At 65.6% G+C, this 55,132-nt stretch carries 56 protein-coding genes and 2 pseudogenes (2 of these 58 running past the window's edge); 28 read left to right on the top strand and 30 right to left on the bottom strand.

The genetic code is table 11. The annotated features are described in order from the left end of the window. Positions 1-197, top strand: the final stretch of a protein-coding gene (locus XH79_RS26715; RefSeq protein ID WP_212337354.1) for a DUF47 domain-containing protein. Its footprint begins 448 nt before the window's first position; 197 of the gene's 645 nt are visible here — the last part of the coding sequence; its start codon lies off the left edge, out of view; the stop codon is at positions 195-197. A 72-nt stretch (positions 198-269) separates the two neighbouring features. After that, on the top strand, positions 270-1,277 hold the full coding sequence (locus XH79_RS26710) for an inorganic phosphate transporter (RefSeq protein ID WP_212337352.1): 1,008 nt from the start codon (positions 270-272) through the stop codon (positions 1,275-1,277). Here XH79_RS26710 and sugE read toward each other — a convergent pair. Then, positions 1,270-1,584, bottom strand: coding sequence for a quaternary ammonium compound efflux SMR transporter SugE (gene sugE / locus XH79_RS26705; RefSeq protein WP_212337350.1), 315 nt, complete (start codon positions 1,582-1,584; stop codon positions 1,270-1,272). The genes XH79_RS26710 and sugE overlap by 8 nt on opposite strands. 159 nt (positions 1,585-1,743) lie before the next feature. Between sugE and XH79_RS26700 the strand changes: the two genes are divergently transcribed. The 8 genes from XH79_RS26700 to XH79_RS26665 all read left to right on the top strand — a co-directional run bounded on the left by XH79_RS26700 (position 1,744) and on the right by XH79_RS26665 (position 10,464). Further along, positions 1,744-3,366 carry a peptide chain release factor 3 gene (locus XH79_RS26700; RefSeq protein WP_212337348.1) on the top strand — a complete coding sequence of 541 codons (1,623 nt, stop codon included), beginning with the start codon at positions 1,744-1,746 and terminating at the stop codon, positions 3,364-3,366. A gap of 98 nt (positions 3,367-3,464) precedes the next feature. After that, on the top strand, positions 3,465-4,043 hold the full coding sequence (locus tag XH79_RS26695; RefSeq protein ID WP_271583507.1) for a hypothetical protein: 579 nt from the start codon (positions 3,465-3,467) through the stop codon (positions 4,041-4,043). Positions 4,044-4,112: 69 nt separating this feature from the next. Next, complete coding sequence (locus XH79_RS26690) at positions 4,113-4,697, top strand: NnrU family protein (protein ID WP_212337342.1); 585 nt, start codon at positions 4,113-4,115, stop codon at positions 4,695-4,697. 73 nt (positions 4,698-4,770) lie between these two features. Further along, positions 4,771-6,363, top strand: a complete 1,593-nt coding sequence (locus XH79_RS26685) for a class I adenylate-forming enzyme family protein (protein ID WP_271583506.1) — start codon at positions 4,771-4,773, stop codon at positions 6,361-6,363. Positions 6,364-6,532: 169 nt separating this feature from the next. Further along, positions 6,533-7,186 (top strand): tetratricopeptide repeat protein, encoded by a 654-nt coding sequence (locus XH79_RS26680; protein WP_212337338.1) that lies wholly within the window; start codon positions 6,533-6,535, stop codon positions 7,184-7,186. 43 nt (positions 7,187-7,229) lie between these two features. Next, positions 7,230-7,778, top strand: coding sequence for a hypothetical protein (locus XH79_RS26675; RefSeq protein ID WP_271583505.1), 549 nt, complete (start codon positions 7,230-7,232; stop codon positions 7,776-7,778). Between the two features lie 50 nt (positions 7,779-7,828). Continuing rightward, positions 7,829-9,211, top strand: coding sequence for a ribosome biogenesis GTPase Der (gene der, locus XH79_RS26670; RefSeq protein WP_212337335.1), 1,383 nt, complete (start codon positions 7,829-7,831; stop codon positions 9,209-9,211). Then, a complete protein-coding gene (locus XH79_RS26665) occupies positions 9,208-10,464 on the top strand; it encodes a TCR/Tet family MFS transporter (RefSeq protein WP_212337333.1) in 1,257 nt (418 codons plus the stop codon). Before der ends, XH79_RS26665 begins: the two co-directional genes overlap by 4 nt. Positions 10,465-10,754: 290 nt before the next feature. Here XH79_RS26665 and XH79_RS26660 read toward each other — a convergent pair whose 3' ends face one another. The 7 genes from XH79_RS26660 to radA form a co-directional block, all read right to left on the bottom strand. Then, complete coding sequence (locus XH79_RS26660; protein ID WP_212337331.1) at positions 10,755-11,978, bottom strand: ABC transporter substrate-binding protein; 1,224 nt, start codon at positions 11,976-11,978, stop codon at positions 10,755-10,757. Positions 11,979-12,145: 167 nt separating this feature from the next. Further along, positions 12,146-13,294 carry a hypothetical protein gene (locus XH79_RS26655; protein WP_271583504.1) on the bottom strand — a complete coding sequence of 383 codons (1,149 nt, stop codon included), beginning with the start codon at positions 13,292-13,294 and terminating at the stop codon, positions 12,146-12,148. An 80-nt stretch (positions 13,295-13,374) separates the two neighbouring features. Continuing rightward, on the bottom strand, positions 13,375-14,115 hold the full coding sequence (locus tag XH79_RS26650) for an SDR family NAD(P)-dependent oxidoreductase (protein WP_271583503.1): 741 nt from the start codon (positions 14,113-14,115) through the stop codon (positions 13,375-13,377). Between the two features lie 67 nt (positions 14,116-14,182). After that, positions 14,183-14,326, bottom strand: coding sequence for a hypothetical protein (locus tag XH79_RS26645; RefSeq protein ID WP_212337327.1), 144 nt, complete (start codon positions 14,324-14,326; stop codon positions 14,183-14,185). A 15-nt stretch (positions 14,327-14,341) separates the two neighbouring features. Next, positions 14,342-15,847: an amidophosphoribosyltransferase gene (gene purF, locus XH79_RS26640; RefSeq protein ID WP_212337326.1), complete on the bottom strand. Its 1,506-nt coding sequence runs from the start codon at positions 15,845-15,847 to the stop codon at positions 14,342-14,344. Positions 15,848-15,889: 42 nt separating this feature from the next. After that, positions 15,890-16,519, bottom strand: coding sequence for a CvpA family protein (locus XH79_RS26635; RefSeq protein WP_212337324.1), 630 nt, complete (start codon positions 16,517-16,519; stop codon positions 15,890-15,892). A gap of 166 nt (positions 16,520-16,685) precedes the next feature. After that, entirely contained in the window at positions 16,686-18,134 is a 1,449-nt protein-coding gene (gene radA / locus XH79_RS26630) for a DNA repair protein RadA (RefSeq protein ID WP_212337322.1), read from the bottom strand. 206 nt (positions 18,135-18,340) lie between these two features. Between radA and XH79_RS26625 the strand changes: the two genes are divergently transcribed. Both XH79_RS26625 and XH79_RS26620 read left to right on the top strand, forming a co-directional pair. Continuing rightward, a complete protein-coding gene (locus XH79_RS26625) occupies positions 18,341-19,498 on the top strand; it encodes an ABC transporter substrate-binding protein (protein ID WP_271583502.1) in 1,158 nt (385 codons plus the stop codon). Beyond that, the gene (locus XH79_RS26620) at positions 19,498-21,561 is read left to right on the top strand and encodes a putative bifunctional diguanylate cyclase/phosphodiesterase (protein ID WP_271583501.1); all 2,064 of its coding nucleotides are present in this window, start codon (positions 19,498-19,500) and stop codon (positions 21,559-21,561) included. Before XH79_RS26625 ends, XH79_RS26620 begins: the two co-directional genes overlap by 1 nt. A 10-nt stretch (positions 21,562-21,571) precedes the next feature. Here the strand turns inward: XH79_RS26620 and XH79_RS26615 are convergent, their stop codons facing one another. The 9 genes from XH79_RS26615 to XH79_RS26575 all read right to left on the bottom strand — a co-directional run bounded on the left by XH79_RS26615 (position 21,572) and on the right by XH79_RS26575 (position 28,426). Next, positions 21,572-22,297 carry a sulfite exporter TauE/SafE family protein gene (locus tag XH79_RS26615; RefSeq protein WP_271583500.1) on the bottom strand — a complete coding sequence of 242 codons (726 nt, stop codon included), beginning with the start codon at positions 22,295-22,297 and terminating at the stop codon, positions 21,572-21,574. Positions 22,298-22,355: 58 nt separating this feature from the next. Beyond that, positions 22,356-23,273: a ribokinase gene (locus tag XH79_RS26610; RefSeq protein WP_271583499.1), complete on the bottom strand. Its 918-nt coding sequence runs from the start codon at positions 23,271-23,273 to the stop codon at positions 22,356-22,358. 9 nt (positions 23,274-23,282) lie between these two features. Then, complete coding sequence (gene rpiB / locus XH79_RS26605; RefSeq protein ID WP_212337312.1) at positions 23,283-23,729, bottom strand: ribose 5-phosphate isomerase B; 447 nt, start codon at positions 23,727-23,729, stop codon at positions 23,283-23,285. A gap of 68 nt (positions 23,730-23,797) precedes the next feature. Next, entirely contained in the window at positions 23,798-24,592 is a 795-nt protein-coding gene (locus XH79_RS26600; protein ID WP_212337310.1) for a transporter substrate-binding domain-containing protein, read from the bottom strand. Positions 24,593-24,612: 20 nt separating this feature from the next. Beyond that, entirely contained in the window at positions 24,613-25,371 is a 759-nt protein-coding gene (locus XH79_RS26595; RefSeq protein WP_212337308.1) for an amino acid ABC transporter ATP-binding protein, read from the bottom strand. Position 25,372: 1 nt separating this feature from the next. After that, positions 25,373-26,041 carry an amino acid ABC transporter permease gene (locus XH79_RS26590; RefSeq protein ID WP_212337306.1) on the bottom strand — a complete coding sequence of 223 codons (669 nt, stop codon included), beginning with the start codon at positions 26,039-26,041 and terminating at the stop codon, positions 25,373-25,375. 7 nt (positions 26,042-26,048) lie between these two features. Beyond that, the gene (locus tag XH79_RS26585; protein ID WP_212337304.1) at positions 26,049-26,732 is read right to left on the bottom strand and encodes an amino acid ABC transporter permease; all 684 of its coding nucleotides are present in this window, start codon (positions 26,730-26,732) and stop codon (positions 26,049-26,051) included. A 10-nt stretch (positions 26,733-26,742) separates the two neighbouring features. After that, entirely contained in the window at positions 26,743-27,642 is a 900-nt protein-coding gene (locus XH79_RS26580; protein ID WP_271583498.1) for an NAD(P)-dependent oxidoreductase, read from the bottom strand. 43 nt (positions 27,643-27,685) lie between these two features. Continuing rightward, a complete protein-coding gene (locus XH79_RS26575; RefSeq protein ID WP_212337300.1) occupies positions 27,686-28,426 on the bottom strand; it encodes a FadR/GntR family transcriptional regulator in 741 nt (246 codons plus the stop codon). 272 nt (positions 28,427-28,698) lie between these two features. Here XH79_RS26575 and XH79_RS26570 point away from each other — a divergent pair, with 272 nt between their 5' ends. Together XH79_RS26570 and XH79_RS26565 are read left to right on the top strand one after the other, a co-directional pair. After that, positions 28,699-29,067: a GFA family protein gene (locus XH79_RS26570; RefSeq protein WP_271583497.1), complete on the top strand. Its 369-nt coding sequence runs from the start codon at positions 28,699-28,701 to the stop codon at positions 29,065-29,067. A gap of 96 nt (positions 29,068-29,163) precedes the next feature. Next, positions 29,164-29,979 carry a DUF4886 domain-containing protein gene (locus tag XH79_RS26565; RefSeq protein ID WP_271583496.1) on the top strand — a complete coding sequence of 272 codons (816 nt, stop codon included), beginning with the start codon at positions 29,164-29,166 and terminating at the stop codon, positions 29,977-29,979. A gap of 138 nt (positions 29,980-30,117) precedes the next feature. Here XH79_RS26565 and XH79_RS26560 read toward each other — a convergent pair whose 3' ends face one another. Then, entirely contained in the window at positions 30,118-30,888 is a 771-nt protein-coding gene (locus tag XH79_RS26560) for an exodeoxyribonuclease III (protein ID WP_271583495.1), read from the bottom strand. Positions 30,889-30,928: 40 nt separating this feature from the next. On the opposite strand from XH79_RS26560, the gene XH79_RS26555 reads away from it, so the two are divergent. Beyond that, a complete protein-coding gene (locus XH79_RS26555; protein WP_211408389.1) occupies positions 30,929-31,147 on the top strand; it encodes a hypothetical protein in 219 nt (72 codons plus the stop codon). An 11-nt stretch (positions 31,148-31,158) separates the two neighbouring features. Here the strand turns inward: XH79_RS26555 and alr are convergent, their stop codons facing one another. Continuing rightward, complete coding sequence (alr, locus tag XH79_RS26550) at positions 31,159-32,418, bottom strand: alanine racemase (protein ID WP_433996622.1); 1,260 nt, start codon at positions 32,416-32,418, stop codon at positions 31,159-31,161. A gap of 80 nt (positions 32,419-32,498) precedes the next feature. Beyond that, positions 32,499-34,010, bottom strand: a complete 1,512-nt coding sequence (locus XH79_RS26545) for a replicative DNA helicase (RefSeq protein ID WP_271583494.1) — start codon at positions 34,008-34,010, stop codon at positions 32,499-32,501. Between the two features lie 550 nt (positions 34,011-34,560). Between XH79_RS26545 and XH79_RS26540 the strand changes: the two genes are divergently transcribed. Next, positions 34,561-34,767 (top strand): transcriptional regulator, encoded by a 207-nt coding sequence (locus XH79_RS26540; protein WP_271583493.1) that lies wholly within the window; start codon positions 34,561-34,563, stop codon positions 34,765-34,767. A gap of 3 nt (positions 34,768-34,770) precedes the next feature. Here the strand turns inward: XH79_RS26540 and XH79_RS26535 are convergent, their stop codons facing one another. After that, the gene (locus XH79_RS26535; RefSeq protein ID WP_271583492.1) at positions 34,771-36,021 is read right to left on the bottom strand and encodes a class I SAM-dependent methyltransferase; all 1,251 of its coding nucleotides are present in this window, start codon (positions 36,019-36,021) and stop codon (positions 34,771-34,773) included. A 277-nt stretch (positions 36,022-36,298) separates the two neighbouring features. Between XH79_RS26535 and XH79_RS26530 the strand changes: the two genes are divergently transcribed. The 3 genes and pseudogenes from XH79_RS26530 to XH79_RS26520 all read left to right on the top strand — a co-directional run bounded on the left by XH79_RS26530 (position 36,299) and on the right by XH79_RS26520 (position 38,432). After that, a complete protein-coding gene (locus XH79_RS26530) occupies positions 36,299-37,252 on the top strand; it encodes a hypothetical protein (RefSeq protein WP_271583491.1) in 954 nt (317 codons plus the stop codon). Between the two features lie 105 nt (positions 37,253-37,357). Continuing rightward, entirely contained in the window at positions 37,358-37,954 is a 597-nt protein-coding gene (locus tag XH79_RS26525) for a TetR/AcrR family transcriptional regulator (protein ID WP_271583490.1), read from the top strand. Positions 37,955-37,965: 11 nt separating this feature from the next. Then, a pseudogene (locus XH79_RS26520) lies at positions 37,966-38,432 on the top strand (PaaI family thioesterase). A 114-nt stretch (positions 38,433-38,546) separates the two neighbouring features. On the opposite strand, the gene rplI reads toward XH79_RS26520, so the two are convergent. From rplI to rpsF, 4 genes are all read right to left on the bottom strand, one after another. Next, the gene (rplI, locus tag XH79_RS26515) at positions 38,547-39,146 is read right to left on the bottom strand and encodes a 50S ribosomal protein L9 (protein ID WP_212337282.1); all 600 of its coding nucleotides are present in this window, start codon (positions 39,144-39,146) and stop codon (positions 38,547-38,549) included. Positions 39,147-39,192: 46 nt separating this feature from the next. After that, entirely contained in the window at positions 39,193-40,173 is a 981-nt protein-coding gene (locus XH79_RS26510; protein ID WP_271583489.1) for a DUF2232 domain-containing protein, read from the bottom strand. A gap of 128 nt (positions 40,174-40,301) precedes the next feature. Beyond that, positions 40,302-40,541, bottom strand: coding sequence for a 30S ribosomal protein S18 (gene rpsR, locus XH79_RS26505; protein ID WP_007592020.1), 240 nt, complete (start codon positions 40,539-40,541; stop codon positions 40,302-40,304). Positions 40,542-40,546: 5 nt separating this feature from the next. Further along, complete coding sequence (gene rpsF, locus XH79_RS26500; protein ID WP_028171082.1) at positions 40,547-41,047, bottom strand: 30S ribosomal protein S6; 501 nt, start codon at positions 41,045-41,047, stop codon at positions 40,547-40,549. Positions 41,048-41,386: 339 nt separating this feature from the next. Between rpsF and XH79_RS26495 the strand changes: the two genes are divergently transcribed. After that, the gene (locus tag XH79_RS26495) at positions 41,387-42,094 is read left to right on the top strand and encodes a TetR/AcrR family transcriptional regulator C-terminal domain-containing protein (RefSeq protein WP_271583488.1); all 708 of its coding nucleotides are present in this window, start codon (positions 41,387-41,389) and stop codon (positions 42,092-42,094) included. Positions 42,095-42,097: 3 nt separating this feature from the next. Beyond that, positions 42,098-43,123: a fatty acid desaturase family protein gene (locus tag XH79_RS26490; protein WP_271583487.1), complete on the top strand. Its 1,026-nt coding sequence runs from the start codon at positions 42,098-42,100 to the stop codon at positions 43,121-43,123. Here the strand turns inward: XH79_RS26490 and XH79_RS26485 are convergent. Then, entirely contained in the window at positions 43,120-44,349 is a 1,230-nt protein-coding gene (locus tag XH79_RS26485) for a GGDEF domain-containing protein (RefSeq protein ID WP_271583486.1), read from the bottom strand. The two genes, XH79_RS26490 and XH79_RS26485, sit on opposite strands and share 4 nt — an antisense overlap. 315 nt (positions 44,350-44,664) lie before the next feature. Here XH79_RS26485 and fabD point away from each other — a divergent pair, with 315 nt between their 5' ends. The 7 genes from fabD to gmk all read left to right on the top strand — a co-directional run bounded on the left by fabD (position 44,665) and on the right by gmk (position 51,433). After that, entirely contained in the window at positions 44,665-45,624 is a 960-nt protein-coding gene (gene fabD / locus XH79_RS26480) for an ACP S-malonyltransferase (RefSeq protein ID WP_271583485.1), read from the top strand. Positions 45,625-45,691: 67 nt separating this feature from the next. Then, entirely contained in the window at positions 45,692-46,429 is a 738-nt protein-coding gene (gene fabG / locus XH79_RS26475; protein WP_211408377.1) for a 3-oxoacyl-[acyl-carrier-protein] reductase, read from the top strand. Between the two features lie 315 nt (positions 46,430-46,744). Next, on the top strand, positions 46,745-46,984 hold the full coding sequence (locus XH79_RS26470; RefSeq protein ID WP_008130699.1) for an acyl carrier protein: 240 nt from the start codon (positions 46,745-46,747) through the stop codon (positions 46,982-46,984). A gap of 109 nt (positions 46,985-47,093) precedes the next feature. Continuing rightward, positions 47,094-48,359, top strand: a complete 1,266-nt coding sequence (gene fabF / locus XH79_RS26465) for a beta-ketoacyl-ACP synthase II (protein ID WP_212337270.1) — start codon at positions 47,094-47,096, stop codon at positions 48,357-48,359. Between the two features lie 125 nt (positions 48,360-48,484). Further along, entirely contained in the window at positions 48,485-49,768 is a 1,284-nt protein-coding gene (gene mltG / locus XH79_RS26460) for an endolytic transglycosylase MltG (RefSeq protein ID WP_212337267.1), read from the top strand. A 114-nt stretch (positions 49,769-49,882) separates the two neighbouring features. Beyond that, entirely contained in the window at positions 49,883-50,770 is an 888-nt protein-coding gene (locus XH79_RS26455) for a YicC/YloC family endoribonuclease (protein WP_212337265.1), read from the top strand. A 3-nt stretch (positions 50,771-50,773) separates the two neighbouring features. Further along, complete coding sequence (gene gmk, locus XH79_RS26450; RefSeq protein ID WP_271583484.1) at positions 50,774-51,433, top strand: guanylate kinase; 660 nt, start codon at positions 50,774-50,776, stop codon at positions 51,431-51,433. Here the strand turns inward: gmk and XH79_RS26445 are convergent. The 4 genes and pseudogenes from XH79_RS26445 to XH79_RS26430 all read right to left on the bottom strand — a co-directional run. Continuing rightward, positions 51,366-52,562, bottom strand: coding sequence for a hypothetical protein (locus XH79_RS26445; RefSeq protein WP_271583483.1), 1,197 nt, complete (start codon positions 52,560-52,562; stop codon positions 51,366-51,368). The two genes, gmk and XH79_RS26445, sit on opposite strands and share 68 nt — an antisense overlap. Positions 52,563-53,494: 932 nt before the next feature. Continuing rightward, positions 53,495-54,711 (bottom strand): annotated as a pseudogene (locus tag XH79_RS26440) (MFS transporter). A gap of 108 nt (positions 54,712-54,819) precedes the next feature. Continuing rightward, positions 54,820-55,041 (bottom strand): hypothetical protein, encoded by a 222-nt coding sequence (locus tag XH79_RS26435; protein WP_271583482.1) that lies wholly within the window; start codon positions 55,039-55,041, stop codon positions 54,820-54,822. A gap of 57 nt (positions 55,042-55,098) precedes the next feature. Beyond that, positions 55,099-55,132, bottom strand: partial view of a hypothetical protein gene (locus XH79_RS26430; RefSeq protein WP_271583481.1) — the end only. It continues 185 nt past the right edge of the window; only the last 34 of its 219 coding nucleotides appear in the window; its start codon lies off the right edge, out of view; its stop codon occupies positions 55,099-55,101.

Below are 55,132 nucleotides of genomic sequence, written 5' to 3'. Positions count from 1 at the left end.
AAGAGCTGACCAAGCTCGAGGGGCGGGTCGACGATCTCCACGACATCGGGCTGAAGGAGCTGTTCCTGAAGCACCGCGAGGGCAACGCGATGGATTTCATCGTCGGCGTCGAGATCTACGATCACCTCGAGAAGGTGGCCGACCGCTTCGATGACGTCGCGAACGAGATCAACAGCATCGTCATCGAGCAGGTGTAGCGCATGATCCGGAAAAGTGTGCAGCGGTTTTCCGCTCAGATCATGCGCAAGCTTTAAGGCAGGGGCCTCGCCGTGGATGCTGCGTTGGGCTTTCCCGTCCTGGTCGGCTTGATCGCCGTCGCGCTGCTGTTCGACTTCCTGAACGGCCTGCACGATGCCGCCAATTCGATCGCGACCATCGTCTCGACCCGCGTGCTGCGGCCGCAATTCGCGGTGTTCTGGGCCGCGTTCTTCAATTTCGTCGCCTTCATGGTGTTCGGGCTGCACGTCGCCCAGACCATCGGCACCGGCATCATCGATCCCTCGATCGTCGATGCCCAGGTGATCTTCGCGGCCCTGGTCGGTGCCATCGTCTGGAACCTCGTGACCTGGGCGCTCGGCATTCCCTCTTCGTCCTCGCATGCGCTGATCGGCGGCCTCGTCGGCGGCGGCATGGCCAAGGCGGGAATTTCGGCGGCGGTGTGGAGCGGTCTGTCCAAGACGGTGCTGGCGATCGTGCTGTCGCCGCTGGTCGGCTTTCTGCTCGCGATGATGCTGGTTGCGATCGTGTCCTGGGCCTCGGTGCGCTCGACGCCCTTTGCCGTAGATCGCGCCTTCCGCATCCTGCAATTCGCCTCCGCCTCGCTCTATTCGCTCGGCCATGGCGGCAACGACGCGCAGAAGACCATGGGCATCATCGCCGTGCTGCTGTACTCGCAGGGCCATCTCGGCAGCGAGTTCTCGGTGCCATTCTGGGTGGTGCTGTCCTGCCAGGCGGCGATGGCGCTGGGCACGCTGATGGGCGGCTGGCGCATCGTCCGCACCATGGGCCTGCGCATCACCAAGCTGACGCCGATGCAGGGTTTTTGCGCCGAAACGGGAGGCGCGGCGACCCTGTTCATGGCGACCTTCCTCGGGGTTCCCGTCTCGACCACCCACACCATCACCGGCGCCATCGTCGGCGTCGGCGCGGCCCGCCGCGTCTCGGCGGTGCGCTGGAACGTCGCAAGCTCGATCGTCTATGCCTGGGTGATCACCATCCCGGCCTCCGCGGTCGTGGCTGCGCTGACCTGGTGGGCGGTCAAGATCTTCGTCAGGTGACGAGCTTCAGCCCGACGATGCCGGCGACGATCAGTCCGATGCTGGCGAGGCGAAAGGCCGTGGCCGGCTCCCCGAACAGGACGATGCCAAGCGTCGCGGTGCCGACCGCGCCGATCCCGGTCCAGACCGCATAGGCGGTCCCGACCGGCAGCGATTTGAGCGCGAACCCAAGCAGGATGACGCTGCCGGCCATCGCCGCGAGCGTGATGACGGAGGGAACAAGCCTGCTGAAACCCTCGGTGTATTTCAGGCCAATCGCCCAGGTGATCTCGAGAAGACCGGCGACGAACAGGATGCTCCAGGCCATGACGACCCTCCATTCACGGCAGGGTCGTCCCCGCGGCTGATATGCTGGTGGGAAAGGAGGGCCGTCCCTCCCAAACGGCGATATGGGGCTGGCCGGAGGGCTCCGCAATCACCAAATCAGGCTTGATCCAGCCCATTTTCCCTGCCAAACGCTCCCGCCATGTCCGACATCGCCACCACCGCAGCTGAATCGCCGGCCCGTTCCCCGCTTGCCACCGAGGTGGCGCGACGGCGGACCTTTGCGATCATCTCCCACCCCGACGCCGGCAAGACCACGCTGACCGAAAAGCTGCTTCTGTTCGGCGGCGCCATCAACCTCGCCGGTCAGGTCAAGGCCAAGGGCGAGCGGCGCAACACGCGTTCGGACTGGATGAAGATCGAGCGCGAGCGCGGCATCTCGGTCGTGACCTCGGTCATGACCTTCGAGTTCGAAGGTCTCGTGTTCAACCTGCTGGACACGCCGGGCCACGAGGACTTTTCGGAAGACACTTATCGCACGCTCACCGCGGTCGATTCCGCTGTGATGGTGATCGACGCCGCCAAGGGCATCGAGGCGCGCACGCGGAAGCTGTTCGAGGTGTGCCGTCTGCGCGACATCCCGATCATCACCTTCATCAACAAGATGGACCGCGAGAGCCGGGACGTGTTCGAGCTGCTCGACGAGATCGAGAAGACGCTGGCGCTCGACACCACGCCGATGACCTGGCCGGTCGGCCGCGGCCGCGACTTCCTCGGCACCTACGACGTCGTCAATGGCGGCGTGCGCCTGCTCGAGGGTGGCGGCGCCAAGACGGGCGCTGCGCAGCAGATCGAGATCGCCGAACTCGCCAAGCTCAACGCCAATCTCGACGTCTCCGCGGTGAAGGACGAGCTCGAACTCGTCACTGAGGCCTCGAAACCGTTCGAGCTCGGCGCCTTCCGCGAAGGCCATCTGACGCCGGTCTATTTCGGCAGCGCGCTGCGCAATTTCGGCGTCGGCGATCTCCTCGAAGGTCTCGGCAAGTTCGCGCCCGAGCCGCGCGCGCAAGAGAGCGACCAGCGCAAGGTCGAGGCCACCGATCCGCGCATGAGCGCCTTCGTGTTCAAGATCCAGGCCAACATGGATCCGAACCACCGCGACCGCATCGCCTTTGCGCGCCTGTGCTCGGGCAAGCTCAGCCGCGGCATGAAGGCCAAGCTGGTGCGCACCGGCAAGAGCATGCCGCTGTCGAGCCCGCAGTTCTTCTTCGCGCAGGATCGTTCGGTTGCGGACGAAGCCTTCGCCGGCGACGTCGTCGGCATTCCCAACCATGGCACGCTGCGCATCGGCGACACGCTGACCGAGGGCGAGGATTTCACCTTCGTCGGCGTGCCGAGCTTTGCGCCGGAAATCGTCCGCCGCGTCCGTCTCACTGACGCGATGAAGGCGAAGAAGCTGAAGGAAGCGCTGCAGCAGATGTCGGAAGAGGGCGTGGTGCAGGTGTTCCGTCCGCGCGACGGCGCCCCGGCGCTGGTCGGCGTGGTCGGCGCGCTGCAGCTCGACGTGCTGAAGGCGCGGCTGGAGGCGGAATATTCGCTGCCGGTCGAGTTCGAGGTCAGCGAGTTCCAGCTGGCGCGCTGGGTCTCCTCGGAGGACCGCAAGAAGCTCGACACTTTTATTGCCGCCAACACCTCGAGCATCGCCGACGACGTCGACGGCGATCCCGTCTATCTCGCCAGGAACGAGTTCTATCTCGGCTACACCAGGGAACGCGCCGAGGGCATCGAGTTCGCCAACGTCAAGGACGTCAAGAAGAAGGGGTAGGGCGCCCCTGCCGTTCGCGCGCGAGCATGTGAACGCGCGCGGACTTGACGCGTTCATGGGCAATGCCACCTTTTCTCGTGGCATTGTGAGCTCACTCCATGTGGCGCGGCATCCTTGTTTTCCTCCTGCTGACGATCTCGACGATCGCCGCCGACGCGCAGCGGCGCCAGATCAATCCGATCCCGTTTTCGCACGAGCCGTGCAGCGTGCTCGACTATCGGCCCTGCACGCCGTACTATTGCAGTCCGCTCGAGCCCGGCCCCTGTATTCCCGAGATCGATTACCCCTATGGGCAAAATCTCCAGCTGACGATCGAGAGCGTGCCGTCCGAGGCCGATCGCGCCAAATACCGGAAGCCGGATCACGATCTCGACACGATCGGCGACCTCTTCGCCGAGTTGCGCACCTGCTGGTCGCCGCCGTCGGACAATGCGCGGGCGGGCATGCAGATGGCGGTGCGCTTCAGCTTCAACAAGGCGGGCGGCCTGATCGGGCCGCCGCGATTGACCTTTGCGACCGCGGGCGTGCCGGCAGATATCCGAACCACCTATCTCAACGCGATCAATTCATCGCTGAAAGCCTGCCTGCCGCTGAAATTCACCAGCGGTCTCGGCGGCGCGTTGGCGGGGCGGCCGATCGCGATCCGCTATGTCGATAACCGGCAGATCGGTCAGTAGCGCATCAGTTGCGAGCGGCAGCCAATCGATGATACCTCAGGGGCGGGGGCTGTTTGAGGGGAGGATGTCATGGGTCTGCTGGTCATGATCCTGGGGCTCGTGCTGTTTTTCGCGGCCCATGTTTTCACCACGAAACGCGAGGCGCGCGCAGAGGCCATCGCAAGGCTGGGCGAGGGGACCTACAAGCTCCTCTACTCGGTGGTCTCGCTCGCGGGCCTGGCGCTGATCATCTGGGGCTTTTCGCATTATCGCAGCTCCGGCTGGATCGACGTCTGGTATCCGCCGAAGGCGCTGAAGCACATCACGCTGGCGCTGATGCTGCCCGCCGTCATCCTGGTGGTGGCCTCGTACTTGCGCGGCCGCATCTATGCGACGCTGAAGCACCCGATGCTGGCCGGCATCAAGCTGTGGGCGGCGGCGCATCTGCTCGCCAATGGCGATCTCGGCTCCATCATCCTGTTCGGCTCGTTCCTGGGCTGGGCGGTCTATGACCGCATTTCGCTGAAGCATCGCAAGGATGCCGGCGGCCCGCCGATTCCGGTGGGCGGCGTCACCAACGATCTGATCGCAGTTGCAGTCGGCGTCGTTGCCTATCTGGCGCTGGCGTTTGCCTTCCATCCCGTCGTGATCGGTGTTCCCGTCGTGGGGGTCTAGCCGATCGGCACAAGACAGGACCCTCACGTCCGTGCGCGGAAGATAACAAGAGCAACAAGCCGAGGGCATTTGGATGGACTGGTCGCAATCTCAGATTCCGCCGATGCGGTACGAGGCGCGCTTCGGCGATCGGGTTGTCTTGGCGTTCTGCGATCGGCCGGCAAGTCTCTGGGCGATGATCGCGGACGCCCGCGCCCGCAATGCGGACGGCGAAGCGCTGATCGCAGGCAATGTCCGGCTGAGCTGGCGGCAGGCGGTGGAGCAGGCCGCGCGGATCGCGGCGGGCTTGCGCAAGCTCGGCCTGCAGCGCGGCGATCGCGTCGCGATCCTGCTCGGCAACCGCGTCGAATTTCCGCTGCTGCTGTTTGCCGCCGCGCATGAGGGCCTCGTCACGGTGCTGCTCAGCACGCGCCAGCAGAAGCCGGAGATCGCCTACGTCCTCGCCGATTGCGGCGCGAAGATCCTGATCTATGAGGCGGCGCTCGCCGAGCGGCTGCCGGAGGCGCCTGACGTCCCCGATGTGATCCACCGCATCGCCGTCGACGACGATCCGCATTTGTCGCGCTTCGCGGTGCTCGCCGACAATCCGCCGGCGCCGGTGCCGGTCGAGACGAGCGAAGAGGACACCGCGATGATCCTCTACACCTCGGGCACGACGGGCAAGCCGAAGGGCGCGATGCTCGCCCATTGCAACATCGTTCATTCCTCGATGGTGTTCGTGTCCTGCCTGCAATTGACGCAAGCGGATCGTTCCATCGCAGCCGTGCCGCTCGGCCATGTCACCGGCGTCGTCGCCAACATCACCACCATGATCCGCTGCGCCGGCGCGCTGATCATCATGCCGGAATTCAAGGCTGCCGATTATCTCAGGCTCGCCGCGCGCGAGCGCGTCACCTACACGGTGATGGTGCCGGCGATGTACAATCTCTGCCTGCTCCAGCCCGATTTCGACAGCTATGATCTGTCGAGCTGGCGCATCGGCGGCTTCGGCGGCGCGCCGATGCCGGTCGCCACCATCGAGAAGCTGAAGGCGACGATTCCCGGCCTCAAGCTGATGAACTGCTACGGCGCGACCGAGACGACGTCGCCCTCGACCATCATGCCGGGCGAATTGACGGCAAGCCATATCGACAGCGTCGGCCTGCCGTGTCCCGGCGCGCGCATCGTCGCGATGGATGCGGACGGGCGCGAGCTGCCTGCTGGCGAAATCGGCGAGCTCTGGATCCAGAGCGCCTCCGTCATCAAGGGCTACTGGAATAATCCGAAAGCCACCGCCGAGAGCTTCACGGCCGGCTTCTGGCATTCGGGCGATCTCGGCTCGGTCGACGCGCAAGGCTTCGTCCGCGTGTTCGACCGGCAGAAGGACATGATCAATCGCGGCGGGCTGAAGATCTATTCGGCCGAGGTCGAATCCGTGCTGGCGGGCCATCCCGCGGTGATCGAGAGCGCGATCATCGCCAGGGCCTGCCCGGTGCTGGGCGAGCGCGTCCACGCCGTGGTGGTGACGCGCGCACCGGTTGCCGACGCCGACTTGCGCGTCTGGTGCGCCGAGCGGCTGTCCGACTACAAGGTCCCCGAGACCATGGCGATCACCTCCGAGCCGCTGCCGCGCAACGCCAATGGCAAGGTGCTGAAGCGGCAGCTGCGGGAGCGCCTCGGAACCTGAGCCGGGCAGGCGGCATTCCGGGCTTCTGCCGGGTGGTTAACGCCTTGATCGGGCTCGCTTTGCCTTGCCACCGCCATATCGTTAGGGTACCTCGCCGCCACACGGGGGACGGGATTCCTGACGCGAACGCTTTGGCGCGCGCACCCGGATGGGCATGGGATTAGCATAAGTGTCTGAATTATTTGACGAAGTCGACGAGGAAGTACGTCGTGAACAGCTCAAGAAGCTGTGGGAAAAGTATTCGATCTACTTCATTGCCCTGATGGTGCTGGTCGTGGCCGCCGTCGGCGGCTGGCGCGGTTACCAGTATCTGGAGGCCAAGAAGGCCGCCGAGGCCGGCGCGGTCTTCGAGAAGGCCGTGGAGCTGTCCGAGCAGGGCAAGCACGCCGAGGCCGAGACCGCCTTCACCGAGCTCGCCGCCAAGGCTCCCTCCGGCTATCGCACCCTGGCGCGGCTGCGCGCTGCGGCCGAGGCTGCCAGCCGCGATCCCAAGGCGGCCGCCAAGCTGTATGACGACATTGCCGCCGACCGCGGTGTCGGCGGCGAATGGCAGGATCTGGCCAGGATTCGCGCTGCGGGCCTCCTGGTCGACAGCGCCCCCTACGCCGACATCCAGCAGCGGCTGGAGGCCTCGGCCACCCCCAAATCGACCTTCCGCCATACTGCGCGCGAGATGCTGGCGCTGTCGGCCTGGCGCAACAACGACATGACCGCGACCCGCAAATGGCTCGACGCGATCGCCGAGGACGGCGAGACGCCGCCGGGCCTGCGTTCCCGCGCCGAGGCGCTGGCGGCTCTGTTGCCGCCCGTCGCCAAAAGCTGACCAAGAGCTGACCGACGGGCTCTCTGACCTGACGAGATACGATATGCGCCGTACGCCACGCTTGATCGCAGCCGCCGTCCTGATCGCCTTCACCGGCGTCCTGGGCGGCTGCTCCAGCTTCGATCCAAGCGACATGCTCGACTTCCTCGACACCAAGAAGAAGCTGCCGGGCGATCGCAAGCCGGTCTTCCCCGAGGGCGTTCCCGGCCTCGAGCAGGGCGTCCCGAGGGAGATGTACAAGGGCGCGCAGCAGCAGCCGGATCCGAACGCGCCCGCCGTCGCGGCTCTGCCCACCGAGCCGCCGCCTGAGCCGGCCAAACCGGCCAAGGGTGCCAAGGCGAAGAAGTCCCATCAGCCGGCCACCGCGGCTGCGCCGGCTGAGGCGCCAGCCGGCGAGGTCGATGGCGAGGCCCAGCCCGAGGCCGCGCCGCCCACTGCTGCGCCCCCGCCCAAGCAGAAGATCGTGCGCAGGCGCACCACCGCGCCGCCGCCGGATCAGTCGGTCCAGCAGGCGCAACCGACCCAGACCACGCAGCAGCAATCGCAGGGCGGCTTCCCGGCGCCGCTGCCGAGCGGCAGCTTCTCGCGCTAATAATTCCACCTGCATTGACAGGCGCAGCCCCGGCAGCGCACGTATGACCGATGTCCTTCACGATCGCCATCATCGGCCGGCCCAATGTCGGCAAGTCGACGCTGTTCAACCGCCTGGTCGGGCAGAAGCTCGCGCTCGTCGATGACCTGCCCGGCGTCACCCGCGACCGCCGCGAGGGTGAGGCCAGGCTCGGCGACCTCCAGTTCACCATCATCGACACCGCCGGCCTCGACGAGGGCGCCAGGGGCTCGCTGACCGCGCGCATGCAGGAGCAGACCGAGACCGCGATCGCGCAGGCCGACGCGCTGTTCTTCGTGATCGATGCCCGCATCGGCCTCACGCCCACGGATCGCGCCTTCGCCGATTTCGCCCGCAAGGCCAACAAGCCGGTGCTGCTGGTCGCCAATAAGAGCGAAGGCAAGCATGGCGATGCCGGTGCGATGGAATCCTTCGCGCTCGGTCTCGGCGATCCCATCCAGATCTCGGCCGAGCACGGCGAGGGCATGGGCGAGCTGTACGATGCGCTCGCACAGCTTATGCCGGAGCCTGTCGAGGACGATGAGGTCGAGGACGACGAGCCGCTCTCCGAGGAGGAGGCCGCAACGCGCCCGATCCGCGTCGCCATCGTCGGCCGGCCCAATGCCGGCAAGTCGACGCTGATCAACCATCTGCTCGGCGAGGAACGTCTGCTCACGAGCCCGGAGGCCGGCACCACGCGCGATTCCATCGCGGTCGAGATCAACTGGAAGGGCCGCGATTTCCGCGTGTTCGACACCGCCGGCCTGCGCCGGCGCTCGCGCATCGAGGAGAAGCTGGAAAAGCTCTCGGTCGCCGACGCACTGCGCGCGGTGCGCTTTGCCGAAGTCGTCGTGCTGATGATGGACACGCAGAACCGCTTCGAGGAACAGGACCTCCGGATTGCGGATCTGATCGAGCGCGAGGGCCGCGCGGTCGTGCTCGCGGTCAACAAATGGGACCTGATGGAGACCAAGGGCGGCGGCGCGATCTCGGGCCTGCGCCGCGATGCCGATCACTGGCTGCCGCAGGTCAAGGGCGTGCCGATCGTCGCCGTCTCCGGCCTGATGGGCGAGGGCATCGATCGCCTGATGCAGGCAATCCAGGACGCCTACGCGATCTGGAACAGGCGCGTGCCGACCGCGGCGCTCAATCGCTGGTTCGAGCAGGCAATCCAGGCCAATCCGCCGCCCGCAGTGTCCGGCCGCAGGCTGAAGCTGAACTACATCACGCAGACCAAGGCGCGGCCGCCGAGCTTCGTGCTGTTCTGCTCGCGCGCGGACGCGGTGCCGCAGTCCTATTTGCGCTATTTGACCAACTCCATGCGCGAGACCTTCGAGCTGCCGGGCACGCCGGTGCGCATCACCCTGCGCGAGAAGGCCAATCCCTTCGCGCACAAGCGCAAGCGGCCGTCGTGAGCGACGGCGCCGGCGAGGCGACAGCGCAGGGCGCTGCGCCGGTCCGGCGCGGCGCGGTCGCCTTCATCTTCGTCACCATCCTGCTCGACATGGTCGCGCTCGGCGTGATCATGCCGGTCCTGCCAAAGCTGATCGAGGGCTTCGTCGCCAACGACACTGCGCATGCGGCGCGCATCTTCGGCGTGTTCGGCACCGCCTGGGCGCTGATGCAGTTCGTGTTCTCGCCGGTGTTGGGTGCGCTGTCGGATCGCTTCGGACGGCGTCCGGTGGTGCTGACGTCGAATTTCGGGCTCGCCGCCGACTACGTGCTGATGGCGCTGGCGCCGTCCTTGACCTGGCTGTTCATCGGCCGCGTGATCTCGGGCATCACCTCGGCCAGCATCTCGACCGCCTTTGCCTATATCTCCGACATCACGCCGCCGGAGCGCCGCGCGGCGGTGTTCGGCAGGATTGGCGCGGCCTTCGGCGCCGGCTTCATCCTGGGCCCGGCGCTGGGCGGCCTGCTCGGCGACATCGATCCGCGCCTGCCGTTCTGGGCCGCGGCGTGCCTAAGCTTTGCCAATGCGCTCTATGGCTTGCTCGTGCTGCCGGAATCGCTGGCGCCGGAAAGACGCGCGCCGTTCCGCTGGACGAGCGCCAATCCGGTCGGCGCGCTGCGTCTGCTCCGCAGCAACGCGGTCCTGGCCGGGCTGTCGATCGTCAATTTCATCGCGCAGGTCGCGCATGTCGTGCTGCCCTCGACCTTCGTGCTCTATGCGACCTATCGCTACGGCTGGGATTCCAAGACGGTGGGACTGACGCTGGCGATGGTCGGCATTTGCGCCATGGTGGTGCAGGGGCTCGCCATCGGCCCGATCGTGCGCGTGCTCGGCGAGCGAAAGGCCCTGTTGCTCGGCCTGTGCTGTGGCGCGATCGGTTTCGTGATCTTCGGGGCTGCGCCGACCGGGCCGCTGTTCTGGATCGGCATTCCCGTGATGTCGCTGTGGGGCATCTCGGGCGCCGCCATGCAATCGCTGATGACGCGGCTGGTCGCGCCCGATCAGCAGGGCCAGCTGCAGGGCGCAACCGCCAGCGTGCAGAGCGTGTCGCAGCTCGTCGGCCCGTTCCTGTTCACGCTGACATTTTCCTATTTCATCGGCGCCGGCGCGCCGCTGCATCTGCCCGGCGCGCCGTTCCTGCTCGCGGCGGTGCTGATGGTGATCTGCGTGGCGATCGCGGTGCGGGCGCTCGCTGCAACGAAGGCGGTCTCGTAGGGTGGGCAAAGGCGCGCAAGCGCCGTGCCCACGATCTGTCCATGATGCCAAGACGTGGTGGGCACGCTTCCGCCTTCGCTCTTCGAGCTACGGCGGACAAGTCGCTTTGCCCACCCTACGGCAGTGTTTGCCGCGCCGCCAAATCGTAGGGTGGGTTAGCCTCGCGGGTCGCGCGAAGCGCAAACCGCGAGGCGTAACCCACCTCTTTCATTTCCGCAGAGACAGAAGTGGTGGGTTACGCCAGCGGACTGCGCTTCGCGCAGCCGCGTGCTAACCCACCCTACGACTTCCTACTTCTTCACCAGCGGGCAGTCGCTCGCCTCGAGCGGCTTGGCCGCGTCTTCCGGCGCGATGGTCGCGACCAGCTTGTAATAGTCCCACGGTCCCTTCGACTCCTCCGGCTTCTTCACTTCGAAGAGATAGGCCGGGATGAGACGGCGGCCGTCGGCGCGGAGCGGGCCCTTGCCGAACAGCGGATCGTCGGTCGGCAGCTCCTTCATCTTGGCGACGACCTTGGCGCCGTCATGCGGATTGCTGCCGATCGCTTCCATCGCCTTGAGATAATGCAGCACGCCGGCGTAGAGGCCTGCCACGGTCATCGACGGCATGGCGTTCTTCGGCGACACCTTCTGGAAACGCTTCGACCATTCACGGGTCTTGTCGTTGAGATCCCAATAGAAGGATTCGGTGAAGGTCAGGCCCTGCGCGGTCTTCAGGCCGAGCGAATGCACGTCGGTGATGAAGAGCAGCAGCGCCGCGAGCTTCTGGCCGCCCTGGACGATGCCGAACTCGGAGGCCTGCTTGATCGCGTTGGTGGTATCACCGCCGGCATTGGCAAGCCCGATCACCTTGGCCTTGGACGATTGCGCCTGGAGCAGGAACGACGAAAAATCGGAGCTGTTGAGTGGATGCTTGACGCCGCCGAGCACCTTGCCGCCATTGGCGGTGACGACTGCCGAGGTGTCGCGCTCGAGGGCGTGACCGAAGGCATAGTCGGCGGTCAGGAAGAACCAGCTGTCGCCGCCGGCCTTGGTCAGCGCCTTCCCGGTGCCGTTGGCGAGCATGTAGGTGTCGTAGGTGTAGGAGATGGTGTTCGGCGTGCAGGCCTTGCCGGTGAGATCAGCGGTGGCCGCGCCCGAATTGAGCAGCACCGAGTTCTTTTCCTTGACGAGGTTGTTGACCGCGAGCGCCACGCCGGAGCTCGGCGTGTCCGAGATGACGTCGACCTTGTCGTTGTCGATCCATTGCCGGGCGATGTTGACGCCGATGTCGGGCTTGTTCTGGTGGTCGCCGGAGAGGACCTCGATGGTCCAGCCCTTGGCCTTCAGGCCGGAATCCTCGACCGCCATTTTCACCGCCGCGACCGAGTTGGGGCCGCCGATGTCGGCGTAGAGGCTCGACATGTCGTTGAGCACGCCGATCTTGACGGTCTTGTCCTGCGCGTAGGCGGATGTTGCAAAACCGAAGGTGGCACATGCCAGAAAAGCCGCAGTGCGGCGCGCGAGCGTCGTCATAAAAGGTCTCCTCCATTGTCAAATATTCGGATGGCTCTCTTGCGGAGCCTTGTTCCTGTCGATGGCTCTACCGTGTCCCACGGCCGCCCGCAATGCACCTAAATGCGGATGACGCTGCGTCGTAGCGTCATCCGTCGGTTAACTTTTGGGCAAAATGCGTTGAGACGCTATTTCAGCGCGTCCGATGTCAGCTTGAATTTCTGGATGCGTTTTCCGGTATCGACCTCGGCGGTATAGACGTTACCCTTGGCGTCGATCGCCATGGCATGCACCCAGTGGAACTGGCCGGCGTTGCGGCCGCTGTGCCCGAAGCTGCCGACGACGCTGCCGTCGTCGCGCTTGATGACCCTGATCTCGTTGTTCTCGCCGTCGGCGCTGAGCAGCCAGGTCTGCTTCGGATCGGGCCAGATCGCGATGTCCCATACCGCGCCGTTGCCGAGCGTGTTCTTCTCGAAGAAGAACTCCTTCACGAAGGTGCCGTCCTTCCTGAACACCTGGATACGGTTGTTGATGCGATCGCAGACATAGACGAGGCCGTCATTGGCGAGCTTGACGCAGTGGACGGGGTTGCCGAATTGCTGCGCGACCGGGGCCTTGGGATCGTAGGGACCCTGCTTGTCGTCGCTGGGCTTGTTGCCGTAGGCGCCCCAGTGCCGCTTGTAGGCGAGCGTGGTCGCGTCGAACACGATGACGCGGCGGTTGCCATAGCCGTCGGCGACGTAGATCTCGTTTGCCTCCTTGTCGATCGCGGTCTCCGCGGGCTTGCCGAGCTGCGTCGTGTCGTTGCTGCCGAGGCTCGGCGCGATCTTGCCGATCTGGGCGACGAACTTGCCGTCGAGCGTGAACTTCAAAATCGCGTTGTCGTTGTCGGCGTTGCCGCCGATCCAGACGAAGCCGCGCTCGTCGACCTCGATGCCGTGCTCGCGGCCGACCCATTCATAGCCTTCGCCCGGACCGCCCCATGAGCGCAGCAGATTGCCGTCGCTGTCGAATTCGAGGACGGGCGGCGCCGACACGCAGCATTTCGAACGCGGCGGGTTGAGGCTCGCACCCTTTTCGTCATCGGTGAGCGAGCGCGGGCGGTGGATCACCCAGATGTGGCCCTGCCAGTCGACGGTGATGCCGCCGACCTGGCCGAGAATCCAGTTGTTCGGCAGCGGCTTTGGCCAGGAGGGCTCGACCGCGAAGGTCGGCACGTCACCTGCAGTCGCGGTGCCAGGAAGCATGAACGCGATGGCTGCGATCAGGATGGAAAAGGCGTGAGAGACATTCGCGAGCGCACGCGAAAAACCTGCGCGATCATGCCATGGCGCCATGGCAACCTCCCTTTTTGTTGGCTTGCGGCTTGCTGCCGCTTAAGCGCAGGCAGTCAATCGCGGGGAGGTGTTCGAGTCAATCAGGCCGGCGAGCGGAAGCCCATCAGGGTCCGGGTCTTGTAGTCGTAGAACTTGCCGGTCTCGGTCCAGTCTGGCGCGCACAGCGGCACGATGAACTCGGCGACCTGCTCGGGCGTGTCCAGCGTCTCAGGGTCTTCGCCCGGCATCAGCGTGGCGCGCATGCGGGTGCGGATCGGCCCCGGGTTGAACAGGTTGACGCGCAGAGCCGTGTTCGCGGTCTCCTGCGCCCAGGCGCGCGCCAGCGTTTCCAGCGCTGCCTTGGAGGCGGCGTAGGGGCTGACATAGGCGGTCGCCTTGTTGGCGGCGCCCGAGGTGATGAACACGGCGCGCCCGGCATCGGACTGCTTCAGCAGCGGCTCCATGCAGCGGATCAGCTGGAAGTTCGCGGAGACGTTGACGGCCATGACGTCGTTGAAGGCCTTCAGCTCGATATGGCCGATCGGCGAGGAGGGGCCGAGCACGCCGGCATTGCCGACGATGATGTCGAGCTTGCCATAGCGCTCGTGCAGGCCGGCGCCCAGCCGCGCGATGCCGTCGGAATCGGTGAGATTGAGCGGCACAAGCGTGGCGTTGCCGCCCTCTTTGCGGATCTCGTCGTCGAGCTCTTCCAGCCCGCCTTGCGTGCGCGCGGTGGCCACAATATGCGCACCGGCCTTGGCCAGCGCCTTTGCGGTGGCGAAACCGATGCCGCGCGAGGCGCCGGTGACGAGAGCGATGCGGTCGGCGAGGGGCTTTGTCATGGCGGAGTTTTACAGGCGTGGACGGCCGGGACAAGCCCGGCCATGACGGAATTTTGCTCTGCGCGCCTTAGCTGCCGCCGCCCGACTGGATATTGTCGCTGTTGGTTCCGTTTCCCGAGCCGTCGGGGGTTACCTTCATGCCTTGCCTGAAGGCGAAGACAATAAAGCCGACCAACACCACTCCGCAGAGAATGGCGATGGTCAGCTGCATCGGCGCACCCTCGCGTCAGCTCGCTTCCGCCAGCAGTGACAGCTGCCGCGGCTGCGGCTCGGTCTGGGTCTGGTCGGTGAGGTGGGTCGGGTACGCCCCGGTGAAGCAGTGGTCCGAGAACTTCGGATTGGCGGGGTCGCGGCCGGGCTCGCCCATGGCGCGGTACATGCCGTCGATCGACAGGAAGGCGAGCGAGTCGGCGCCGATGATCTCGCGCATCTCCTCCAGCGAATGCGTCGCGGCCAGGAGGCCGCCGCGGTCGGGCAGGTCGATGCCGTAATAATCGGGATAGAGGATCGGGGGCGAGGCGAGGCGGAAGTGGACTTCCTTCGCGCCGGCATCGCGCATCATGCGCACGATCTTCTTCGAGGTGGTGCCGCGCACCAAGGAGTCGTCGATCAGGATGATGCGCTTGCCTTCGATCGCGGCGCGGTTGGCCGAGTGCTTCATGCGCACGCCGGATTCGCGGATCGCCTGGGTCGGCTGGATGAAGGTGCGGCCGACATAGTGATTGCGGATGATGCCGAGCTCGAACGGCACGCCGGAATACTGGCTGTAGCCGACCGCAGCCGGCACGCCGGAATCCGGCACCGGCACGACGACGTCGATCGGCACGTGGCTCTCGCGCGCGAGCTGCGCACCGAAGGCCTTGCGCACCTCGTAGACCGAACGGCCGTGGACGATGGAATCCGGCCGGGAGAAGTAGATGTATTCGAAGATGCAGGGGCGCGGCGCCATCGGCGGGAACGGCTTGTGGATGTCCTGGCCGTTCTCGTCGAACACGATGACTTCGCCGGGCTCGATGTCGCGCACGAAGCGCGCGCCGATGATGTCGAGCGCGCAGGTTTCCGAGGTCAGGATCGGGCAGCCGTCGAGCTCGCCGAGCACGAGCGGGCGGATGCCGCGCGGGTCGCGCGCGCCGACCAGCTTCTTGTTGGTGAGCGAGACCAGCGCATAGGCGCCCTCGATCTCGCGCAGCGCGTCGATATAGCGTTCGATGAAGCGGGCGCGCTTGGAGCGCGCAACGAGGTGCAGGATCACCTCGGTGTCGGTGGTCGACTGCATCATCGCGCCGTGCTTCACGAGCTCGCGGCGCAGGGTCAGGCCGTTGGTGAGGTTGCCGTTATGGGCGACCGCAAGGCCGCCGGCGTTGAGCTCGGCGAACAGCGGCTGCACGTTGCGCAGGATGGTGGCGCCGGTGGTGGAGTAGCGGACATGGCCGACCGCGACATTGCCGGGCAGGCGGTCGATCACCTCGCGGCGGGAGAAGGTATCGCCGACGAGGCCGAGGCGGCGTTCCGAGTGAAAGCGGCTGCCGTCGTAGGAGACGATGCCGGCCGCTTCCTGGCCGCGGTGCTGCAGGGCGTGGAGGCCCAGCGCCGTGATGGCGGCCGCGTCGGGGTGACCGTAGATGCCGAAGACGCCGCACTCCTCGCGCAGCGTATCCCCTTCCAGATCGTCCTGAAGCTCAACCGCGGCTGAGCCGAGATCACGTTGGGCGTCCTGGTCAGGGTGTCGCATCTCGTCCGTGCCTCTCTGTTGTTCAGTCAACCTTGGGCTCTATCAACGCACCGCGGGCTTCTCGATCAGCTTCTTCATGCCGTCACGAGCAGATTTACTGTATCCGTCGCCACTGCCCGAAGGCTGCTGCTCGGAATCAGCTTGATCATCATCTGGTTTGTTTTTCTTGAATCTCTTCAAGATGGTGTTCTCGGGGTCGTCAGGCAAGAGGGCCATCAGCCAATCCCCGGTTCCCTGGAGCACGACACGGGATTTCGCCCCCGTGACCCAGTCCGGGCGCTGCTTGTCCGGCACCAGCCAGGTGAAGAACAGGAAGGCGACCACGACGATCAAAAGCCCGCGAGCGAGGCCAAACAGGAAGCCGAGGGTGCGATCCAGCGCGCCGATACGCGAATCCAGGATCATGTCGGAGATCCGGACCGTGATCACGGACACCACGACGAGGGTACCGACGAACACGCCGGCCACCACGACGACGCTCGCCACCGTGTCGTTGTTGAAATAGGTCTTTGCGGTCGGCAGCAGCTTCGAGAACGAGTACAGGGTCACAATCGCGGCGGCGCCCCAGGCCGCGATCGACAGGATTTCGCGCATGAAGCCGCGGACCATCGCGAGCAGGCCCGAGATCAGCATCACACCGAGCAGGATCAGGTCGAGGAGTGTTACTGGCATCGGCTGGTCTGGTCCGCTCGTACTTCAAAGGTGCTCAGCGAATCGGTGTTTGGCCGCCGCCCTAAAAGAGGGGCAGACGGCGTTCCCGGCAAGGCCGCAACCACGCAATCCCATGCTGCTTTTGTGACGGCTGTATAGCGGCGGGGGCCTCCGACGTCACCTCCGGCTACCCCTCTCCACGGCGGAATCTTGCCGGTGTGGCATTTTTCTCTGCGGATCCGCCGGATTCGCCCCGGCGGGAGCCCTTGGCTGCGATCTCGGCCACCAATGTGGTCAGGCTGTTGACCGCGTTCAGGGACAGTCCGGCGTCGCCGCCAGCATCGCCGCCACGGGCCGATTCGGGCAGCACAGCGCGTTTGAAGCCGAGCTTGACCGCTTCCTTGAGCCGGGCGGGGGTCTGCGCCACCGGGCGGATGACGCCGGAGAGCGAAATCTCACCGAAATAGACCGCATCGGTGGGTAACTGCGCATTAACCAGGGACGAAACCAGCGCGGCCGCAGCGGCCATATCGGCCGCTGGCTCGTGGATACGCAGGCCGCCCGCGACGTTCAGATAGACGTCATGGCCGGACAGCTTGACCCCGCAATGGGCCTCCAGCACCGCCAGCACCATCGAGAGCCGGCTCTGATCCCAGCCGACCACGGCGCGGCGCGGGGTGCCGAGCGAGGTCGGGGCGACCAGTGCCTGCAATTCGACCAGGACGGGCCGCGTGCCCTCGATGCCCGCGAAGACTGCGGTCCCGGGCGTGCCGAGATCGCGCTCGGACAGGAACAGCTCGGACGGGTTGGTGACTTCGCGCAAGCCCAAGCCCGTCATCTCGAACACGCCGATCTCGTCGGTCGGGCCGAAGCGGTTCTTGACGGCGCGGAGGATGCGGAATTGCTGCGAGCCTTCGCCCTCGAACGACAGCACCGCATCGACCATGTGCTCGACCACGCGGGGGCCTGCGATCTGGCCGTCCTTGGTGACATGGCCGACCAGGATGATGGCCGCGCCGGTTTTCTTCGCAAAGCGGATCAGGGCCTGCGCCGAGGCGCGTACCTGGGTCACCGTGCCGGGCGCGGATTCCACCGTGTCGGTCCACATGGTCTGGATCGAGTCGATCACGATCAGCCGGGGCACCGCGCCTTCCGACAGCGTCGAGACGATGTCCTCGACCGAGGTCTCGGCGGCGAGCTGCACCGGCGCATCCGAAAGCCCGAGCCGCTCGGCACGCAGCCGCACCTGCGCCACCGCCTCTTCGCCGGAGATGTAGACGATGCGATGGCCCGCGCGCGCCATCATGCTGGTTGCCTGCGTCAGCAATGTCGATTTGCCGATGCCGGGATCGCCGCCGACGAGCAAAACGGAGCCGCGGACAAAACCGCCGCCGGTGACGCGGTCGAGCTCAGTCATCCCTGAGGACAGGCGCGGCGCATCCGGGCTCTTTCCGGCAAGGCTCTCCAGCGCAAACGTCCGGCCCTTGCGCTTGGAGCGGATCGAGACCGGCACGCTGCCGCTGGTGTCTTCTTCGGCGAGCGTATTCCACTCGCCGCAGGACTCGCACTTGCCCTGCCAGCGGTTATAGGCCGCGCCGCAGTTCTGGCAGACGAAGGAAAGCGTGTTCTTGGCCATCGGGGGACGGTTGAGTCGGAGGTTTCAGGGGTCTGCTGATAGCACGGAATGGCGGGCCTTGAGGCTGCTCACCCGGCGCCCAATACCGCAATTCATCGCAACCGATACACCCTTTGTTAGCTCTAGGAAGCCGCGCCGCGCCGGACTTTGCCAAATGTTAGCGGACCCAGGTCCAGGTTCGGAACCGATACGGGATGGCGCCATCAATGACGATATTTTTGCGGATAGTGCTCGCCGTGGGCATGGCCTGCGGCGTCCTGGCGTCGGCCGGCCATATCGCGGCGGCTGATGCCAAGTCCCTGAACATCGTCTTCGTGAGCCCCGGCAAGACCGGTGAAGTCTACTGGGACATGGTCGCCCAGACCATGCGGGCCGCCGGCCGCAAGCTCGATGCGCAAGTCGAGGTGCTGACCAGCGAGCGCAATTACCGCACCATGCAGGAACTCGGGCTCGGCGTGGTCGCGCGTGCCGACAAGCCCGACTTCCTCATCCTCTCGAACGAGGAATCCGCCGCCGTTCCGATCCTGGAGGCGGCCGAGGCCGCCGGGGTCAGGACGCTGCTGCTCTCGAACACGCTGATCGGCGAGGACGCAGTGCGCCTCGGGCCGCCGCGCCAGAAGCTCAAGACCTGGCTCGGCGACATAACGACCGATCTTCAAACCGCGGGTGCGCGGATGGCGAACGCGCTGATCAGCACGGCGCGCGCCGAGAAATGGCAGAGCCCGGACGGCAAGATTCACATTCTCGGCATCGGCGGCGACGAGATCACGCCGGCCTCGATCGCCCGCAACGCCGGTCTCAAGCTTGCCGCGGACGCCGCGCCCGACGTGGTGGTGGACCGGATGCTGTTTGCCAATTGGACGCAGTCCGAGGCCGAGCAGGTCACGGCGAATTATCTGGGCTGGGCTGCGCGCAAGGAGATCCGGCCCGCCGGCATCTGGGCCGGAAACGATCCGATGGCGCTCGGCGCGCTCCGCGCGATCAGCGCGGCCGGCCTCGTGCCCGGCCGCAACATCGAGGTGGTCGGCCTCAACTGGTCGGAGGAGGCGCTGCGCGAGATCAAGGCCGGCCGTCTGCTGTTGAGCGACGGCGGGCACTTCCTGCTCGGCGGCTGGTCGATCGTTCTGCTCCGCGACTACGCCGATGGCTGCGATTTCGCCGACCTTTCGCCCCGGGTCGAGGTCAAGACCTCCGCGATCACACGCGACAATCTCGGCTCGGTCGGCGACCTCATCAAGACGCGCGCCTTCGACCGGATCGATTTCTCGCGGTTCAGGGCGAAGGCAGGACATTGCGGCCAGTATGACTTTTCCCTCGATGCGCTCATCTCGTCCCTGGCGCTTCCGGACGGCGCCGGCGACTGATGCGCGAGGATGAGGCGATGACCGATCCGGATCGCAACGCGCAAGGTGCGCCACGGCGCTTGCGCTCGGTGGTCCGCGCGATGATCTGGGCCACCGTGCCGGTCCTGCTGCTGGTGCAATTGCTCGCCTCCACCGGCGTCGAGGCTACCAACTTCTGGTCCCAGATACGGCAGCTCGACGCCCGCATTGCCCGCACCGCCGAGAGCCGCGCCGAGCTGATCGCCGAGCCGCTCTGGAAGATGCGTTACGACCAGGTCACGGGCGTGCTCAACGAGATCATGCACGACGAGACCATCGCGGCGGCGGCCGTCTATGACGACACCGGCGTTGCGATTGCCCGCGTGGTGGCGCGCCCCGCGGACCAGGTCGCGGAAATCTCGCGCCCGATCAAGTACAGTAACGGCAACATCGCCGTGCAGGCCGGACGCATCGCGATCGCCTATTCCTATGGGACCGTGTATGCCGACACCGGCAGTCGGCTGATGTTGCTTCTCGTCGTCGGCCTGCTCGCAACGCTCGCCACCATGGTGGCGATGCGCATCTCGGCCAATATCTTCATCGGCAAGCCGCTCGCCGCGATCATGTCGGCGATCCAGCGCAGCAAGCAGGATGGCCGCGCCTATCCGGCCGATATCAGGTCGTCGAACGAATTCGGCCAGCTCGCGCAGGCCTTCAACGCCATGCAGCACACGACGTCGGGCGCGCTCGATCGGCTCGGGCACATGGCCTCGCACGACCCGCTCACGGGCCTGCCCAACCGGCGCTCGCTGTCCGAGCGCCTGGTGACCTTGAGCGGCGATGCCGGCTCGCCGGACTCGCTGATCGCCTTTTGTTTCATCGACCTCGACGACTTCAAGGGCATCAACGACACCTTCGGCCACGATGCCGGCGACAGGTTCCTGGTCCACATCTCCGAGCGTCTTCGCGAGGCGGTGGAGCCGCAGGATTGGGTCTCGCGGCTCGGCGGCGACGAATTCGTGGTGATCCGCCCCGAGGTCAGCAACGAAGCGACCGCGCAGGCCTTCGCACGCCAGCTGCTGGATGCGATCTCGGAGCCGATCCGGCTGCACGACAAGCAGGTGGTGCCGCGCGCCAGCATCGGGCTTGCCGTCCGTCGCGCCGGCGATCCCGAATTGTCGCATCTGCCGGCGCTCGCCGACATCGCGCTCTACCATGCCAAGAGCAAGGCGCCCGGCACCGTCGCGGTGCTGGACGAAGCGCTGCAGCGCGACTACCGCCGCCGCAGGGAGCTCGAGCTTGCCATTCCCGCAGGGTTTGCCGAGGGACAGTTCGAGGTCTGGTATCAGGGCCAGGTCGACCTCGACAGCGCGGCCGTCGTCGGCCTCGAGGCGCTCATTCGCTGGCGTCATCCCGACCATGGCGTGATCGGCCCCGGCGAATTCCTGCCGCTGATCGAGCGCAGCGGCAACAATGCCCGCCTGACTCGCTATGTGCTGACCGACGCCTGCCGCGCATTGCAGCGTCTGGCCGCCGCCGGCAGGCCGGATATCAGGATCGCGATCAATCTGCCGCCGTCCGAGCTTGCCGACCATTCGCTCGCCGCCGAGCTGCGCGCGACCTGTGCGCGTTTCGATGTCGCGGCATCGATGCTCGAGCTCGAGATCACCGAGGGCTCGCTGATCAACAATATCGCCAGCGCCTCCGAGACGTTGCATCGCCTGCGGCGGCTCGGGGCCACGATCGCGCTCGATGATTTCGGCACCGGCTACTCTTCGCTCGCTCATCTCAGGCGCTTTCCGCTCGACAAGGTCAAGATCGACAAGGCGTTCATCAGCGAGATTCCCGATAGCGCCGAAGACAAGGCGATCGTCGGCGTCATTGCCTCGCTTGCGGGCACGCTGGGACTGACCCTGGTTGCCGAAGGCATCGAGCGGGCCGAGCAGGCCGCGGCCATGCGCGAGATGGGCGTGACGCTCGGGCAGGGCTATCTCTACCACCGGCCGCAGCCGCTCGCGGCCGTGCTGCAATGGCTCGCGGGGCGGGGCGGCGTAGGCCGCGCCCATGTCGACAGCCCGTCGATCGCGCCCGAGTTCGCTGCCTGAGTGCCGTTCGTTACGTCTGCGCCGCGTTCCAGAGCATTGAAAGCCCGGCCGCGATCATGATCGCGTCCATCAAGAGGCGGAACACGTCCGGCTTCAGGTGCAGCACGAAGCGCTTTGCGATGAAGGCGCCGGACATCAGCGAGGCCCCCGCGATCAGGCCTTTGACGAAGACGTCGCCCGTGAGCGCGCCGAAACGCTCGAAGGTCACGGACTTTGCGAAATAGAGCCCGAGCGAGGAGGCGGCCTCGGTGGCGAGGAAGGCGCCCTTGGAGAGGCCGTAGAACAGGAACAGCGGCACGCTGAGCGGGCCGGTCGAGACCACGATGCCGGTGAGATAGCCGATGACCGCGCCGCCGATCGCGAGATGCCAGAGATTGGCCTTGAGGTCATGCCGCGCCAGCCAGTGCCGCACCGGCACCATCACGATCAGGAAGGTGCCGATGGCGAGATCCACGGCGTGCGAGGGCAGGGCCAGCAGCGTCCGCGCGCCGAGCGCGGCGGCCGGAATGCCGGTGACCGAATAGGCCGCGCAGGCCCGCCAGTCGACCTCGCGCCACCAGGCCAGGATCCGCGAGAAATTCGCCATCACGGAGGCGACCGCCATGATCGGCACGGCCTCCTTCGGCCCATAGGCATAGACCAGCACCGGCATCAGCATGATCGACGAGCCGGTGCCGACGATGCCGGAAATGGTGCCGGCGATGAGGCCGACGGTGAGGACGAAGAGAAAGGCCAAGGGCGGTCTCCACGAATCGGGGGAGTGTAGCCGCGGGCAGGGACGCGAGCGATGCGTTCTAGGCGAGGGAACCCAATCCGCTGCGCATTGGCATGCCGGTCTGCGCGCCGGCCTTGAGGCACTTCAATGCGGCCGCTTCGCAGCCCACGGCGAGCGCGCGTTGCAGCGCTACGCCTTCGCCCAGCATCGCCGCAAACGCGCCGGCGAAGGTGTCGCCGGCCCCGGTCGTGTCGACCGGCGTGATGCGCAGGGCGGGCGCGCGCAAACGGGTTCCGTCCGCTGTGACAGCCAGGGCACCTTGCGCGCCGGCGGTCACGATGCAGGTGAGGTCGCCGGCCTTCGCGAGGTCCGCGGCTGCGGCTTCGTAATCGACCGTCGCAAGGCCAATGGCCATGGCGGCATCGAGCGCCTCGTGCTCGTTGACGAGGAGATAGTCGGTCACGGCGAGAATTTCCGTCACCATCTCACGCGTCATCTTCTCCGGGACCGGCGCGAGATTCCAGATCACGGTCCCGGAAGCCGTATTTGTCCGACGCGCCGCTGCCAGCGCCTGTGCGAACGGCACCTCCATCTGCAGCACGAGCACCGTGTCGGGCCTGAAAAGCTCGGCCGGCAGGTCACCGGCGCTAGCAGTCAAGTTGGCGCCGCTAGCGACCGTGATTGCGTTCTCGCCGGATTGGTCAACCGTGATGAAGGCGCAGCCGGTGGGCTCGTCGCCCCCGACGACGAAAGTCGTGTCGACGCCGTTCGTCCGGAGGTTCTCGATCGCGCTGTCGCCAAATCCGTCCCGGCCGACGCGGCCCGCCATCCGGACCGGTCCTGCTCCAGCGATCCGCGCCGCGGCGACGGCCTGGTTGGCGCCCTTGCCGCCGAAATGCGTCTGATAGGACGGTGCGAGCACCGTCCGGCCGGGCCCGGGGATGACCGGGACCTGCGCGACCAGATCGATATTGAGCGACCCGAACACCAGGATCATGAGGGGATGTCAGCCTTGCTCGTCCATGACGCGCAGCTTCTCGACGCGGCGGCGGAAATCCTCGTCGGTGGAGAACTCGGCGGAGAGGTAGGACGAGACGAGGTCGACCGCGAGCCAGGCGCCGACGATCTGCGCGCCGATGCACATGACGTTCACATCGTCATGCTCGACGCTCTGATGCGCCGAATGCACGTCGTGGCAGACCGCGGCACGGATGCCCTTCATCTTGTTGGCGGCGATCGAGGCGCCGACGCCGGTGCCGCAGACCATGATGCCGCGCGCGGCTTCGCCCGAGGTCACCTTCTGCGCCACCGCCCGCGCGATATCGGGGAAATCCACCGGCTTGTCGTCATAGGAGCCGACGTCGACGATCTCGTGGCCGAGCTTGCGGATGTGGTCGATGACAGTCTGTTTGAGCGGCCAGCCGGCGTGGTCGGATCCGATGACGAGACGCATGTGATGTCCTTCTTGATTTGGCATTGGCCGTGACAGCCGCAAAACGGCTGTCACGGGTCTCCTTGGTTTCAGCTACGCATGTCCGCCGGCAGATCGACGCCGTGGAATTTCTTGTAGATCGCGTTGAGCTTGCCGTTCTTGACGTTCTCGGTGATCCAGGCGTTGAGCTTGTCCATCAGGCGCTGCTCGCCCTTCTTCAGGCCGATGGCAAGGTCGAAGGTCGCCAGCGGAATCCGGGACTCGAACACGCGCGAGGGATTCTTCACGCCGATCTGGTTGATGATCGTCGCGGACGAGCCGACGCAATCGACCTGGCCGGACACGGCCGCCGTCACCATGGTGGCGTCGTCGTCATAGCGGGCGATCTTGAGATCCTTGTCCTTCATGTTGGACAGGGTGGTGTCCTGCGTGGTGCCGCGCGAGACGCCGATCGACTTGTCCTTCACGTCGGGCCAGTCCTTGACGGTCGACGACTTCAGGCAGCCGACGTCGGATTGCAGCGTCGCATAGCGCTTGGTGAAATCGATCACCTTGGCGCGCTCGGGCGTCACCGACAGGGTCGAGATGATGATGTCGGCCTTTCCGGTGAGGACGTTGGGGATGCGGGTCGCGCCCGTGGTCTGGATGAACTCGAGCTCGAGCCCCCAGTCCTTGGCGAGCAGCTGCGCAACTTCCACATCCGAGCCGGTCGGCTTCATGCTCGAGTCCATCATGCCCGAGGGCGGGATGGCGAGGTCGGTCGAGATGCGGATCTTCTTCGCCTGGGTGATGTCGTCGAGCAGATCGGCCGATGCTGGCGTCGCCGCCATCATGATGAGGCCGCACAACGCGGCGGCGGTGCCCAGCAATGTCCTGTTTGTCATTCTTGGTTCTCCTCTCCCTGTTATGATTTTAGATTTCCCGTCCCCACGAATTGCGTGAGTTCGGGCGTGGTCGGCGACGTCAGGATCGAGGCGGGTCCGGTCTCGTGGACCTTGCCGCGATGCATGAAGACGATCCGGTCGGCGATGCCCTTGGCAAAGCCCATCTCGTGGGTGACCATCACCATGGTCATGCCGTCGGCCGCGAGTTGCTCGATCACCTTCAGCACCTCGGCGGTGAGCTCGGGATCGAGCGCGGAGGTGACCTCGTCGAACAGCATGACCTTCGGCTGCATCGCCAGCGAGCGGGCAATCGCCGCGCGCTGCTGCTGGCCGCCGGAGAGTTGCTCGGGATAGGCGTGCAGCTTCTCCTCGAGCCCGACCTGCGCCAGCACTTTTCGCGCGAGATCCCTGGCCTGGGCCGTCGCAATGCCCTTCACCGCGCAAGGTGCGAGCGTGATGTTCTGCTCGATCGTGAGATGCGGAAACAGATTGTAGCTCTGGAACACGATGCCGACGTCCTGGCGCAATGCGCGCAGGTCGACGTCGGGACGGTCGACGCGGTGGCCGCAGACGACGATCTCGCCGCCGTCGACCTTCTCGAAACGGTCGATGCAGCGCAGCGCCGTGCTCTTGCCGGAGCCGGAGCGGCCGATCAGCGCCAGCACCTCGCCGCGTTCGACGGCAAAGGAGACGCCGTCGAGCACCCTGAGCGGGCCGAAGCTCTTCTGCACGTCGCGGAGCGACACGATGGGTTCGGAGGAGATAGCGTTCTGCTGCATGTCAGGCCGGTGCGAGGTTGGACCTGCCGCGCCCCATCCGCCGCTCCAGCCTCTGGCTGAACAGCGACAGCGGATAGCACATGGCGAAATAGGTGACGGCGATGATGGCGTAGATGGCGAACGGCTCGAACAGCGAGTTGTTGACGATCTGGCCCGAGCGCATCAGCTCGACGAAGCCGACCACCGAGGCGAGCGAGGTGTTCTTGATGATCTGCACCATGAAGCCGACAGTCGGCGGCGTCGCGATGCGGATCGCCTGCGGCAGGATCACCTTCATCATGCGCTGGGTCCGGGTCAGCGCGAGGCCTTCGGCGGCCTCCCATTGCGGCTTCGGCACGGACTGGATGCAGCCGCGCCAGATTTCGCCGAGATAGGCGGCGACGTAGAGCGTCAGCGAGGCGCTTGCGGCCGTGAGCGGCGAGACCTTGAGGCCGATAGCGGCGAGGCCGAAATAGCCGAGGAACAGGATGACGAGCAGCGGCGTACCCTGAACGAGCTGGACATAGGTTGCGCTGGCGAGCCGCACCGACTTCAGCGGCGAGATGCGCGCGAGCGCGATGACGAAGCCGACGATGCCACCGCCGATCAGCGCGATCACCGACAGGCCGATGGTCCAAAGCGCGCCCTGGCCGAGGAACATCAGATGATTGATGTTGAGATGTCCGCCCATGCTCATCTCACAGCGGCGTGCCGAGCTTGCGCCGGCGCGGGAACAGCACGAGGCCGAGGCCCCAGAAGCCCGCGCGCATCACCAGCGACAGGATGACGTAGAGCACGGCGACGATGATGTAGGTCTCGAACGCGCGATAGGTGTCCGACTGGATGTAGTTGGCGACCGCGGTGAGCTCCTCGGCCGAGATCTGCGAGCAGACCGAGGAGGCCAGCATCAAGAGCACGAACTGGCTGGTCAGCGCCGGATACACCTTCTCGACTGCCGGGAGCAGGATGATGTGCCAGTAGATCTGGAGCCGCGACAGCGCCAGCCCTTCGGCCGCCTCGATCTGTCCGCGCGGGATCGCCTCGAAGCCGGCGCGCATGATCTCGGCGGTGTAGGCGCCGACATTGATGGTCAGCGCGGCCACCGCGACCGCGAAGGCGGAGAACTTCAGCCCCAGGCTGGCGAGGCCGAAATAGACCAGGAAGATCTGCACCAGGAGCGGCGTGTTGCGGATGGTCTCGACATAGGCCTTGCAGGCGCCTGCGATCAGCGCGTTGTGCGTGCCGCGCCCGACCGCCGCGAGCGTGCCGAGCAGGGCGCCGAGCACCGTCGCGAAGGCCGCCAGCTCCAGCGTGAGGACGGCGCCGGCGAGAAAACTCGGCCAACGCTCCAGCACTGCGGGAAAGTCGAGTTGCAGGCTCATCGCCGTTGCTTCAGCCGGTGGTCTGGTTGGTCATGCGGTCATAGACACGGAACAGCGCCTGGTTGCCGTTGCTGCCTTCGCCATGGGCGCGCGCATCGACATATTGGCTGGTGACCAGCGCGGTGCCGGGCAGCGGCACGTTCAGGGCCTGCGCGTGCTCCTGCACCAGGCGAAGGTCCTTGAGCTGCAGATCGATCCGGAAGCCGGCGGATACGTCGCCCGCGATCATCGCCGGGCCGAGCTTGTCCAGCATCCAGGAGGCGGCGGAGCCGCCGAGCAGCACATGGCGCAGCAGGTTGAGATCGAGGCCCGAAGCGCGTCCGAGCGCCAGCGCTTCGCAGATCGCCTGGATGTTGATGCCGCAGATCAGCTGATTGCAGAGTTTCACGGTCTGGCCGGCGCCGGCCGCGCCGACATGGGTGATGGTGGTGCCCATCGCGCGGAAGAACGGCTCGGCCTGCGCGAAGGCAGCCGCATCGCCGCCGGCCATGATCGAGAGCGCCGCGTTCTTGGCGCCCACGGGCCCGCCTGAGACCGGCGCGTCGATGAAGCCGACGCCGACCTTCTGCAGGTCGGCATGGATGCGGCGGACCGCGACCGGCGAGATCGTGCTCATGTCGACGATGAGCTTGCCTGATGGAGGAGACTTCAGCAGGCCGTGCTCGCCGTAAATGGTCGCCTCGACATGCGGCGTGTCGGGAAGCATGGTGATGACGATGTCGGCGCTTTCAGCGGCATCGGCGGGACTGTTGGCGCGCGTCGCGCCGTCCTTGACGCTATCGGTGAGTGCGGTCTCGTTAAGATCGAAGGCGCGCACGGCGTGGCCGGCCTTGAGCAGGTTGCGCACCATCTCCCGGCCCATCGTGCCGATGCCGATGAAGCCGACATTGCCCTTGTCGTTCCGTCCCATGTTATCGATCCGTTTCTTGGTTAGTTTCTTGGTTCGTCAGCGATCAGCGCGAGGCGCTGGTCTTGTCGATGTCGCCGACGACGGCGCGCCGCCGGTATTCGTCGCCGATGGCAAAATGCTTGCGCAGCGTCGCGTCCGCGCGCTCGGGATCGCGCGCGATGACGGCTTCGAAGATGCGGCGGTGGTCGTCGATCAGATAGGTCTTCATCGACGGGAAGGCCTGCACCAGCTCGCGGCGGCTGCGATGCGAATGCGTCAACAGGCCCGCCATCGAAGAGTGCAGCACCGTCAGCGTCTCCGAATGCGATGCGACGACGATGGCGCGATGGAATTCGAAATCGGCCATGCCGCCGGCATCGGCTTCGTCGATCGTCTCCCCGATCCTGGCGAGCGCGCGCTGCAGGCGCTCGAAATCGGCAATGTTGGCGCGCTCGCAGGCGAGCCGGATCGCCTGGCATTCGATCGCGACGCGCGCCTGCATGACGTCGTCGAGCATGTCGGCCTGCTGGGCCAGCGCGAAGGTGAAGAAGTCGTTCAGCACGGAGACATCAGGCCGGGTCACCACGGTGCCGATGCGATCGCGGATCTCGACGATGCCGAGCACGGTGAGGGCGCGCAGCGCCTCGCGGACGATCGGCCGGCTGACGCCGAGGAGGGTTGCCAGCTCGCGTTCGGAGATCAGGCGGTCGCCCGGCTTGAGCGAGCCCGCAAGCAGGCGCTCGCGCAGGAAGGCGAACACCTTCTCGAACCCTTTTTCGCCCTCAGTGGTCCGCTTGAGCTCCATCCCAATTCCGTTTGGTCTGATCTTGGTCAGACCAGTATGCTAACCAAGCGGCCGAGGTCAAGGGGTTCGGTCGCTTGGCCGGGAGGCGGGCGAGGGCTTCAACAAGTGCTGCTAAGGCATTGAATCGCCTAGGGCCGGCTACTGTGCATGGGGTTGTTTTTCGTGTTTTTGTTGGACCGACCAAGGAAGCCGCCGACGAGCCTTGCTGCTGACAGCATGTTGGCAGCAGCGGCCGGCTACGACCATCTCCTGACAAACGGGGAGAGCGGGTCATGCCGATCGAGGCAAGCTGTCATTGCGGTGAGACGGTGTTCGAGGTGACGGAGGCGCCTTCGGGCGTCACGCGCTGCACCTGCTCGCTCTGCGCCAAGCGCGGCGCGCTGTGGGCCTATTACACGCCGGCGCAGTTTCGCCTGCTATCGCCGGCGGACAATGTCGCGACCTATCTCTGGGGCAGCCGCACGGTCAAACATCATTTCTGCGCCAGTTGCGGCTGCGGCACCTATTCGGAATCGCCGGACTGGTCGAGCGGCAAGCCCGACTTCGACAATCCCAAGGTCGCGGTGAACGCGCGCCTGTTCGACGATTTCGATCTCGATGCGGTGCCGGTGAACATGATCGACGGCAAGAATCTGTGGTGAGCGTGAAAGGCGCGCCTCTCTGCTGCGCGACCGTCCTCTTGAGGTCGTTTTGAAAAGCTGGTTTGTTTCCGGCTCTAGAAAAGCGGGAGGAAATCCATGATGCGTCTCTTTGCGCGAGTGGTGCTTGCAATGTGTCTGGCCGTTGCAACCGGCTTCAATGCACAGGCGCAGACCAAGCCGAAGGTCACGTCGCTCGGACCTGACTTCCCCAAGGCGGCGCTGTTCGTCGGCAACAGCTTCTTCTACTACAACAACGGCATGCCCGGGCATCTCACCTTCATGGAGCGGGCAGCCGATGCCGCCAACAAGGCGGCCTATCGCAACACCATGGTCACGATCGGCGGCTCCGGCCTCGACTGGCACGACATGGAGAATCTGCTGCGGCCGGCCGGCATCGGCGCCTATTCCTTCGACGAGCAGAACGTCGTGATCTTCAACAAGCCGGGCAGGCAGTACGACGCCGTCGTGATGATGGATTGCAGCCAGTGCCCGATCCATCCGCAATTGAAGGACGCGTTCACGACCTTCGCGAAGAAGGACAGCGAGATCGTCCGCGCCCACGACATGAGGCCGGTGTTTTTTATGTCCTGGGCCTATGCCGACAAGCCGGAGATGACGGAAGCGTTGGCCGAGGCCTATACGCTCGCCGGCAACGCCAATGATGCGCTCGTCATTCCCGCTGGCCTTGCCTTCGCGCGCGTGCGCAAGCTTGCGCCCGAGCTCAATCTCTATGCGCCGGACAAGCGGCATCCGAGTCCGGCAGGCACGTATCTGGCTGCGTGCGTGACATTCGCCGCGCTGAGCGGCCGCACGCCGGTCGGCAATTCCTACAACATGGGGCTGGATGCGGAGACGACGCAGCTGCTGCAGAAGGCGGCGTGGGACACGGTGCAGGACTATTACGGGCGGTGATCCGATCTCGGCCGTAGGGTGGATTAGCGAAGCGTAATCCACCCCTGTTCAGATCCGCGGAGATAGAAGTGGTGGGTTACGCTTTGCGGTCTGCGCTTCGCGCAGTCCGCAAACCTAACCCACCCTACGAGATCGTCGTTATTTCAACACCAACCACGCCGGCGCGTGATCGCTCGCGCCATCCTCGGCACGCACCTTCTTGTCGACACCGGCTTTCGCGAGGCGTGAAGCCAGGGCAGGGCTGAGCAAGAGATGATCAAGCCTGAGCCCCGCATCGCGAGGCCAGCGGTTTCGCTTGTAATCCCAGAACGTGTAGATGCGCTTGTCCGGATATAGCGCGCGGATCGCATCGCACCAGCCTTGCTCGACGAGCGAGGCAAACGCTGCGCGGCTCTTCGGCTGGATCAGCGCATCCTTGTCCCATGAGCGCGTCGGATAGATGTCGATCTCGGTCGGTGCCACGTTGTAGTCGCCGGCGAGCACCACGGGCAGGTCCTGCTTGATGAAGCTTTTCGCGTGGCGCCTGAGGCGTGCGAGCCAGTCGAGCTTGTAGTCGAATTTCGGTCCCGGCTGCGGATTGCCGTTCGGCAAGTAGATGCTGGTGACGATGATGCCGCGCACCGCGGCCTCGATGTAGCGCGCCTCATGATCGTCGCGGTTGCCCGGCAGGTGATCGCGTGTGAGCACCGGCTCGGCGTTGCGGGCGAGGATGGCGACGCCGTTCCAGGTCCTTTGTCCACACCACACTGCGCCGTAGCCGGCCTTTTCGATGGCTGCGGCCGGAAATTCGCCATCACTTGCCTTCAACTCCTGCAGCGCGACGACATCGGGCTTTGCCGCGCGCAGCCATGCCAACAGATTGGGCAGGCGGCGGTTGACGTTGTTGATGTTGAATGTCGCGATCTTCATGTAGAGCTACCGGCTCCTGCCTTCCGTCTCCGGAGAAACAATGTCCAAGTTGAGCTTTGCCGCTATTGCGTTCGTCGTCGCGTTCTCCGGGGCCACTTCGGCACAGTCAGCCGAAACGCGCGGTGCGTGCAAGGCGGACTATGACAAATTCTGCGCCGGCATCGCGCCGGGCGGCGGCATCGTCGCCTGCCTCAACGCCAAGCGCGACCAGCTCAGCGCCACCTGCAAGGCAGCGCTGGACAGCAGGAAGAAGAAGTAGGCGCGGGTGGTTTAGCTCGGCAGCGGCGGCGGGGCCGCCGGCTGCTCGATCGGCGGCGGTGAGGGCGGCTGCTCGGCTGCCGTCGCCGGAGCCGGCTTTGCCAGCGGCTCGACCACATTGCCGCCCTTGTAGACGCGGGCATAGCGATGGCCGAGGCTGGTCAGCACCTCGTAGCCGATGGTGCCGAAATGATGCGCGAGCTCGTCGACGGTGATGCCTTCGCCGAGCAGCGTCACCATGTGGCCGCGACGTACGGCGTTCGGCGGCAGATCCGTGATGTCGATCGCAATCAAATCCATGGAGACGCGGCCCGCGACGGGGCAGCGTTTGCCCGCGACGATCACCTCGGCTCCGCGGGTGCCGTCGTTGGAGCTGGCGGCGCGGAAATAGCCGTCGGCATAGCCGACCGCGATGATCGCCAGTTTGGTCGGCCGCCGCGCGGTCCAGGTGCCGCCATAGCCGACGCCCTCGCCGCGCTCGACATTGCGGATCTGCACGATGCGCGCCTTGAGGTCGACCACCTGTTGCATCGGATTGTCGGCCTCCGGCGTCGGGTTGACGCCGTAGAGCGCAGCGCCCGGCCGCACCAGATCGAACTGAAAGGGTGCGCCGAGGAAGATGCCTGACGAGTTGGCGAGCGCCGCCGGCACGCCGGAGAATTCGCTGGCGATGCCGCGGAAGGAAGCGAGTTGCTTGGCGTTGACGGGGCTGTTGAGCTGCTCGGCCGAGACCAGATGGCTCATGACGAGCGTGATGCCGTGATCGCCGGCATTGATACGGGGAATGATGGCCTGCGCTTCCGATAGCGTCAGACCGAGCCGGTTCATGCCGGTGTCGATGTGGATTGCGGCGCCGCCGTTCCAGCCGGTGCGGCGGCAGAACACGTCCCATTCGGCGAGCTCGTTGAGATCGCCGATCACGGGCCGGCAGTTGATCTGGGCGTAGTGCTCGCCGGTGTTCTGGAAATAGCCGCCGAGCACGTAGATCGTGGGCTCCGGCACGGCCGCGCGCACCTTGCGCGCTTCCTCGATGGTGGCGACGAAGAAGGTCTTGCAGCCGGCCTTGCTCAGCGCGCGCGCGACCTGTTCGGCGCCGCAGCCATAGGCGTCGGCCTTGATCACCGCCGAGCACTCGGCCGGCACCGCCGTCTTCTCGAGCTTGCGCCAGTTGGCGATGATCGCGTCGAGATCGACGGTGAGCACGCCGCCGTAAGCAGCGAGCGCGGCAGCCTGGTTGGCTTCCGCGGAGAGAAGGCCGGATTGCGGGTTCATTTTCGGATCGGACGCCATTGTCATGGCGTCGTTTTACGCAAGAGACCCGCGCGGTTCAACCCAAGGAAACTGAGAAGCACTCAGTAGTCGTTGCCGCTGCGAGCCGGCAGCTGACTGTCAGGCGCGAGGTCGCCGAACCGTGTGACCGAGGCTTCGAACGCCAAATCGACGGTGCCGGTCGGGCCGTGGCGCTGCTTGCCGATGATGACCTCGGCCTTTCCGTGCGCAAGACTCATGTCAAGCTGCCACTTCTCGTGTTCAGGCGTGCCTGGGCGGGGCTCCTTCATCGCGAGGTAATATTCCTCGCGGTAAACGAACAGCACGACGTCGGCGTCCTGCTCGATTGATCCGGATTCACGCAAGTCGGAGAGCTGCGGCCGCTTGTCGTCGCGGGATTCGACCTGGCGCGACAGCTGGGACAGCGCGATCACGGGAACGTTGAGCTCCTTGGCGAGCGCCTTCAGGCTGGTCGTGATCTCCGTGATTTCCTGCACGCGGCTGTCGCTGGCGCGCTTGCCCGAGCCCGAGAGCAGCTGGATGTAGTCGATCACGAGCAGGTCGAGGCCCTTTTGTCGCTTCAGTCGGCGCGCGCGCGCCATCAGTTGCGCGATCGACAGACCGCCGGTCGCGTCGACATAGAACGGCAGCGACTGCAGCTCGATCGAGACTTCCCGGATCTTGTCGAAATCGGCTTCCGAGATGCCGCCGCGGCGGATGTGGGAGGAGGGAACGCCGGTGCGCTCGGCCACGATACGCGTGGCGAGCTGGTCGGCCGACATTTCGCAGGAGAAGAAGCCGATCACGCCGCCATTGGCGGCCTTCGTGGTGCCGTCGGCCTGGAGTTCCGGAACGTAGGCCTTGGCGACGTTGTAGGCGATGTTGGTCGCCAGTGACGTCTTGCCCATACCGGGACGTCCCGCAACGATGATGAGGTCGGAATGCTGCAGGCCGCCCATCTTGGTGTCGAGGTCGCGCATGCCCGTCGAGATGCCGGACAGCTTTCCGTCGCGCTGGAACGCCTTTGCCGCGAGGTCGACTGCGACCGCCAACGCCTGCGAGAATTTCTGGAACCCGCCGTCATAACGGCCGGACTCGGCGAGTTCGTAGAGCTTGCGCTCAGCGTCCTCGATCTGGGCCCGGGGCTGGAAGTCGACCGGCGCGTCATAGGCGACGTTGACCATGTCCTCGCCGATGCCGATCAGGTCGCGCCTGAGCGACAGGTCGTAGATGGTGCGGCCGTAGTCCTGGGCGTTGATGATGGTGGTCGCTTCGGCGGCAAGCCGCGCCAGATATTGCCCGATGGTCATACCGCCGACATCGGTATCGGCGGGCAGGAACGTCTTCAGCGTGACGGGTGTGGCGATCTTGCCCATCCGGATCAGGCTGCCGGCGGTCTCGAAGATGGTCTGGTGCAGCGGCTCGAAGAAATGCTTCGCCTCCAGGAAGTCGGAGACGCGGTAAAAAGCATCGTTGTTGACCAGGATCGCGCCCAGAAGGCTCTGTTCCGCCTCGATATTATGCGGCGCGCTCCGATAGGCGGGAGTTCCGGCTTCGGGCGCGAGTTTGAGGACGTTCGAATCAGTCAGGGCCATGATCGCGCGTGCTTAGCAATTTTCTTGGGCAGATGCGGGGCCGGGATAAAGCGCCGCCTCACGCCAAAGCGGAAGCGAAAGCTGTCCGCTATCAACCGCTCAGTTAAAATGGTGGATGATTAGCAGCCGCAGCATGCGCCGCGCTTGACGGATTTTGGCGGAACTCGCCCGTCCCAAGGCGGCCGGGTCCCACGCCATGGAAAAATCCTGAAACCGTGAACCTCGGGGATGGGCGCGCAGACCTATTCGGGAAGCGCGCGGAATGACGCGCGCGCTGGCCGCCTTGGGCTCGGCTTCAGACCAGCAGGAGGTAGACCAGCGCAACCAGCGCCGCCCCGACGCCCGTGGCGATCAGGGCGTAATCGGTGCGGAGGTCGTCCTGCACGTCGAATGAGGTTTGGGTCTCTTTGCTCATGGCGACGGTCTAGGCCGGACCCGACCAGACTTATGTGAAGCAGATCACATCTCCCCGGATTCTTTCGGGGTAGGGCCGGAACAGGCAGGCGGGCAGGGGATTGTCCCAACCCGCGACGGGAAGACGAGGCGAGCGATGCGGCCAGAACGGCAGCAACAGATCTGGCGGAGCGAGGCAGGCAGCCGGCTTTGGCTGTCCGGGCTGATTGCGGCCATGCAGCACGCCGAGCGCCCCGAAGTGCGCCGCCAGCCGGTCGCGCCCGAAATCCTGGCCGAAGTGCGGGCGCAATTGGCGTTAACGGCCTCTTTCCGCGCGTCCCCGATATCGACGCTGCGTCACTAGAACCTATTCACCTGCGAGTTTCAGCCTTGTCCTAGCGCCGCCTTCGATGGCGCGCAGGCGGGATTCATTGCGTGCGATGTAGTCACGGGTTATCGGGACCACGCCCTGGCGCTTGGTGAGCTGGACCTGGAAGTTCATCATGGCCTGCTTGCGGAACGTCATCTCGCAGGCCGCCAGATAAAATTCCCACATCAGCGCGAAGCGCTCGTCATAGAGCTGCACGGCCTCCTCGCGCCGGGCCATGAAGCGCGTCCGCCAGGCTTTCAGCGTCTCGGCGTAATGCAGACGCAGGATCTCGATGTCGCAGACCAAGAGGCCCGCACGCTCGATCGCCGGCAGCACCTCGGACACAGCGGGGATGTAGCCGCCGGGGAAGATGTATTTGGCAATCCAGGGATTGGTCGAATCCGGCCCTTGCGAACGGCCGATCGAGTGCAGCAGCATGATGCCGTCCTCGCTCAGCAGTTCGGCGCAGCGCTGGAAGTAGGCATCGTAGAACCTCGCCCCGACGTGTTCGAACATGCCGACCGAGACGATGCGGTCAAATGGCCCGTCGATGTCGCGATAGTCCTGGAGCAGGAATCTGGCCGATCCGGTCAGGCCCTTTTCGGTCGCGCGCGCATTGGCGATCTGCAGTTGCTCGGTCGACAGCGTGACGCCGGTGACGTCGGCGCCTGCGATCTCCGCGAGATAGAGCCCGAGCCCGCCCCAGCCCGAGCCGATGTCGAGCACGCGCTGGCCGCGCTTGATGAGCAGCTTAGCGGCGATGTGGCGCTTCTTGGCGAGCTGCGCATCGTCGAGCGTCGTGTCCTGCGTCTCGAAATAGGCGCAGCTATATTGCTTGTCGGCGTCGAGGAAGAGCGAATAGAGCCGCGCGTCGAGATCGTAGTGATGGGCGACATTGGCGCGGGAACGCGAGCGCGGATTGAATTGCTTCAGGTGTCGCGTCAGGTAGCGCAGGTGCCACCAGGGTTTTGCCCACTGCGGCAATAGGTCGGGTTGATCGAGCAGGATCGCGAGGGCATCAGCTATGGTGCCGCGTTCGACCACGAACTCGCCGTCCATATAGGCCTCGCCAAGCCCGAGCTCGGGGTTGACGAGGATCTTCCGCTCCGCCTCAGGGGTGACGAAGCGCACTGCGACCGGCTCGCCAGAGCCGTCGCCGACAGTGAACTTCGATCCCGCCGCCGTGGTCACCGTCATCGACCCGCGACGGATGAATTGAGACAAGAATCGACGCAACAAACGGTCCATCGACACCTTCCTCTCGAGCGAACCCGAAGAGATGCGATCAAGCCGGCTTTTCACATCTGACGCCCAGGTCCCGCTCGGGTTCCTATGCGTTTGCATCTAAATTTAGGGAGGCTGTTCCGGACCCGCTATTGCGTTGTGTTCAATGCGGATATTCGAAAAGCGCTTAACCACACCTTGCGTGCGGAGCCTGCTTCCATTCGCGGCTCAATCCGCTAAAAGGTGACCCGCCCGCGCGCCGGATTGCCGGCTGCGCGGAAAATCAATGGAGATGATGGGAATGTCGAGCCGAGCGCTTAGCCTCGCGACGGTATTGCTTCTGATCGGCTTCGGCGCGACCGATGCCGTCCTTGCGCAGGCGACGAACCTCGAGGCCGGCAAGACCCCGTCCCAGCTCTTCGCGCAGACCTGCAATGCCTGCCACAAGAGCCCGCGCGGGCTGCTGAAGTCCGTCGCGCCGGGCTCGCTGCCGGGCTTCCTGCGCCAGCACTACACCACAAGCTCGGACATGGCGGGCATCCTCGCCTCCTATCTCGTCTCCAACGGCGCCACCGACACCCGCTACCAGGCCAAGGACGGCAAGAAGGACGGCGCCAAGGAGAAGGAAGCCGCCACCGCGCCTGGTCAGGCGTCCGAACATCAGGGCCGCCGTCAGCGCTCCCAGGAGGCCGCCAAGCCGGAGGGCGAGGGCGCAGCTCCGCCTGCCGAGGGCCGCCAGAAGCGCGCCGCGCGGCCAGCCGAGGAGAGCGCAAGGCCCGAGGGCCAGCCGGCGCCAGAGGGACGCAAGGGCAAGCGTCGCGGCAAGCCCGGGACCGAGGATGCGCCGAAGGTCGACGCCGCCGCGCCGGCCACTGAAGACAAGAAGAGCGAGCCGAAGCCGGAGGCCAAGCCCGAGACCGCGAAGGTGGATTCCGGCGAAGCCAAGTCCGACAGCAAGCCGTCCGAGAAGCCCGCCGAGGCCAAGCCGGATACTGCCAAGATCGAGCCGCGCGGCAGCGAAGCTCCGGCGCTGCGGCCCGATCCGGTGCCGCAGGTGACCCCGGCTCCGCCAGCCGCCGCAAAGCCCGCCGAGCCGGCCGCGCCCAAGGCGGCGGAAGAGGCGGCTCCCAGGCCGGCTGCGCCTGCCGCAAGCTCCGAACCGACGGCCAAGCCGCAGGAGGCGGCGCCCGCGACCGCTGCGGCCCCGCCGCCGGCGGAATCCTCCGGCCCGCCGACCCCGCCGATCTCGCGGTAAGCCCACATTTTCCGATCGACCTGCGAAGGCCGCCTCATCGCGGCCTTCGCGCCGTCTTGACCGCAATTAGAGCTGTGCTCTAGAGTATTACTCTAGGAGGTGCCGATGACCGCGAGCGTGCGTGACGATTTGTTGGCGGCGGGCCTCGCCGTGTTCGATCGCGTCGGCTTCGAGGGCGCGACCGTGGCGGCGATCCGCACCAAAGCTCGCGCCTCCAACGGCAGCTTCTTTCATGTGTTCGGATCGAAGAAGGAGCTTGCGGGCGCGCTGTTCCTCGAGGTGCTCCGGCACTATCACGCTGCGGTGCTGGCGGCGCTCGACCCTGTTCCCGATGCCGAGCAGGGCATCGATCGCCTGATCCGGGCACATCTTGACTGGGTCGTCTCGAGCCGGCGCGAGGCGCGCTATCTCTTCGAGATCTCGCGCAACGAATGGGGCGAGGATGTCCGCGACGCCCAGCGCGCGCAGAATGCGCGGCTCGCCGAAGGCATCGAGCGCTGGCGCGCGCCGCTGATTGCAAATGGCGAGCTGCTGCCGATGACGCCGGTGATGTTCGTCAGCCAGCTGATCGGCCCGGCGCAGATTTTTTGCCGTGCCTTTCTGTCGGGCCGTGATCGCGCCGATCCACGCGGCGAAGCGGCCACTCTGATTGCCTGCGCCATCCGCGCGCTGTGCCCGGCCGATCGCATCAACAAGCAATAAGGAGAGGCCTCATGCCAGCCGAAGCAGATCCCGAGTTCGAGCCGATCGCCGCGCGCATCCACGCCAATGTCGGCCGGCAGGGATTTATGAACCTGGTCGGTGCCGAGCTGTCGGAATTGTCGCGCGGTACCTGCACCATCGCGGTGGAGCGGCGGCCGGAGCTGTTGCAGCAACACGGCTTCTCCACGGCGGCGTCACCGCCTTCCTGGTCGACAATGCCACGACGATCGCAGCGGCGACCTCGCGCGGCCAGCCGGCGCTGACGGCCGAATACAAGCTCAATTTGTTGTCGCCCGCGGTCGGCGAGAAGCTGATCTGCCGGGCCAGGGTGATCAAGCCGGGCCGCCAGGTCTCGGTGGTCGCAGCCGACGTGTTCTGCGTCAGCGACGGTGTGGAGAAGCATACGGCAACTGCGCTCGCCTCGATCGCGATGCTGAGCGAGGACGTCGGTGCCAAAACGAAAAGCCCGGCCGCCTGAGGCGACCGGGCTGATCTAGATCTCGTCATTCCGGGGCGATGCGAAGCATCGAACCCGGAATCTCGAGATTCCGGGTTCGGTCCTGCGGACCGCCCCGGAATGACGGTATTCGGCTTACTTCTCTTCCGCAGCCGGGGCAGGCTCGACTTCGTCGTGCTGGGCTTCCGGATCGAAGAACTCGCCAGCGGCGGCGATCGCCTCGGCGGCCGCGTCGCGGTCCTCGTTGCGGGTCGAGATGTCCTCGCCGCGGTTGATGCGCTCGGCCTCGTCCTGGCTGCGCGCAACCGTGACGGTGACCTCGACCTCGACCTCGGGGTGAACGGCGACGGTGATTGCGTGCTTGCCGATGGTCTTGATCGGAGCGTCGAGCTGCACCTGCGGACGGGCCAGCGAAACGCCGTCGGCCTCGAAGGCGGAAACCACGTCGCGCACCGTGACCGAGCCGAACAGCTGGCCGGCTTCAGAGGCCTGACGGATCACGATGATGTTCTTGCCCTCGATCTTCTCGGCAACCTTGGACGCTTCGGCCTTGGAGGCGAGGTTGCGGGCCTCGAGGTCGGCCTTCATGCCGTCGTACTTGGCCTTGTTGTCGGCGGTGGCGCGCAGCGCCTTGCCACGCTTGAGCAGGAAATTGCGGGCATAGCCGTCGCGAACCTTCACGACTTCGCCCATCTGGCCGAGCTTGTTGACGCGTTCCAGCAAAATGACTTCCATATTCGTTCTCCTTTGAAGTGCTCTGGTTTCAGTTTCGGGGTTGGACTTAAGGGGTTGGCAGCGGCGGCGGCTGCCGGTTGCGCAGGAAGCGCTCGCGGAAGCCGAACACGGCGTCCGCAAGACCGAGGATGACCATCGCGATGACGGGCCATCCGAACACGACCACGACGGCATAGGTCGAGCCGAGCCAGAAGGTGCGGCTCTTCAGCGCCAGCGTCAGCGTATGCAGCACGGCAAAGCCGGTTAGCGCGTAGCCCATCATCAGCGCGGCCGTCGTGATCTGCGCGACGATCGCGAGCAGCCCGCCGGTGAAGCAGAAGGCGAGCGCGATGCAGAGCGCCACCAGCGTCATCGGTGGCAGCTCCGCCGTCTTCAGATCCGGCCAGGGACGGCGTAGCCGGCCCGATGTCGCCGTGACCTTGGCGCTGAGCCAGAGGTTGAGGGTGAGCGTCATCATCGCGACGATGGTCGCTGCGGCCGGCGCGATGCGCACCAGCGCGTCGACGAGCTGGCTGGCCTCGGCGGAGGTCTGCGGATCGGTGGAGCGGAGGATGCGCAGCAGGCCGCGCTGCAATGTGCCGGTGATGGTCTCGGCGTCGGTGCCGAGCGTGAGCAGGGCCGCGATCGTGGTCAGCGTGGCGAAGCCGGCGATCCACAGCAGCAGACGTCCAACCGGATACCACTCGAGTTCGGGCTCGACTGGCGGCTCGGCGGCGGAAGCGTCCGGCGCGACCGGGCCGACCTGCCGGCTGAGCAGGACGAGATGGCCGAGCCACCAGGCCGGCAGCGCGACGGTGACGGCGAAAGCGATGCAGTAGGGCAGGCCGAACAGGGCGCCAAGGCCGATCGCAGCCGTGATGCCGCCAAGGCTCGCGCAGAGCGGTCCCCAGCCGATCGAGGCCACCATCAAAGGCAGGGGTGCGAGATAGAACAGGACGAGCGAGATCAGCGCGCCCGACACGATCGAGGCGAACATCAGGGCCGACGCAGCGCCGGCGATCAGGGCTATCAGTCCAAAGGCCATCATCAGCTGTCCCGCTCCCCTTGAGCGGTTAGAGGCGTCTTGCCCCAACCATCGGCGACCGGACGACCCGGAAGCCTTATGAGTTCAAAAGAGTGCGGCCGGCGGCGATATCGCCGCCGACCGAATTCGTCTTAGCGAATGACGTAGGGCAGCAGGCCCAGGAACCGCGCGCGCTTGATGGCGCGGGCGAGCTCACGCTGCTTCTTCGCGGACACCGCCGTGATGCGGCTCGGCACGATCTTGCCGCGCTCGGAGACGTAACGCATCAGCAGCTTGGAGTCCTTGTAGTCGATCTTCGGAGCATTGGCGCCCGTGAACGGGCAGCTCTTGCGACGACGGAAAAACGGACGGCGTGCACCAGCTTCAGCCATTGATCTTACTCCCCATCCGTCGTGGTTTCAGCTTCTTCGCGCGGACGGCGCGGGCCGCGATCACCGCGGAAGCCACCACCGTCACGATCACCGCCACGGAAACCGCCCTCGCGGTCGCCACGGAAGCCGCCTTCGCGCTCGCCGCGGAAGCCGCCGCCACGGTCGTCACGCTCGCGATCACGGTCGGCCTTGCGCATCATCGCCGACGGGCCTTCCTCGAGCTCCTCGACGCGGACGCTGAGATAGCGGATCACGTCCTCGCTGATGCGCTCCTGGCGCTCGATCTCGGCGATCGCCGCGGACGGCGCGTCGATGTTGAGCAGCACGAAGTGCGCCTTGCGGTTCTTGTTCATGCGGTAGGTGAGGGAGCGAACGCCCCAATTCTCGGTCTTGGTGACCTTGCCGCCGAGCCCCTCGACGATACCGGTCATCTGCGCAGTCAGCTCTTCGACCTGCTGCGGGCTCGCGTCCTGACGCGCGAGAAAAACATGCTCATAGAGAGCCATGGTGGTCCTTTCCTCATGTTGGCGCATCGCCCGGCGTCAAGCCCTTAAGAGGCCTTCGGAAAGGACTCTGGGATGAAGCTCAGAAGGCGGAAACACGGGACGACGGGCCGACTGGCCCTGCCACACCAAAATCACGAATGATTTGCTGAGACCGTCCGTTCAGCTCCCGGCCGGGGTCTGCGGATGCGCGCTTTATACGGATTTTGACCGGCTTTGCAAGGTTCGGGGCCAGGTTTTGGCCCGGGGACGCTGCGGGCACGGCTGGAACCAGCTCGCATCACTGTACCAGCTTGATTTATTTGTTTGTATGGCATACAAATAAATCAACGGGAGGATCCAATGGCAGACAAATCTGCCCATGCGCCATCCGAGTCGACCGCCGTCGACCCCAAGCACGCGGCGCGCGCCACGCGCTCGGCCGGCCGCAAGATGCGTTCGTTGCTGCTGGACGCGGCAAGCCCGCTGTTCCGGGAGCGGGGGCTGTCGGGCGCCTCGATCACCGACATCGCATCTGCCGCGAACGCATTCCCGAGCCAGATCACCTATTATTTCCGCACCAAGGAGGCGCTGTTCGTCGAATGCGCCTGCCGCGACCTCCTGTACCTGGCCCGCGCGACCGAGCAGGCCGCGCTGACGGCGCGCACGCCGCGGGAGTACACCCATGCCCTGGCCGCGACGGTGACGGCGAGCGATTCGGTCGCTTTCTTTGCCGAGGCCCTGACCCTGACACGTCGGCGCCAGGATCTTGCGCCGCTGGTCGAGCGCACCATCGAGCGCCTGCACGCCGAGGGCGCGCGGGCCTATGCCGGCCAGGTCGCGCGCCACGGCTGGCGCTCCCTGCGGGCGCCCGACGAGAGCTCGCGGCGGTTCTGGGCCGTCGCGATCGGCGTCATTCTCGAAGGCTATGCCATGGGCCGCTCGCCGGACGAGCTCTGCGCCGAGATGCTGCGCGTGCTTGGTGAGCAGGCGAAGTCCACCGGCGAGGCCGCGCGCCTGCGCCTCGTCGACGACGGCAATGCATCGACACCTACGGATGAGGAGAGCTAGGCCATGACCGCGCTTCGCATGCGTGCCCGTGATTTCCTGACCGATGACCAGCTTGCCGACGTGCGCCAGCGCGTGACGTGGAAGGGCGTCGCGATGATAGCGCATGCCTGGGCGCTCATCATTGGCGCGATTGCGCTGGTCGCCTGGTGGCCCAATCCCCTGACTTACATTTTCGCCGTCGCGATCATCGGTTCGCGCCAGCTGGGCCTTGCGATCCTGATGCATGACGGCGCGCATGGCTGCCTGTCCGCCGACGAGAACACCAATCTGACGCTGAGCCAATGGTTCTGCGCCTATCCCATCTTTGCGGAGACACGCGCCTATCGCCGCTACCATCTCCAGCATCATGCGCGCACCCAGCAGGAGGACGATCCCGATCTCGTGCTGTCAGCGCCGTTTCCGATCACGAAGCTGAGCTACCGCCGCAAGTTCATTCGCGACATCACCGGACAGACCGGTTACCAGCAGCGCAAGGCGCAACTGCTCAATGCGCTCGGCCCGAAGGACTGGCCGTGGCGGCAGCGTCTTTCGCATTTCTGGGACAAGCTCGGCCGGCAATGCATCGTCAATGCCGTGATGTTCGCTGGCCTCGCGGCGGCCGGCGTGTGGTGGGCCTATCCGCTGCTATGGCTGGTGCCGTTGCTCACCTGGATGATGGTCATCACCCGTATCCGCAACATCGCCGAGCACGCCGTCGTTCCTGACAGCAGCGATCCGCTGCGCAATACCCGCACCACGCATGCCAATTTTCTCGAGCGGCTGTTCATCGCGCCGTATTACGTGAACTACCACCTCGAGCATCATCTGCTGTTCTACGTGCCCTGCTACAATTTGCCGAAGGTGCATCGCCTGCTCAGCGAGAGCCGGCATGCAGGCCGCATGGAGGTGCAACCGAACTATGCCGCCGTGCTGCGGCTTGCGACGGCCAAGCCGAACCGCGACGACCGGCCGGGACAATTGGCGAGCAGCGCGCGCCGGGCGCGGGCCGGCGCCGAGGTCGGTGCGGATCAGAAGGCAGGTGGGTTCTAGCAGGCCAGCGCTGGAGCCTGGGCGACGGGGGCGAGAGGCACGACCTCGGCAACGAACGCGACGTTGCGGTGGATCACGAAAGCACCTTTGCCGCCGCGCTTGGCTTCGTACATCGCGCGATCGGCGGCGCTCAGCAGTTCGTCTGCGGTCGTCCCGTCGCGCGGCGCCGATGCGAGCCCGATGCTGGCTCCGACGCGGACCGCTGGTGCAAATTCGAATGGTTCAGAGACGCTCGAGATGATCCGCTGCGCCACGATGGCGGCTTCGTTCTCCGTGATGTCAGGCAGCAGCACGACGAACTCGTCGCCGCCGAGCCGGCATACGACATCGGTGTCGCGCACGCTGGCGCGCAGGCGCTTCGCCACCGCGACGAGAACGGCATCGCCTGCGGCATGTCCAAACCTGTCATTGATGCCCTTGAAGCCGTCGAGATCGACGCAGAACACGGTGAGCTTCGATGCGGCAGAGGCTGCATCCGGCCACGGGCCGTCGAGCATCTCGGCGAACAGTTTCTGGTTGAGGGCGCGGTTGGGCAGGCCGGTGAGCAGGTCGTGATGCGCCATCAGGCGGTTGTTGCGCTCGGAATGGTGAAGGTCGAGCAGAATCTTGTGGTTCTCCAGCAGCAGGAAGATCATTCCCGCCGTGTAGACCGGCGTTTGCAGGCCGATGATGAACAGGAACGGTACCGGCGACATGATCGTCGCGAGCGCGAAAGGCAGCGTCAGGATGCAGATCAGGAGGATGCCGTAGCGCGGTGTGCCGGCGTTGCGCGACGCGATGCCGCCGACGAGGTTCGCGAGGCCAATGCCGGCCATCAGGATCAGAGGCATGACGCCCGAAGCGACGCATTGATAACAGCCGGCCGAGATCAGGATGACCGATGCGAGCCCCGCCCAGATCGGCGAGACGTTCACCGGCGCCCGCCGGTCACGCTTCGCCTTTGCAAGGGCTCTCATCATCAGCGAGATACGTGTGCTCCCGAGGACGATTTCCGCCAGCACCCAGGCATAGGCCCAGGCAGCGCCCGTCAGCGCCGCCGATAGCGAGGCGATCAGCAGCGATGCCCCCACCGCCACCACCAGTGTCCTGGTCTTGTTCGTCCGCTGCTGCAGCAATTCGTTGTGGATGTCGTCAGGCTGCGGGCGTGGCCCTGCGAGCAGCCAGTCGACGCAGGCCTGCAATGGAAGCCGCGGCTGCCGGGTTTGCCCGGCAGAAGCTGAGGCCATCGATCTCTGTGGGACCATTGTTGCCATGGCCGCAACCTAAGGCGGCCGGTATTTAAGGCCGCTTAAGTCCGGGAACCAAGTTCCCGACAGCGTAAACGCTTTGCAGCGAAGCGGCTGGCAGGTCCGATTGGTGCAGGGCAACGAACAGGTTTTGGGGCGGGATGCCTGTCCCGGAGGGCCCGTCGCGGCTTGACAGCGCGGCCCCGGTCGTTGTCTACGGCCCCCTTCGGAGCATGATCGGGAACCAAGGCTTGGGGCCGGACGTAGTCGGCTGCCGGCTCTCGATAGCGGCTCAAGTGATCCAGGGGAGCGCCGATGACGGCAGCATTCACATTTCCGGGGCAGGGGTCCCAGGCGGTTGGCATGGGCAAGGCCCTGGCCGACGCCTTTCCGGCGGCGCGCGCTGTGTTCGACGAGGTCGATGCCGCGCTTGGGGAGAAGCTGACGGCCACCATCTGGGATGGCCCGGCCGAGACCCTCCAGCTCACCGAGAACGCCCAGCCGGCGCTGATGGCGGTTTCCATCGCCACCCTCCGCGTACTGGAGGCTGAAGCCGGTTTTTCCGTGGGGCGGGACGCAGCCTTCGTCGCCGGCCACTCGCTCGGCGAATATTCGGCGCTGGCTGCGGCCGGCAGCCTGACGCTCTCCGATACTGCCCGGTTGCTTCGCACCCGCGGTCTTGCAATGCAAAAAGCCGTGCCGGTCGGCGCCGGTGCGATGGCCGCACTGCTCGGCCTCGACTACGAGGCCGCCATGGAGGTCGCAGGCGAGGCGGCGCAGGGCCAGGTCTGCCAGGCCGCCAATGACAATGGCGGCGGGCAGGTGGTGGTCTCCGGCGACAAGGCGGCGGTCGATCGCGCCGTGGAGATCGCCAAGGGCAAAGGCGCCAAGCGCGCCATGCTGCTGCCGGTGTCCGCGCCGTTCCATTGCAAGCTGATGCAGCCCGCGGCTGATGCCATGGCCGAGGCTCTGGCGAAGGTCACGATCAACGCGCCGGCCGCGCCGCTGGTCTCGAACGTGCTGGCGACCGCCATCACCGATCCCGACGAGATCCGCCGACGCCTGGTCGAGCAGGTCACCGGCACCGTGCGCTGGCGCGAGTCGGTTGCCTATATGGCCGGGCAGGGTGTCACCCGTTTCTTCGAGATCGGCGCCGGCAAGGTGCTGACGGGACTCGTCAAGCGTATCGCCGATGGTGCCGTCGGTGTTGCCGTGGGCGGACCGAACGACATTGCCGCCGCCAAGGATGCATTGGCCGCTGCGAAGCAGGCTTAAGTTTACGCACGATCTTTCCGGAAAACCGCTGCACACTTTTCCGGATCGTGCTTTGGAGGAGTTTTCAATGTTCGATCTGACTGGCAAAAAGGCGCTCGTCACCGGCGCGACCGGCGGCATCGGCGGCGCGATCGCGCAGGCGCTGCATGCGCAGGGTGCCACCGTTGCGATCTCGGGAACGCGCAAGGAGGTGCTGGATGAGCTTGCCGGCAAGCTCGGCGAGCGCGTTCACGTGCTGCCCTGCAATCTCTCCAAGGCCGACGAGGTCGAGGCGCTGGTGCCCGCCGCGGAAGCCGCGATGGGGCAGGTCGACATTCTTGTCGCCAATGCCGGCATCACCCGCGACAACCTCTTCGTGCAGCTTCGCGACGAGGACTGGGAGGAGGTCATCAACGTCAATCTGACCGCGACCTTCCGTCTGGCGCGTGCCGCCACCAAATTGATGATGCGCAAGCGCTTCGGCCGCATCATCGCGATCACCTCGGTGGTGGGCGTCACCGGCAATCCCGGGCAGGGCAATTATACTGCATCGAAGGCGGGCCTGATCGGCATGATCAAGACTCTCGGTGCCGAATACGCCAAGCGCGGCGTGACCGCGAACTGCATCGCGCCCGGCTTCATCAAGACGCCGATGACGGATGCGCTGAACGACAAGCAGCGCGAGACGATCCTGACCAAGGTTCCGGCTGCCCGCCTGGGCACGCCCGAGGACATTGCCGCCGCCGCCGTCTACCTGAGTTCGAACGAAGCGGCCTATGTCACCGGCCAGACCATTCACGTCAATGGCGGCATGGCCATGATCTGACGCCCTCGTTCTGCACCGCCCACATGGGCGGTGCGGGATGCGGCAAACGGCCGTTTCCGGAGCGAAATGAGGCTTGTAGTCAAGGCAATTGAAGTATGATAACCGGACCTTCAACGGATGGGCAAAGAACGCCATTGCAGGTTTTTGAAACCCTGTATATTGGCGATGCGGTGCCTTGGCCGTCGTTCGCCGGGCCCTGCATCGGTTGAGATGGGGCCAAATCTAAAGTTCGTAAGCAAAGGCAAGTAACACGACCACGACGGCTCGTATCGTCCCGGGGGGTCGGGTCTACAGGGAACAACACGAGGTTAAGCAATGAGTGACATTGGCGAGCGGGTTAAGAAGATCGTGGTCGAACACCTTGGTGTTGAGCCCGAGAAGGTTGTCGACGCTGCGAGCTTCATCGACGACCTCGGCGCCGACAGTCTGGACACCGTCGAGCTGGTGATGGCGTTCGAAGAAGAATTCGGTTGCGAGATTCCGGACGACGCTGCGGAAACGATTCTCACCGTCGGCGACGCCACGAAGTTTCTCGAGAAGAACGCGAAGAGCTAAGGCTCTTCATTTTCGCGGGGACAACAGTTGAAACCGGACGGGCCGCTTCGCAGCGGCCAGCCGGTTTCTTGTTATTGGCCGTGAATCTTTCGATGCGGAGTTTTCGGATATGAGGCGGGTTGTCGTCACTGGTCTCGGCATGGTGTCGCCGCTCGGCTGCGGCGTCGAACCGACCTGGAAACGCATCCTCAACGGCGAAAGCGGTGCGCGCCCGATCGAGAGCTTCGATGTCTCCGATCTTCAGACCAAATACGCATGCACCGTCGTGCGCGGCGACGGTACCAACGACAGCTTCAATCCCGACAAATGGATGGAGCCGAAAGACCAGCGCAAGGTCGACGACTTCATCGTCTTCGCCATGGCCGCCGCGGGCCAGGCGCTCGACGATGCCAACTGGCATCCCGAATCCGAAGAGGACAAGTGCGCCACCGGCACCATGATCGGGTCGGGCATTGGCGGCCTCAACGGTATCGCCGACACCGCGATCCTGCTGAAGGAGCGGGGACCGCGCCGGGTGTCGCCGTTCTTCATCCCGGGCCGCCTGATCAATCTTGCCTCCGGCTACGTCTCGATCGCGCACGGGCTGAAGGGGCCGAACCATTCGGTGGTCACGGCCTGTTCGACCGGCGCCCATGCGGTCGGCGATGCCGCCCGCCTGATCGCGCTCGGCGATGCCGACGTCATGGTCGCCGGGGGCGCCGAATCGCCGATCAGCCGCATCGGCATTGCCGGCTTCAATGCCGCGCGCGCGCTCTCGACCGGTTTCAACGACACGCCGGAGAAGGCCTCGCGGCCCTACGACAAGGACCGCGACGGTTTTGTCATGGGCGAGGGCGCCGGCGTTCTGGTGCTCGAGGAACTCGAGCACGCGCAGCGCCGCGGCGCCAGGATCTACGCCGAGGTGATCGGCTACGGTCTGTCGGGCGATGCCTATCACATCACGTCGCCGTCGCCCGATGGCGATGGCGGTTTCCGCAGCATGTCGGCGGCGCTGAAGCGTGCCGGCCTGACGCCGTCCGATCTCGACTACATCAACGCGCACGGCACCTCGACGCCGCTCGGCGACGAGATCGAGCTCGGCGCGGTCGAGCGGCTGCTCGGCAACGCCGCCTCCAAGATTGCGATGTCCTCGACCAAGTCGTCGACCGGCCATCTCCTCGGCGCGGCCGGCGCAATCGAGGCGATCTTCGCCATTCTCGCGATTCGGGATAATGTCGTGCCGCCGACCATCAACCTCGACAATCCGTCGGTCGAGACTGCGATCGATCTCGTGCCGCACACGGCGAAGAAGCGTGAGGTCAACGTCGCGTTGTCGAACTCTTTCGGTTTTGGCGGCACCAATGCGTCGGTGATCGTCCGGCGTTTGGCCAGCTAGTTTGCGTTTGAGACGAATCCACCGTTTTGCCGTATTCGGCGATAGTCATAGAAGTGGGCGCGTGCATTTGGCTGGGCAAGCGATTGTCAGGCCGCGGTTGAACCGGCAGGATTCAGGTTGCTTCGATGAGTGAAAGGCCGCCCATTTCGCCCCGGAGTCCGCGGGCAGCGCTCGAGCCCGAGCAGGTTCCGCCGCCGCCGAAGCGATCGGAGCGCGCGCGCAACCCCTTCGTGGTCGTCGGCAATGCCATCATCACCCTGCTGCTGATCGCCATGCTCGGCGCCGGCGGCGTGTATTATTACGGCCGGCAGGTGTTGGAAGCACCCGGGCCGCTGAGGGAAGACAAGATCGTCAACATCCCGCAGCGTGCCGGCAAGCGCGACATCGCCGAGACGTTGAACAAGGAAGGCGTGACCGACGTCAATCCGTGGGTGTTCATCGCCAGCGTCGCGGCGCTGAAGGCGAGCTCGGACCTCAAGCCGGGTGAGTATTCGTTCCAGAAGAACGCATCGCTGCGCGACGTCATCGCCACCATCGTCGAGGGCAAGGTGGTGCAGCACGCCGTGACGATCCCGGAAGGCCTGACCTCCGAGCAGATCGTGGCGCGGCTCTCCGACAACGACATCTTCACCGGCAGCGTGCGCGAGCTGCCGCGCGAAGGCACGCTGCTGCCCGAGACCTACAAATTCCCGCGCGGCACCACGCGCGAGCAGGTGATCCAGCGCATGCAGCAGGCGCACAAGCGCGTGCTGGCGGAGATCTGGGAGCGCCGCAATCAGGACGTTCCGGTCAAGACTCCCGAGCAGCTGGTGACGCTGGCCTCGATCGTCGAGAAGGAGACCGGCAAGCCCGACGAGCGCAGCCGTGTTGCCGCCGTGTTCGTCAATCGCCTGAAGCAGAAGATCAAGCTGCAGTCCGATCCCACGATCATCTATGGTCTCGTTGGCGGCAAGGGCACGCTGGGACGTCCGATCAAGCGCAGCGAGATCACGCAGCCTTCGCCCTACAACACCTATGTGATCGACGGCCTGCCGCCGGGCCCGATCTCCAATCCCGGCCGCGCCTCGCTGGAAGCCGCCGCCAACCCGGCCCGCACCCGCGACCTCTATTTCGTCGCCGATGGCACCGGCGGGCATGCCTTCACCGAGACCTACGACGCGCACCAGAAGAACGTCGCCAAGCTGCGGGCGATGGAGAAGCAGATCCAGAACGACACGGTCGAGCCGGCCGAGGATGCGCAGTCCCCGGCGGGCGCCGCGCCCGGTGCCGCCGACGCGCCGACTGCGACCACGCCGGCGCGGCCCAACCAGCAGAAAAAGCCGCCGGCGACGCGCCCGGCCAATCCAGCCAATCCCGCGCCGGCCCGGCAGGGCGCGGTGCAGTCCTCGCCGCCGGTGGTCCAGCGTTAGGCAACTCATACCTGCCTACGGGACTTTGCGGATTCCACTTTCCTGCAAAATAGTCTTAAGATTCGCGTGGCTTGATGCCTCGCGAATCCTTTTGTTCCTGGAGAATCTGACCTGATGGCGCTGTCGTCCATGACCGGCTTTGCCCGAAGCCACGGCGCGAGCGGGCCGTACACGTTCGAATGGGAATTGAAGTCGGTCAACGCCAAGGGTTTTGACCTCAGGGTGCGGCTGCCGCAGGGGTTCGATGAGCTCGAGGCCCATGCCAAGAAGCGCGCCGGCGAGCTGCTGTCGCGCGGCACGGTCTACGCCAATCTCAACGTCAAGCGCACCAACGCGGCCGCCACGGTGCGCGTCAACGAGGACGTGCTCAATGCGGTGCTGAAGGCCGCCGCGCTGATCTCCGGCAAGGTCGACGCCGTGGCGCCGAGCATCGACGGCCTGCTCGCCATCAAGGGCGTGGTCGAGGTGGCCGAGCCCGAGGGCGACGAGGAGGAGGACAAGGCGGCCCGTGCCGCTGCCGCGCAGGCCTTCGACAAGGCGCTCGACGAGCTCGTCGCGATGCGCAAGCGCGAGGGGATTTCGCTCGGGCAGATCCTGACCCAGCGGGTCGACGAGATCGAGCAACTGGCGAAAAAGGCGGAAGCTTCGCCCGGCCGCAAGCCGGAGGCGATCAAGGCGAGGCTCGCCGAGCAGATTGCAACCCTGCTCGACACCTCCGACCGTTTCGATTCCGACCGCCTGATGCAGGAGGCGATCCTGATCGCGACCAAGGCCGACATCCGCGAGGAGCTCGACCGCATCGCCTCGCATGTCGCGCAGGCGCGCGAGCTGATCGGCAAGGGCGGCCCGATCGGGCGCAAGCTCGACTTCCTGGCCCAGGAGTTTCACCGCGAGGTCAACACCTGCTGCTCGAAGTCGAACGACATCGAGCTCACCAATACGGGACTCGCCATGAAAAACGTGGTCGAGCAGTTCCGCGAGCAGGTCCAGAATCTGGAGTGATCGATGGCGACGGGCGGTCACGGAACTGACGGTGTCGAGCGGCGCGGATTGATGTTCGTGCTGTCCTCGCCCTCGGGCGCGGGCAAGACAACGCTGTCGCGTCTCCTGATCGAGCGGATGCCGGGCCTGCGAATGTCGGTATCCGCGACAACGCGTGCGATGCGGCCCGGCGAGGTCGACGGGCGCGACTATTTGTTCGTCGACAAGGCCAGGTTCGACGCGATGGTGAAGGCCGACGAGCTGCTGGAATGGGCGACGGTGTTCGACAACAGCTACGGCACGCCGCGCGCACCGGTCGACGCAGCGCTGTCGTCGGGGCAGGACGTGCTGTTCGACATCGACTGGCAGGGCACGCAGCAGCTGCGTGAGAAGGCGCGTGCGGACGTCGTCAGCGTCTTCATCCTGCCGCCCTCGGCGGCCGACCTCGAGAAGCGGTTGCATTCGCGCGCGCAGGATTCCGACGAGGTGATCCGCAAGCGCATGAGCCGCGCCAGCCACGAGATGAGCCACTGGGCCGAGTACGACTACATCGTGATCAACCACGATGTTGACGAGGCCTTCGCCGAGGTGCAGTCGATCCTGAAGGCCGAACGCCTCAAGCGCGAGCGGCGGACGGGCCTCGTCGGCTTTGTGCGAGGGCTGCAAGCTCAGCTTCAGAGCTAGGCTGCGACAGTCGCGGCCCTTCCTTCAGCAGTCGTTCCAGCATCGTCGTGATGATGTCGATGTCGGCCGCATCATCATTGCGGCCATCATGCTGTTCAGCGGCCTCGTTATCGGCCTCGTTCACAGCCAATCGGGGCGCACGGGTCTCGATCTCGAACTCGCGGTCGAACACCGGTATATTGTCCGGATCGGACTGCGCGGCTTCGGAGGCGGCCGGCGGCTCCTTCGCTTCGATCACGTCGATCTCGCGGTCGATCGCGGCAAGTTGCACGGCCTGCGGACGCACGGCATCGAAGTCGATCGGGCGCGGCCGCCGCGCGCGCGGCGTCGCCGGCATCTCCTTGAGCCAGGGTGCGCGGTCCTGATTTTGGTGCTCACGATCGTCCCAGTTCACGCGGCGGTGTTCGCTCGCCTGGACGCGGACGCGCGCGCCGCCGAAGCGGTAGATAAGGCTGGCGAGGATGCCGGCGAGCGCCAGCGCGCCGCCGACGACGAGTAGCAGCATCTGGAGCGAGCCGGTCGGCTTGTCGAGGGGAATTTCGGCCGTAGCGAGGGCCACCGGCGCCTTCGCCGGCTTTGTGCTCGGCTGCGGGGCTGCCGCGTCGGGAGCGGGCATCGGCTGCGACGCAGCGGACGTTGCCGGGGTATCAGGCCAACGCGTGGCAACGGAGGGCTGTTCTGAACTGGTTGCGGTGACGGCGTTCGGCGGTTGCTGTGCGACCGGCGGCGCAGTCGCTGCGGCCGGCGCGGGCGCGGTGATGCTCGGCGCGCCCGATGTGGCGCCGGTCTGCGGCGCAACGTATTCGGCACGCGCATTCTGCACTGATGGCGGCGCGGCCGCATCGGCATTTTGTCCGTCGGTCGTCGCCTGGGCGCTTTGCGTCGCCTGTGCGCTCGGCTTGCTGCCTTCGGCACGCAGATACCAGCACTGCCGCTTGGTCCCGCGCTCGACGCGATAGTGCCAGTGCTGCCCCTGCGGTGCGGAACCCTTCGGCGAGGCGAGGCAGTCGCTCGCGCTACCGGCGGTGCTCGATGCAACAGGCGCGTTCTGCGACACGGCGGCGAGTGGTGCGCCGGCAATGATGCTGCCAACAAGCGCAGATACGAATTTCGCGGTTCGGTTGCCCATCCTGGTCTCCCGGTTACGCATTACGCAACTCTTAACCATCCCTTTCTCGTCAAAGACTTGGGTGGCAATGAGCCGCAAATCCGGAGAGGATGTGGCTTGAATTGGGCCCGCGGCGCGTTCGTTCCGCCGCGCTGCGGGCCTTTTTCGGCCAGACTTTTACGACGTCAGGTCCAGGTTCCCGAGAACCGGAAGGTCGCCACAAGTTCTGCTCGCATGAGAGTTCCCCATGGCAATGCGCTTCTCGCGGCAACTCCTGCCCGAGGCGTGCTGTCGTTTGTCGCCCGTTGGATGCCAAAGGGCGCAGGGAAGGCCGGGTGCCGGCTGGCACCGGCAGATCCGTGCGCTACGGAAGGTGCACACGGGGTGGATCACAGGTCTCGCCGGATCGCCCGGCCTTCCCTGCGCGGATGGTTTTAACGGTGTCCTTCGTGCTCTCCCCGGGGAGCGATGCACTATTGCCCCCGTCGCCTTGCAGGATCACTGATGCGCGCACCCGGTCGGGCCGCCACATCACCGCAAGCCTTGACGCACAGACCCCGGGCGTCAGGACCACACGACTTCTCCGTCCGCGGGCGGTCTTGCCGGATCATCAGGGGCTGGCGCGTGCTCACTCCTGACGACCGGCGAGGCCGCTGCAACTGCGCCGTGTCGTACCGCGTCGCGTGAGAACTCACGGTTGCCCGCCCCGTCGTCACGCAAAATCGCGTCGACGCTGCCGCGTCCACCGCCGCCCGGCCCGTATCTCGTGACGGTCGCGAACGCCCCTTTGGCAGGGCCGGGATGACGGCGCTTATGCCATAAATCCGAAATTCGGGAAAGTGGAATATTTTTGCGCGGAGGGATTGACGGGTGTTTTGCCCGACGGGAGGCGAGGGCCGCTTTGAACTCCGGCCCATTCCGGCGTCACCCCGAAGCCCGGCGATAAGCGTGCCTCATGAGCGCGCAGCGCTGGTGCATCCGTCGTGAGCCGCATCGGCAGGTTTCGGAGCTTGGCGACGCGTGCCGAGAAAGATGGCGCCGGCCGACAAGCACAGGGTGAGGGCGCTGAACAGGAAGGTGGCCCGATGACCGATGCCGTCGAAGAGCAGGCCGCCGAAGGCGGCGCCTGTCGCGATCGCCAGCTGGACGACCGCAACCATGAGGCCGCCGCCGGCCTCCGCATCGTCCGGCAGGTCCGGGCCAGCCAGCTCCACCAGCCCACGGGCGCTGCAGTTCCGATCAGGCCCCACAACGCCAGCAAAATGGTCGTCGCGATGAGCGAGGATCCGAAGGTCACGAGGCCGATGGCGATGGCCGCCATGGCGAGCGGCATGGCGATCAGCGCGGCATGGAGGTGCGGCCTGAGGATGAAGCCGATCAACGATGTGCCAACGAGTCCTGCGACGCCCAGGATCAGAAGCAGTGCAGAGAGGGTGGACACGCTTGTGTGGGTGACAGTTTCGAGGAACGGGCGCAGATAGGTGAAGAGCGAGAACTGCCCGAGAAAGAACAGCGCGGCGGCGAGCATGCCGTAGGCCACCTGCGGCCGGCGCAAGACACGGAACGTGGCCGCAGCGTCGGACCTGTTTCGATCGGGCATTGCGGGAAGGGTGAGGAATTGCCAGACGAGCGTCGCGGCCGCAATCGGCACGACGCAGAAGAATGCGCCACGCCAGCCGATATATTGGCCGAGGAAGCTCGCCAGCGGCGCTGCGACAGTGGTGGCCAGCGCATTGCCGCCGTTGAGGATGGCAAGCGCCCGCGCCACATCGCCGGCGGGGACGAGGCGCATCATGGTGGCCGCCGACATCGACCAGAAGCCGCCGACCACGATCCCGATCAACGCCCGGCCAGCCATGAGCATCACGTAATCGGGAGCCGAGGATACGACGCTGCCGGACAACAACATCAATGCGGTCAGTGCGAGCAGCAGGGAGCGGCGATCGACGCCGCTGGTCACGGCCGCGATGAACAGGCTCGTGAGTACGGCGAACAGGCCGGACACCCCGATCGCCTGCCCAACCTGACCCTCACTCAGGTGCAGGTCGGTCGCGATCGGCGTGAGCAGGCTCACGGGCATGAACTCGGAGGCCACCAGCGTCGAGGCGCACAGCGACAGTGCAAGAACCGCGCTCCAGGGCGCGGCTGGGGAGGAGGATTGAATGGTCATGCCGCAGAGCTAGCGGCGCGGCGTTGATTTGATTAGCCGATAAATCCGACTTGGAGTTATCGGGATAAGCCATGAATATCCGTGACGAGGACGGTCTATCGCGAGCACCTATCTCCACACCCGCGCCAGCATCAGCGCCAGAAGCCCCAGCACGGCGCCGATGAGTCCCACCATCGCGTAGGATTGCGCAAAGACGCCGGTTTGAATGAAGACCTGTGCCGCGATGGCAAAGCAGATGGTGGCGAGAAGCAGGCAGGCGCAACCGACGATGATCGACAGATAGCGTATCGCAGCTGCGATCGGCCGTGCGGGGAGTGCGGGATCGCTCATGCAAATGACAACGGCATTGCTGACTGGAGGTTCCGGTTTCGACGCGTACGGCGAATGTCAGTCGCGTGCGCAGCAATCGACCAGTGCGCGC

Source organism: Bradyrhizobium sp. CCBAU 45389 (genome assembly GCF_028128625.1).
In the GTDB taxonomy this organism is placed as follows: domain Bacteria; phylum Pseudomonadota; class Alphaproteobacteria; order Rhizobiales; family Xanthobacteraceae; genus Bradyrhizobium; species Bradyrhizobium liaoningense_B.
This window is presented reverse-complemented; position numbering and strand designations above follow the sequence as displayed.

What these genes read in the sequence shown, in the direction of transcription:
- sugE (WP_212337350.1), bottom strand. Translation starts at nt 1,584, where the DNA reads ATGGCCTGGAGCATCCTGTTCGTCGCCGGTCTTCTCGAGATCACCTGG.
- XH79_RS26700 (WP_212337348.1), top strand. Translation starts at nt 1,744, where the DNA reads ATGTCCGACATCGCCACCACCGCAGCTGAATCGCCGGCCCGTTCCCCG.
- XH79_RS26695 (WP_271583507.1), top strand. Translation starts at nt 3,465, where the DNA reads ATGTGGCGCGGCATCCTTGTTTTCCTCCTGCTGACGATCTCGACGATC.
- XH79_RS26690 (WP_212337342.1), top strand. Translation starts at nt 4,113, where the DNA reads ATGGGTCTGCTGGTCATGATCCTGGGGCTCGTGCTGTTTTTCGCGGCC.
- XH79_RS26685 (WP_271583506.1), top strand. Translation starts at nt 4,771, where the DNA reads ATGGACTGGTCGCAATCTCAGATTCCGCCGATGCGGTACGAGGCGCGC.
- XH79_RS26675 (WP_271583505.1), top strand. Translation starts at nt 7,230, where the DNA reads ATGCGCCGTACGCCACGCTTGATCGCAGCCGCCGTCCTGATCGCCTTC.
- der (WP_212337335.1), top strand. Translation starts at nt 7,829, where the DNA reads ATGTCCTTCACGATCGCCATCATCGGCCGGCCCAATGTCGGCAAGTCG.
- XH79_RS26660 (WP_212337331.1), bottom strand. Translation starts at nt 11,978, where the DNA reads ATGACGACGCTCGCGCGCCGCACTGCGGCTTTTCTGGCATGTGCCACC.
- XH79_RS26655 (WP_271583504.1), bottom strand. Translation starts at nt 13,294, where the DNA reads ATGGCGCCATGGCATGATCGCGCAGGTTTTTCGCGTGCGCTCGCGAAT.
- XH79_RS26650 (WP_271583503.1), bottom strand. Translation starts at nt 14,115, where the DNA reads ATGACAAAGCCCCTCGCCGACCGCATCGCTCTCGTCACCGGCGCCTCG.
- XH79_RS26645 (WP_212337327.1), bottom strand. Translation starts at nt 14,326, where the DNA reads ATGCAGCTGACCATCGCCATTCTCTGCGGAGTGGTGTTGGTCGGCTTT.
- purF (WP_212337326.1), bottom strand. Translation starts at nt 15,847, where the DNA reads ATGCGACACCCTGACCAGGACGCCCAACGTGATCTCGGCTCAGCCGCG.
- XH79_RS26635 (WP_212337324.1), bottom strand. Translation starts at nt 16,519, where the DNA reads ATGCCAGTAACACTCCTCGACCTGATCCTGCTCGGTGTGATGCTGATC.
- radA (WP_212337322.1), bottom strand. Translation starts at nt 18,134, where the DNA reads ATGGCCAAGAACACGCTTTCCTTCGTCTGCCAGAACTGCGGCGCGGCC.
- XH79_RS26625 (WP_271583502.1), top strand. Translation starts at nt 18,341, where the DNA reads ATGACGATATTTTTGCGGATAGTGCTCGCCGTGGGCATGGCCTGCGGC.
- XH79_RS26620 (WP_271583501.1), top strand. Translation starts at nt 19,498, where the DNA reads ATGCGCGAGGATGAGGCGATGACCGATCCGGATCGCAACGCGCAAGGT.
- XH79_RS26610 (WP_271583499.1), bottom strand. Translation starts at nt 23,273, where the DNA reads ATGATCCTGGTGTTCGGGTCGCTCAATATCGATCTGGTCGCGCAGGTC.
- rpiB (WP_212337312.1), bottom strand. Translation starts at nt 23,729, where the DNA reads ATGCGTCTCGTCATCGGATCCGACCACGCCGGCTGGCCGCTCAAACAG.
- XH79_RS26600 (WP_212337310.1), bottom strand. Translation starts at nt 24,592, where the DNA reads ATGACAAACAGGACATTGCTGGGCACCGCCGCCGCGTTGTGCGGCCTC.
- XH79_RS26595 (WP_212337308.1), bottom strand. Translation starts at nt 25,371, where the DNA reads ATGCAGCAGAACGCTATCTCCTCCGAACCCATCGTGTCGCTCCGCGAC.
- XH79_RS26590 (WP_212337306.1), bottom strand. Translation starts at nt 26,041, where the DNA reads ATGGGCGGACATCTCAACATCAATCATCTGATGTTCCTCGGCCAGGGC.
- XH79_RS26585 (WP_212337304.1), bottom strand. Translation starts at nt 26,732, where the DNA reads ATGAGCCTGCAACTCGACTTTCCCGCAGTGCTGGAGCGTTGGCCGAGT.
- XH79_RS26580 (WP_271583498.1), bottom strand. Translation starts at nt 27,642, where the DNA reads ATGGGACGGAACGACAAGGGCAATGTCGGCTTCATCGGCATCGGCACG.
- XH79_RS26575 (WP_212337300.1), bottom strand. Translation starts at nt 28,426, where the DNA reads ATGGAGCTCAAGCGGACCACTGAGGGCGAAAAAGGGTTCGAGAAGGTG.
- XH79_RS26570 (WP_271583497.1), top strand. Translation starts at nt 28,699, where the DNA reads ATGCCGATCGAGGCAAGCTGTCATTGCGGTGAGACGGTGTTCGAGGTG.
- XH79_RS26565 (WP_271583496.1), top strand. Translation starts at nt 29,164, where the DNA reads ATGATGCGTCTCTTTGCGCGAGTGGTGCTTGCAATGTGTCTGGCCGTT.
- XH79_RS26560 (WP_271583495.1), bottom strand. Translation starts at nt 30,888, where the DNA reads ATGAAGATCGCGACATTCAACATCAACAACGTCAACCGCCGCCTGCCC.
- XH79_RS26555 (WP_211408389.1), top strand. Translation starts at nt 30,929, where the DNA reads ATGTCCAAGTTGAGCTTTGCCGCTATTGCGTTCGTCGTCGCGTTCTCC.
- alr (WP_433996622.1), bottom strand. Translation starts at nt 32,418, where the DNA reads ATGAACCCGCAATCCGGCCTTCTCTCCGCGGAAGCCAACCAGGCTGCC.
- XH79_RS26545 (WP_271583494.1), bottom strand. Translation starts at nt 34,010, where the DNA reads ATGGCCCTGACTGATTCGAACGTCCTCAAACTCGCGCCCGAAGCCGGA.
- XH79_RS26540 (WP_271583493.1), top strand. Translation starts at nt 34,561, where the DNA reads ATGCGGCCAGAACGGCAGCAACAGATCTGGCGGAGCGAGGCAGGCAGC.
- XH79_RS26535 (WP_271583492.1), bottom strand. Translation starts at nt 36,021, where the DNA reads ATGGACCGTTTGTTGCGTCGATTCTTGTCTCAATTCATCCGTCGCGGG.
- XH79_RS26530 (WP_271583491.1), top strand. Translation starts at nt 36,299, where the DNA reads ATGTCGAGCCGAGCGCTTAGCCTCGCGACGGTATTGCTTCTGATCGGC.
- XH79_RS26525 (WP_271583490.1), top strand. Translation starts at nt 37,358, where the DNA reads ATGACCGCGAGCGTGCGTGACGATTTGTTGGCGGCGGGCCTCGCCGTG.
- rplI (WP_212337282.1), bottom strand. Translation starts at nt 39,146, where the DNA reads ATGGAAGTCATTTTGCTGGAACGCGTCAACAAGCTCGGCCAGATGGGC.
- XH79_RS26510 (WP_271583489.1), bottom strand. Translation starts at nt 40,173, where the DNA reads ATGATGGCCTTTGGACTGATAGCCCTGATCGCCGGCGCTGCGTCGGCC.
- rpsR (WP_007592020.1), bottom strand. Translation starts at nt 40,541, where the DNA reads ATGGCTGAAGCTGGTGCACGCCGTCCGTTTTTCCGTCGTCGCAAGAGC.
- rpsF (WP_028171082.1), bottom strand. Translation starts at nt 41,047, where the DNA reads ATGGCTCTCTATGAGCATGTTTTTCTCGCGCGTCAGGACGCGAGCCCG.
- XH79_RS26495 (WP_271583488.1), top strand. Translation starts at nt 41,387, where the DNA reads ATGGCAGACAAATCTGCCCATGCGCCATCCGAGTCGACCGCCGTCGAC.
- XH79_RS26490 (WP_271583487.1), top strand. Translation starts at nt 42,098, where the DNA reads ATGACCGCGCTTCGCATGCGTGCCCGTGATTTCCTGACCGATGACCAG.
- XH79_RS26485 (WP_271583486.1), bottom strand. Translation starts at nt 44,349, where the DNA reads ATGGCCTCAGCTTCTGCCGGGCAAACCCGGCAGCCGCGGCTTCCATTG.
- fabD (WP_271583485.1), top strand. Translation starts at nt 44,665, where the DNA reads ATGACGGCAGCATTCACATTTCCGGGGCAGGGGTCCCAGGCGGTTGGC.
- fabG (WP_211408377.1), top strand. Translation starts at nt 45,692, where the DNA reads ATGTTCGATCTGACTGGCAAAAAGGCGCTCGTCACCGGCGCGACCGGC.
- XH79_RS26470 (WP_008130699.1), top strand. Translation starts at nt 46,745, where the DNA reads ATGAGTGACATTGGCGAGCGGGTTAAGAAGATCGTGGTCGAACACCTT.
- fabF (WP_212337270.1), top strand. Translation starts at nt 47,094, where the DNA reads ATGAGGCGGGTTGTCGTCACTGGTCTCGGCATGGTGTCGCCGCTCGGC.
- mltG (WP_212337267.1), top strand. Translation starts at nt 48,485, where the DNA reads ATGAGTGAAAGGCCGCCCATTTCGCCCCGGAGTCCGCGGGCAGCGCTC.
- XH79_RS26455 (WP_212337265.1), top strand. Translation starts at nt 49,883, where the DNA reads ATGGCGCTGTCGTCCATGACCGGCTTTGCCCGAAGCCACGGCGCGAGC.
- gmk (WP_271583484.1), top strand. Translation starts at nt 50,774, where the DNA reads ATGGCGACGGGCGGTCACGGAACTGACGGTGTCGAGCGGCGCGGATTG.
- XH79_RS26445 (WP_271583483.1), bottom strand. Translation starts at nt 52,562, where the DNA reads ATGGGCAACCGAACCGCGAAATTCGTATCTGCGCTTGTTGGCAGCATC.
- XH79_RS26435 (WP_271583482.1), bottom strand. Translation starts at nt 55,041, where the DNA reads ATGAGCGATCCCGCACTCCCCGCACGGCCGATCGCAGCTGCGATACGC.